This is a genomic window from Flavobacterium sp. J372 (assembly GCF_024699965.1).
In the GTDB taxonomy this organism is placed as follows: Bacteria; Bacteroidota; Bacteroidia; order Flavobacteriales; family Flavobacteriaceae; genus Flavobacterium.
The window spans coordinates 1-55,041 of sequence record NZ_JAJOMZ010000006.1; the positions used below are offsets into that span (position 1 = coordinate 1).

The following is a 55,041-nucleotide window of genomic DNA, read 5'->3' on the forward strand; positions in this document are numbered from 1 at the left end:
CTTCAGTGATAAAGAGTTAGTATGGATTGATAGCATCGCTAAAGGCCGGAAAGCCATTCTTACAGTTTTTGCCAAGCCGTATACGCTAAATGCCATCAAGAATTATGATGAACTTTAATTCTGTATTACTGGCTTATCGAAAAAATCTTATCGCCCAGACAGTTGCTGCCGAGGTGAGATTCGGGATGTTCCCGCCAAAGACTGCCGGTTTCAATAAGCAATGTATATAAAGTCGAATTTTGGCATGCTCTACGCAAACGGTTAACAGGCTTGGCTTTACAACCCCGCAATGCCGGGATGGATCCCGCCACACTTACAAAGATTGATATGATTGCTAACCGGGCGATAAATGAAAAAAATGACACCCGGTATGCAGATACTGGCTGCGAGAAACGGAAAGGTATTCTACCAAAAATCATTTGGCTACCATACTTATGACAAAAGAGATATGAAGGTGAAGAACAGTGACGTATATGATGTGGCTTCGCTGACAAAGATACTGGCAACACTACCGAACATTATGCAGTTGTATGATAAAGGCCTGCTTAAGCTTGACGATAAACTTGGCAACATTTTACCGGAGTTTGCTAATACAGATAAAGGAAGAATATTACGGTAAAGACATGCTGCTGCATCAGGCACGTTTCCAGCCGTGGATGCCGTTTTACCAGGAAACACTTGATGCAACAAAACACCCTGATTCGGCCTATTACCGCAAGGTGTACAGCCCCGAATTTCCACATCAGGTAGCCGAAAACCTTTACCTGCGCGAAGATTATCCTGGTATAATCATAAGCAAAATCGCCCAAAGCAAGCTGCTTCCAAAGCTGAATATAAATACAGTGACTTTTCATTTATCCTGTTTAAGGAATATCTGGAAGCAAAAACCGGTAAATCGCTTGACAGGCTTGCTAATGACTCATTCTATAAACCATTAGGGGCGGCTGCCTGACCTATAATCCGCTGCGTAAGTGGGATATGTTTGAAATGCCTCCCACAGAGGTAGATAACTACTTCCGTTACCAGGTGATCCAGGGTTACGTACATGATATGGCCGCAGCAATGCAGGATGGTGTTGCCGGGCATGCAGGGCTTTTTCAAACGCTATGGATGTAGCCAAAATAATGCAAATGTACCTGCAGAAGGGTAACTACGGGAATAAGCAGTATTTTTCTTCAAAAACATTTGATACATTTAACACATGCTGGGAATGCAAATCAGGTAACAGGCGCGGGCTTGGTTTTGATAAGCCACAGCTTGAAAAATCAGGGCCAACGTGTGGATGTGTTTCAAAGTCAAGCTTTGGGCATACCGGTTTTACAGGCACTATGGCATGGGCTGACCCGGAGAGCGGAATTGTGTATGTGTTCCTGAGTAACCGTACCTATCCTGAAGCAGGCGAAAACAAACTATCAAAAGAAAATATTCGAGAAGATATACAACGGGTTCTACAAGAAGCGATTATCAAGTAGCCAGCCGTTGGGCACAAGCTAATACATGAGTAGAATTTGTGCTTCAAAATATAAAGATTAAAAGAAAAATTATGCAATACCTTGACGCTAAAAACGCTGATGAATATTTTGAAGCTATTCCTGAAGAAAGAAGGGCGGCTATGAAAAAACTGCGGGAAGTAATAGTAAAAAATCTACCAGAGGGCTTTAGCGAGAGCATGGGGTATGGCATGCTGGGCTGGGGCGTACCACATTCAATCTATCCGGCAGGTTATCATTGCGACCCAAAGCAGCCGTTGCCTTTTTTGGGCATAGCATCTCAAAAGAATTTTATTGCACTGTACCACATGGGCATTTATGCCGACAAAGACCTTCATGATTGGTTTGTAGGAGAATATCCAAAATATGTGAAGACTAAGCTTGATATGGGTAAGAGCTGTATCCGCTTTAAAAAGCCGGAGAGTATTCCGTTTGACCTTATAGGCGAACTTGTTACCAAAATGACTGTACAGCAGTGGATAGACCGATATGAAGCTAACCTGAAACGCTGATGATGTAGCTGGCAAGCATTCGTTAATTATACACAAAACAGGTTGAGGCCTGTTTTTTTTATGTAATTTCGTACTTTAATGTTTCCTGATGAAAATAGCTATTGTATGCTACCCAACCTTTGGAGGAAGCGGGGTAGTAGCAACAGAACTGGGCCTTGAGCTGGCACGCCGTGGCCACGAAATACATTTTATAACCTACAGCCAGCCGGTTCGCCTTGCGCTGCTTAACCCAAATGTGCATTACCACGAAGTGCATGTGCCTGAATATCCGCTGTTTCATTACCAGCCCTACGAACTGGCACTATCAAGCAAACTGGTAGATATGGTCAAGCTCCATAACATTGAACTGCTGCATGTGCACTATGCTATTCCGCATGCTTACGCGGGCTACATGGCCAAGAAAATGCTGAAAGAGCAGGGTATAAGGATACCAATGGTAACAACGCTTCACGGCACGGATATCACACTGGTGGGCAACCATCCGTTTTATAAACCTGCAGTAAGCTTCGAGTATCAATCACAGTGATGTTGTAACCTCGGTATCGCAAAACCTTAAAGATGAAACGTATAGGTTGTTTGACATTAAGCGTGATATTGTTGTAATCCTAACTTCATTGAGATTAACAAGAATAAAGTTGATGAAACTTCTGCATGTCATAGAGGGCTTATGGCAACCGATAAGCAAAAGATTATAACACATATAAGCAACTTCAGGAAAGTAAAACGCATTCCTGACGTAGTGAAGATATTCAACGAGATACAAAAAGTTATGCCTGCCAAACTTATGATGGTAGGTGACGGGCCCGAACGTGCAGCCGCTGAGAAGCTTTGCAGTGAATTAGGAATTTCTGACAAAGTAATTTTCTTTGGTAACAGCAGCGAGATAGACCAGATTTTATGCTATAGTGACCTGTTCCTGTTACCGTCTGAAACAGAAAGTTTCGGGCTTGCTGCGCTTGAGGCTATGGCTTGTGGAGTACCTGTAATTTCTAGCAATTCCGGTGGTTTGCCTGAAGTAAATAAGGACGGGTACTCGGGCTATATGGCTGATGTAGGCGATGTTGAGAGTATGGCAAAAAAAGCGATAGCTATACTTGAAGATGACAACAGGCTGTATGAATTTAAGTCTAATGCTTTAAAAGTAGCGCAGGAGTTTGATATAAAGAATATTTTACCAATGTACGAACAGCTTTACCGCAAAGCCCTAAAACAACAACAGCACGCATGAAAAACTTAGTTATAGCATTTACTGTAATTTTATTTGCTGCCTGCAATGCAGGTAAAGATTCTAAAACAAAAGATAATCAGGCAGATAAGTCTGCAGCATCATCTATTAGCTATGAAATTCTGAAGCAGGAAGAATACGGTGGCAGGGAAATTGAGGGTAATGTAGTTGTGAAAACCCAGGCTGAACTCAATAGTTTATACAGCCAACTTGGAATTGGCACTGCGCCTGTAGTTGACTTTTCAAAACAGGCTGTCATAGCATTGTTTATGGGACAAAAGAACAGCGGTGGCTATAGTATCGGTATTGAAAATGTTACAGACGATGGCAAAAGTGTAACAGTTACAATAAAAGAAATCGCCTGAAGGTATGGCAACAATGGCGCTATCTCAGCCTTACTGTATTGCATCAATTACTACAACCAAATCTATAAATTTTAAATAATTATTTGATATCCAGTTCGGTATAAACCGGCAGGTGATCGCTTGGATACCTGCAATGGTCTGAATCGCTTAGAACGGCATATTTGTTTACTGTTACATTTGGAGACGTAAAAATGTAATCTATCCTCGTAATAACGGGTTTATCGAATTTAAAAGCATTAAATGTGCCTTCAGGCCCGTGCTTTTGCAACGCATGTAGTTTAGAATCATGCAGTTGTGCCGACAATAGTTTAATACTTTCGGCAGAATCTTCAAGATTAAAATCGCCCGTGAGAATAATTGAGTAGTTTTTAGTATTTACTGCGTTTATTTTATTGATAATCAACTTTGTACTTTCAATTCGTGCTAATTCTCCAACATGGTCAAAATGTGTGTTGAAAACCCAAATCCTCTTTTTGTCCTGATATTTTCAAACAAACCATAGGTACAAATACGATTATAAGCAGCATCCCATCCTTTTGAAGGAACATCGGGAGTAGGTGATAACCAAAATGTTTTCTGCTGTACCAGCTTGTACTTGAGCTTATTATAGAAGATAGCCGAGTACTCACCACTACCATTGCCATCGCGGCCTTCGCCAATGTAATTATATCCGGTTAATTTATCTGCTAAAAACTGCATCTGGTTCGGCAGGGCTTCCTGAACTCCCATAAAATCAGGCTCATAGAACAAAATTTGGCTTGCCATCATATCCTTCCTGTTGTCCCAGCGATTTTCACCATCGCTTACCAAATCAAGCCGGATATTATATGTCATTACCTTTACCTGTGAGTATAAGGCAAACGATATCAATGATATAGCAACAAAGAGAGCCCGCATAATTACGGGATTGATGTTAGCCCGTAAAACCTGAATTTGCCACCTACTTTCACAAATCTAAAGCTATGGCTCGTGCCTTTATGAACTTTTGAGAACTCGCCCGGGTAGTATGTTTCAACCCATACTTCGTACAGCTTCAGGTCTTTAGGGTAATCTTTAGGCATTACTTTGGGCTTGAAACCTTTTAAGGTTATAGAGCTGAATGAGTAACCTTTTTTGCCATGGCCTTGTATACCGGCGACTCAGTAAACTTTTGGCCTATTACCGCAAAAAGAATTCGGCGGGTACAAACATAGTGCCGTCAGCAGCTACGTCCATAGCGCCAACACAGTCAACGCAATCAACTTCTTTCAGGCTGAGGCTAAGAAATTTAGCTTTGTCGCCTTTAACTAAAGCATCAACTAACTGAACGAAGTTTTTGTCAAGTTCATCCCAGTCATTTGGTGACTGTTTTTTTACAGCTGGCTTTTGTGCAAATGCTATCTGGAAGCAAAAAAGTGCAAGCAGCAATCCTAATTTTTTCATGAGGTAAAATTACTAAAATCCTTCAACGTATTTTCAGGCCATAAATTTTATTGCACTATTGTTTTTTGCGAGTGCAGCAATTAACAAATAATTAGTAGTCTGAATTACTAGTTTTCTGTAAGATTTATTTTCTCATGCAAAAGGCAATTTAGTCTTAATTAAATAATTGAAAAACAAGTATTTGTATTTCGAGTTAAATAAAATCGATGAACTGCACTTTTTTGAAAGGGTTTTGTAACAATGATGTTGAAAAGGCATCGTAATTTTGCAAAAGATTTTTTGAACCAAAATCGTTCTTTGACATCACGGCAAGTTTTGCAGAAACTATCTGGCGAGTGATAGAGCTTTCGCAAAAGTTTCTGAAGAATTGGCTGTGATATATTTTGGCATAAAATCTTCTCGTGGCGTATCATTAACATGGTACATGCCTTCGATGGGAATCTGGTAACCGATGTTTGTGTTTTTCATCCGGTAGGTGTAAATTGCCCCAAGCAGACCCGCCATTTTCGTACCCGTTATTTTTGCGCGTCTCATGGCGTCAAACCCAATTACCATGCCTTCGCCCATGCTGCCCGTCCAATGGCCTGCCATCACTACAAGTTTTCCTGTGTAGTTTGTTTTTTCTCGGCGATACAAATTCAACCCAGCTGCGTACAGTGCCATATTGCTTTTCGTTGATTACATGCTTCTGGTAAGGCAATGGGCTGCAGGTAAACCTGCCCATTATACCTCGCGCCACAGTAGTATTGCCACCGCCGGGAGTATCGGTAAGGTTAAGTATTATAGATTTTGTTTTTATAAGATCGTCCAGCGCTTTATCAAATTCAGCAATAACATCGGTATTACCCAGGCTGTTATTTATTTTAATATAGCCTATGTTGCCCGGCAGTAATTTGTAGTCAAGAAGTTTTCCGGCCTTACAGGTTTATGCGCATCAGGATAGTATATTTTTTCAATACCATTTTCTATGAGTGTAATTTCACGCTGTGTATCATGCGTGCCTGCCATCAGCATATTTAAAGCATAAGAATACATGCTTTCATTATAAGATGTTATATATTTTGGGAGAAAGCGCTTTAGCTCCTCACCAACAGCTTTACCATTAAACTTCAGTAACTGCATTCCCGGTTTCAGTCCGCATGCTTCAGCGCCGGATTGTGGTTTTACATCTGCAATGAAGTAATAGTTACCCCGCTTTTCTGCAAACAGGTCGTTACCTGAGGGAATTATCCTGTTTGATGATGGCAGATTGGTTGTAAGTGAAACATGCCCGTTATGAAACTCCTGCAGCACCTGCTCAAGAAAGGTTATAAATTGTGCGTCGTCTTTGATAGCAGCAGCCTGTGGCTGATATATATCTTTAACCTTTGCCCAGTCAATGTGTTGCTTTTCAAAATAGGCATAGTTGTCGTTATAGTCATTCCACAGTTCAAGGAAATCCTGCTCATATCTTGTTTGAGATAAAGCGCTTATTCCTAAAAGGGTACAAAAAATTACAATGTACTTGCCAAAATATTTCATAAGAGCAAATATATACATTAGAAAGAATACATTTCATTGATATATACTCCTGACAATATAGCCAACGTATTGTTAGAAAATATTCATCGATTATTTTCGTATTTTGTCGATATCACTTTTTCTATATAAGAATATAATCTTATATTTGCATTATCAAATTGGCCAGTTTGAAATAATACTTCGTTTTATTTAAAATCAATTCACAATGAAAACTTTAAAAAGTAGATTTTTTTACAATTATTGGATTATTCGTATTGGCAGTGGGTATATATTCTTGCTCTGAGCATGAAAGTGTACAGGTGCAGGATTCTCATGCTGTAATGCTTGAAAATCTTAAGGCATTCAATAATGACTTCATTACAAAACATCCTCAAAGCGCTGCAAGCCAAAGAGGCGGGTTTTGGGGTAAAGTGTTGCAGGTAGCAGCTGTTGCAACAGGAGACCTTTCAGGTGCTGCAGCAGGTGTATGGGGAGTTCAGAAACTGGCAATTGCTGCAGGTGCGGCAACCAGCGGTACAGGTTATGCAGTGGTTTCTGCTGCGGGAGCTGTTGTTGGTGCGGCCGGTGGGTCATACATGGCTTATTGTACAGTGAAACCAAGAGCGTGTGCAAATAACAGGGGAGGTATGCCTGAACTAATTGAATATGAAGACAGGTATGATATTAATTTTGAAATTACAAACCCAAAATTTGTAAACCTTAATGAGTTAGGATATCTGCACAACAGCATCCTTGAAGAGTCATATTATGGTGGTATAAGCCAAAAAGACTGGTTAACGGCAAAATCTATCAGCGGAACTTCATATCTTTTGAAAACAGCCAGTGAAGATGATAGTAAATCATTAATGAATACACTCTTCCAGTCAAGTGAACTGGCAAATGTTAAGAGCGGTATAAGCAATGCAATTGGTAAATATTCTCAGGACGATAAATTTGATTACAAGGTTTTATTACAAAGCCTGCTTAATGATCAATTGATTAATCAAAACCTTTATGATGTTTTAGATTTATTCTTAAATGTTTACAATAAGGCTGAATCATTTGAAGATTTTGAAACTATCATTAAATTTTATGTTGCTGAAATTGAAAATTCAAATCTGAATGATACGGAAAAAGAAGCGCTTTTAGCTGCATTTTCAGTTGCTGCAAAAAGCCCATATTTCTGGACTGAATAGTTTTTAAATTTATCTGATATGATGAAAGGGCTGCTTAGGCAGCCCTTTCTAATTAAATTAAAAACGCCGGTTAGTACCAGCGTTTTTTATTCTTTTTTGAAGCATCGCTCTTACGCGAATTGTTCTTATTATTCGGGTTTTTATTTTTATTCCGCAGGTCGGGTTTTGCATCCGGTTTAGGTTCAGGTGCGTTGCCTATTGGGTAGGGGTGCCCCTCAATAACTTTAAGTTGCATGCGTATCAGCTTCTCAATATCTTTAAGGTAAGGCAGTTCATCTTTACTGCAAAAGATATGGCAAGCCCTTCATTACCCGCACGTCCTGTACGCCCAATACGGTGTACATAAGTTTCGGGAATATTCGGCAGGTCAAAGTTTATCACATACGGCAGGCTTTCAATATCAATACCGCGGGCAGCAATATCTGTAGCCACCAGTACCGATACTTCTTTGTTCTTAAAGCCCTCAAGCACGCGCACACGGGCATTCTGGCTTTTGTCGCCATGAATGGCTTCAGCATTTACCCCATGCTTTTTCAATGCTTTTACCACATTGTCAGCGCCGTGCTTTGTACGTGTAAATACGAGCACATTGCTCAGGTTTTCGTTCGGATAAGGTGGTATAGCAATTTGCGCTTATCACCCTTATCTACGTGGTACAGCTGCTGCTTCACACGCTCAGCGGTAGATGATACTGGTGCCACCGCTACATACTTAGGGTCGGTTAAGAAAGTATCTGCCAGTTCGCGTATTGCCATCGGCATAGTAGCAGAGAATAAAAGCGTCTGCCTGTTATCCGGAGTGAGCTTAATGATTTTCCGTACATCATTTATAAAACCCATATCCAGCATCTGGTCAGCCTCGTCAAGCACCAGGTGGTGCATGTGGTTCAGGTCAATAAAGCCCTGCTTGTGCAGGTCTAGCAGTCGGCCAGGTGTGGCAATAAGCACATCAACGCCTTTTTTAAGCTGGTCGGTTTGGGATGTCTGGTTCACACCGCCAAAAATGGTAAGCTGCCTTACGTTGGTATATTTTCCATACGTGTCAAAGCTGGCGCCAATCTGCAGGGCAAGTTCACGTGTTGGTGTTATTACAAGCGTGCGTATGTATTTGCGTTTCTTTTCGCTGCCTACAATACGGTGCAGGCTGTTAAGTATAGGTATGGCAAAGGCCGCCGTTTTTCCGGTACCGGTCTGCGCACAGCCCACAAGGTCTGTCCCCTCAAGTATAACAGGTATTGCCTGTTGCTGTATAGGGGTAGGGGTTTCATAGCCTTCATCGGCCAGGGCCTGCTGTATATTTTTCAGCAGGTTTAAATCTTCAAATTTCATCTAATCGTTTCTAAATAAGCCGCAGCATAAGTATTGCGGCCCGGCAAAGATACGCTTTTAATATTTAGCGGAATTTTTAGCAGATTCGTCAGTTATTGCAGCATTGTTTACTAATGATGTCTTTGCCTTCATAAAATCAGTTACAAGATAAGCAATGAGTTTTCCTGTAAGATGGCTGTTGGCAGCGTTATCAAGGCTTGGTGCGCCTTCGCATATGTGCAGGTATGCCGCATTTTTCTGTTTCCCGAAGAAGTAAACAAACTGCCTTGCCCTTTCAGCGCTAAAGCCTGAAGGTGTCATGGCACTGCTGGCCACGTTTACAATCGCATCAAGGTCAAGCTCAACACCGTATCGTTCATCATTTATAAACTCAAGGGCGTTGTGCATTTCGGCAGTGAAACCTTTTTCACGCGTTACGGCAATCTGTTCGTAGGTATTGTATTTAACGCGGCCCTCGGTTTTCTTAATGGTTTCCATTACACCTTTGCCGCAATAATTTTCATGCAGCCCGAAGATAAAGTATTTCCTTAGGAAGCCTTCTTCATAAGCGTAGCTGAAACCGTTACCGCTGTGGCGCCCTTCAAGCAAGCGGAAGTCGGTATGCGCATCAAAATTAACAGCATTTACAGGGCGGCCTTTTGCCAGCGCTGTACCTTTAATATTACCGTAGGCATTGTTGTGGCCACCGCCTATAATGATGGGTGTTTTCTTTGCACGCACAATAAGGGTTATTATGTGCGATACCTCTTTATCAAGCTGCTCTACAAGGGCCGAAAGCTTTTTACGGTCTGCTTTTTCGTTAGGGTCAAGGCCTTCAGCCTGCTGCAGGGCTTCGGCAGTATCTACACAGCCGAGTATTAACAGCCTTCCGGCTTTAAAAATTTGTTATGTTGTAGGTTTACTATGCTTTTCAGAGCGCCTTCCCAGGCTGTTGCAGTGCCGGGACGGCCATAATTGGCACGTACGCCTACATCTTCGGGTATTCCTAATAATACAAATTCAGCATCGGTTGCAGCAAGCCCTTCTTCAATGGTAATACCCGGTGGCAGCACTTGTATACGCTCACCATATTTAATCTCGCCGCTGCGCTCGGCAGTATACTTCAATAGGCTGTTTTCTGTGAACCTTACTATATTTTCCATGGCAATTTTGTGGTAACCAAAAATACTATTTTAGTTTAATTTTCGTTAAAAAAGATAAAGGCAAAATGTAAAAAGCCATAAATTTGAAAAAAAAACTTACAACAATGGAATATCAAAGAAGCAATTCAAGTTTAAAAGCTATCATTATTGTACTGTCTATCTTACTGTTGGGTAGTTTGGCGTATATGTATAAAATGAGCACTGACAGCAAAGAGACTGAAGTAAAACTTACAAACGAGAAAGATACTTTGCTGGCTGAACTAAATGCCGCCAAGGCCGATTATGACAAAGCCATTGCTGAAAACAGCGGACTTAAAGGCGAGCTGGAAGCAGAACGCGCTAAAATTGAGGAGTTGATTGCCCAGGTAGAGAAATCTAAAGGTGATGTTGCTACGCTGAGCCGTTTCCGTGATGATTACCGCAGGCTGAAGCGTGACATGGACAGGCTGATGGCTGAAAATAACAGGCTGAAAGGCGAGAATGCCGACCTTACGATGCAGCGTGATACAACTGCTGCTGCATTGGGCGAATCAAGAAGGTACAGTGATACCCTTGTGAAGCAAAATGACAATCTTACCAAAACTGTTGAGAAAGCACAAAAGCTTACAATTCTTAACCTGAAAACAGAATCATTTAAGGAACGTAGTTCAGGTAAGCTTGTGGCGACTGATAAAGCCAGCAGGGTTGATAAGCTTAGGATAAGCTTTACAATTGCAGGTAACGAAGTAGCTAAAGCCGGCGACAGAATGTATTATGTACAGATCATCGATAGCAAGAACAATGTGCTGGGCGAAAAGAAAACAGAAGTGTTTGGAGACTACACCCTTACCTACAGCTTTACAACTGTTGCAAACTTCCAGAACAAGACAGTTGATATAAGCGAGACACTTTCGGGTAAAGACTTTGCCAAAGGCACTTACTTTGTAAATGTGTTTGATAAGGATGTGCTTGTTGCTAATTCAAGTTTCAACCTCCGCTAACGAGAAATAATTTACAGTTAAAAAGGATATTCCGGATCTGGGATATCCTTTTTTTATGCCCTAAATCGTCAAAATAAATTTTTATCACACTGTGCCTTTCACTTGTTATTTTTTTACCTTTGGCGTTGCAAACACATTAACGATTTTTCAAAAATCACCATGAAATTCGACAGGAAACAGCTTACCAACGAACAATTACTTGATTTATATAAGAAATTAATAAAACCACGCCTTATAGAGGAAAAGATGCTTATCCTAATCCGCCAGGGTAAGGTTTCAAAATGGTTCTCAGGCATAGGGCAGGAGGCTATTTCAGTTGGCGTTACTGCCGTACTGGATAAAGACGAATACATTCTCCCAATGCACCGTAACCTGGGTGTTTTCACAGGGCGTGATATTCCGCTGTACAGATTGTTTTCGCAATGGCAGGGTAAGGCTAACGGGTTTACCAAAGGCCGCGACCGTTCTTTCCACTTCGGTACGCAGGAGTTTAAGATCATCGGGATGATATCGCACCTTGGGCCGCAGCTTGGCGTGGCCGATGGTATTGCACTAGCTCACAAACTTCGCGGCGAAGGCAAAGTAACTGCTGTATTTACAGGAGAAGGCGCCACCAGTGAGGGGGATTTCCACGAGGCGTTGAATATTGCTGCCGTATGGGAACTTCCGGTGCTTTTCATCATCGAGAATAATGGTTATGGGCTGTCAACACCTACAAACGAACAATATCGTTGTGAAAACCTGGCTGATAAAGGCATAGGGTATGGCATTGAGTCGCATATAATCGACGGGAATAACATACTTGAGGTCTTTACGCAGCTGACGGGTATTGTAGAGTCGATGCGCAGCAATCCGCGCCCGGTTTTGCTGGAGTTCAAGACGTTCCGTATGCGTGGGCATGAAGAGGCGAGTGGTACCAAATATGTTCCGCAGGAGTTGATGGACATGTGGGCGATAAAAGACCCGGTTGACAACTACCGCAAATACCTTAAAGAAGAAGGTGTGCTTACCGATGAAAAAGACGAAGCGCTTCGAGCTGAACTTAAAGCAGAAATTGATGAACATTACCAACGTGCTTCTGCCGAGCCTGCCATTGAAGCCAGCTTAAGTGAAGAATTAAATGATGTTTACAAACCATATAATTTTGAAGAAGTTAAGCCTTCAGGTGATGTTGAGAATGTGCGAATGATTGATGCAATTTCGCAAGGCCTTAGCCAATCGATGGAGCGTCATGAAAATCTTGTGATCATGGGCCAGGACATAGCTGAATACGGTGGCGCTTTCAAGATTACCGATGGCTTTGTAGCGAAGTTCGGTAAAGACCGTGTTCGAAACACACCAATATGTGAGTCGGCCGTAGTTTCGGCAGGTATGGGCTTATCCATTAATAAATATAAGTCGGTGATCGAGATGCAGTTTGCAGATTTCGTTTCTACGGGCTTCAACCCGATTGTAAACTATTTAGCAAAAGTACACTATCGCTGGCAGGAAAATGCTGATGTGGTGGTGCGTATGCCTTGCGGTGCGGGTGTACAGGCAGGGCCTTTCCATTCGCAGACCAATGAGGCATGGTTTACTAAAACCCCGGGACTGAAAGTGGTGTATCCGGCTTTCCCGTATGATGCAAAAGGACTTCTGGCTACCGCTATAAACGACCCCAATCCGGTGATGTTCTTTGAGCATAAAGCTCTGTACCGGAGCGTTTACCAGGATGTACCAAAAGATTACTACACCATACCATTTGGGCAGGCTGCGCTTTTAAGAGAGGGAGATGCAGTTACGGTGATTTCATTTGGTGCAGGTGTCCACTGGGCGCTTGAAACGCTTGACAAAAACCCTGAAATTAAAGCTGATGTGCTTGACCTTCGCACGCTGCAGCCGCTTGATACAGAGGCTATCTATAAATCGGTTAAGAAAACAGGCAAGATTATAATCCTTCAGGAAGATACATTGTTTGGCGGTGTGGCCAGTGATATATCAGCCATGATTATGGAGAACTGCTTTGAGTGGCTTGATGGCCCGGTAAAACGTGTAGGAAGCCTTGAGAGCGCCATACCATTCACCAAGGCACTTGAAGACCAATACCTGCCGAAACAACGTTTTGAAGAGGCGTTGCAGGAGTTGATGGCATATTAAGCATAAGACCTAATATTGTAATTAATATCAAATGCCCGAGAACTTCTCTTTCTCGGGCATTTAAGTGTTAAGTTGTTCGATACCTCCCCACAAACTCCGACGGCGTTTCACTTGTACGTTTTTTAAACACGCGTGAGAAATAGGCGTAGTCTTCGAAGCCAAGATATGCAGCAATTTCTGCAAAATTATCACGGTGCAGCAGCAATTCTTTTTTCGCTTCGAGCAATACCCTGTCTTGTATAATATCAGATGCGGTTTTTCCCGCTACGGCCTTTGCAATCCTGTTTAAGTGTTTGGCACTGATGGCGAGCATATCGGCATATTGCGATGGCGACTTTATCGTCAGGAAGTTTCTCTCAACCAAAGCCTCAAAACGTATATAGATATCAGAATAAGGGCCGGAAGCGGCAGTGTCATTATTTATCTTAAGATATTCGCGCGTGCTTTCAATATAAATCAGGTCAACCAGGCTGAGGAGCTTTTGCCTTTTCATGAGGTCATTACTCAGGCTTTCATGTAGTGCATTGGCAAACAATTCTTCAACAGATTGTGTCTCATCTTTATCAAGCATAACCACAGGCATATTATGAATACTATAATAGAAAGGGAACTGGCTTAGGCGGTTCTGCGTATAATGCTGCTCATAAAAAGCACGTGTATGGAGGAAAACGTACCCACTGATGTCATCTGAAAGTTCCCAATGGTGGGTTTGCCCCGGGTTTAGGAAAAATAATGCACCACGGGAAACAGCGTAAGAAGTAAAATCAACTTCATGCACACCGCTTCCGTGCGTGAAAAGTACAGCCACATAAAAGTCATGCTTATGCGGTACAGAAATATCTTTATGGAAAGCTTCGAGATGATTTTCCAGTATGTTAATATAGAAACCGTCATGATTTTCTTTTCCGCTGAAAAGTTCAATGTCAAGTAATTCCGTTTTTTCCATGTCTTAAAAGTACAAATTATTGCGAAATTTGTGTAACCCTGTAACTGTAAAACCTTTGTACCTTTGGTAAAAATAAAAGCCATGTCTGCTATTAAAGGAATACTGGGCGAAAGATGCCCGAAGTGTGAAAAAGGAAAAGTGTTTTACAAAAAAGGCAACCCTTTACTTTTTACCATGCCACGCATGAACGAGCATTGCCCGGTTTGCGGTCACCAATTTGAAAAAGAGCCCGGCTACTTTTTCGGCTCTATGTACGTAAGCTATGGGCTGACTGTAGCAGAAATGATTGCGGTGTTCATCATTTCATTTTTAATTACAGATAATTATGCACTGATATTATTGATAATCGCAATTATGGCTGTACTGCTTAGCACATTCAATTTCAGGCTATCACGTATGATATGGATTTATATGCTTGACGGGAAGGACAGGACGGTTTAGTGTCATTATGAAATCATAAAGTTCTTTCGCATAAGCTGAAAATTTGAGTACTTTAGCGTAAAACCAACCACTAATGAAGTACTTCGCAGGGCTTTTCAGCGCCATGTTATTTTTCTCATGCGCTAAAGAAAAGAAAGACTACAAGCCACAATTCACCACGGTTACAACAACAACCCTTCATGAGCAACAGGACATAGGTGTTCGTGCCATTACCATTGACGGCGACAAAGTATGGTATGCCGGCAGTATGGGAAATTTTGGTGCATTACCATTAAATGGAGGTAAAGCCCTGACCGGTGTAATCTCAAAAGATACACTTTATCCTGAATTCCGTTCTATTGCCCAAACTAAAGATGCTGTGTTTTTATTAAATGCAGGTACTCCGGCGTTGCTTTATAAAGTTACCAAAGACACAAAGCACAACAAGCTGGTTTACACCGAAACGGGCGAAAAAGTGTTTTACGACAGCATGAAATTCCGGAATGATGACGAAGGTATAGCCATTGGCGACCCGGTAAATGAATGTCTCTCTGTAATTTTTACACGAGATGGCGGCAATACATGGAAAAAATGTCATGCATTAAACTCCCTATGGTAGAAGAGGGAGAAGCCTGTTTTGCGGCAAGCAATACTAACCTTGTAGTTCATGGCAATAAAACGTGGATCATTTCAGGGGGTAAAAAATCGCGCGTGTTTTATTCTGCAGACAAAGGCGAAAACTGGTCGGTGACCGAAACACCCATCTTGCAGGGGGATGCCCCAACCGGAATGTTTTCTGTAGATTTTTATGATGATAATATCGGTTTTGCAGTGGGCGGCGACTATTCCAACTCTTCAGGAAATAAAGGTAACAAAATACTCACGGAAGACGGTGGGAAGTCATGGAAAGTGATGGCCGATGGTACAGCATTCGGGTATGCTTCGTGCGTGCAGTTTGTGCCAAAAAGCGATGGCGATGGTCTGGTAACTGTTGGGCCATCCGGTGTGTGGTACAGCTATGACCGCGGCGCTACATGGAAAAAGATTCACGATGAAAAATCATTCCACACTATACGCTTTATTAACGATAAATCTGCCATAGCTGCAGGGCAAAACAGCATTGTACGTCTTGATTTTAAATAAAAAACGCTCCTTTTTTAAGGAGCGTTTTCTTAATAACCAAATTATGAAAAACAAAGTTAAGCGTACTGCTAACCTTTATCTATAGCGCCAAGCACCCGCATCATAAATGCGTTAAGCGCTTCTTTCTTTTCCATACCGTCCTTTATCATTTTGTGTACCTCAAGTGCACCATACATGTTTGAGATAAGTTCACCAACTACATCTAGCTCTTCGTCTTTTAATGACGGAACCTCTGTAAGCGCCTCAAGTACTTCAAGGGCCTCAATAACGTAGTCCTGGTCGTTATCTTCAATAAACTGCGTTAGGTGCTTAATTACTGGTAACTTCATTTACAAGGTCGGTTAAAAGTTCTACTTTATTTGTTTGTATCTGGTTTACAAGCTCACCATTCCTGAAAGTTGCAAACGTTGGCAGGTTGCTCACGTTGGCCAGCTTGCGCGATTCAGGAAAGTTTTCTGCATCAGCCAGTACAAAAGTTACATTTTCATTCTCACCAGCCATTTTTTTAAATTTTGGCTTCATTATCCTGCAGTTGCCACACCATCCGGCTGAGTACTGTACTACTACAACAGGCTCTGCTGCAACAATTTCCGCAAGATTATCTCTTTCTAATTCCTGTAACATAATTTTTAAGGTGTGTTGTTAAAGTGTTAGTAATTAATTGTTTGAAAGGTAAGAAGCAACACCTTTACGGTCAGCCGTCATAGCCTCTTTGCCCTCTTCCCAGTTAGCCGGGCAAACTTCACCTTTAACCTGTACGTGTGTATAAGCATCAATCAGCCTAAGATATTCATTCACATTACGGCCAAGCGGCATATCATTTACACTTTCGTGGAAAATTTTGCCTTGTTCGTCTACCAGGTAAGTAGCACGGTACGTAACGTTGCTTCCTTCAATTACTACAGAGTCAGTTTCTTCGCTGTATGAAGTCGACTCAATATCAAGGATGCCAAGGATGTTTGAAAGGTTACGGTTGGTATCAGCAAGAAGCGGGTATGTTACGCCTTCAATACCACCATTATCCTTTGCAGTGTTAAGCCATGCAAAGTGAACCTCGTTAGTGTCACATGATGCGCCTATCACCATTGTGTTTCTCTTTTCAAATTCAGGAAGCGCAGCCTGGAAAGCGTGAAGCTCTGTAGGGCAAACAAAAGTAAAATCTTTCGGGTACCAGAAAAGCAATACTTTTTTGTTGTTGTTTACTGCTTCTTCAAAAATGTTTATCTTCATGTTGTCGCCCATTTCTGAAATCGCGTCAACTGAGATGTTTGGGAATTTTTTTCCTACTAATGACATATCGTTTAGGTTTAATGTGTTATTTTGATATAGCAAATTTAGATATAATCAATTTTGCTTATAGTATTTATTGATTGTAAATGTTTATAGTGGTATAGAAAATTCTTATTAAAACAGAATTTAGGGAAATATTTAAGAAATAACCAAATGCCCGCAACTTTTTTTATATTTGTTTTAAGGTGCAAAATGCCTCGCAATAAAACAAATGGGACTAAACAATTTATTCAGGAAAAAAGGGTAGAAGATATTTTACAACGGGTTAATGACGAATCACACGGGCCGTCGCTAGGCAGGCACCTCACAGTTAAAGACTTGGCTGCATTTGGCATCGCGGCTATAATAGGTGCAGGTATCTTCAGTACCATAGGTAAGGCCAGCGCTGATGGTGGGCCTGCAGTAATTTTCCTGTTCCTGTTTACGGCGCTTGCCTGCGGCTTTGCGGCGTTTGCGTATGCCGAATTTGCCTCTATGGTTCCGGTATCGGGCAGTGCCTACACTTATTCATATGTTGCTTTTGGTGAATTGATAGCCTGGATTATTGGCTGGGCCCTCATCATGGAATATGCCATAGGTAATATAACGGTTGCCATTTCCTGGAGCGATTATTTTATCGGATTACTCGAAAGTGGCGGCCTCCATCTTCCGCAATGGATACAGATGGATTACCTTTCAGCTTCAAACGGCTTTGCCGATGCTACCGCACTCATGAAAGGCGGTAAAGCTTTTGCTGACCTTGATGCCGGGATGCAGGCTGCTTATACCGCATGGACAACTGCACCTACACTTGGGCCGATTCACTTTGTGGCTGACCTGCCTGCACTTTTCATTATAATATTGATAACAGCCTTGGTTTACCGCGGCATGAAAGAATCGCGCAATGCCAGTAACCTTATGGTAGTAGTGAAGCTGTGTATTATACTGCTTGTAATTGCAGTGGGTATATTTTATGTTGATACCAGCAACTGGGATCCGTTTGCGCCTAATGGAGCTGCAGGAGTGCTTAAAGGTGTTTCGGCAGTGTTTTTTGCTTATATTGGTTTTGATGCTATATCTACTACTGCGGAAGAATGCAAAAACCCACAGCGCGACCTGCCTAAAGGTATGATGTGGGCGATTATAATATGTACAACATTATACATTGCTATTGCCTTAGTATTAACAGGTATGGTAAAGTATAACCAGCTGAACGTTGGCGACCCCTTAGCGTTTGTATTTGATACACTTGACCTGAAATGGATGAGCGGAATTATAGCAGTTAGTGCGGTTGTTGCCATGGCGAGTGTGCTGCTGGTTTTCCAGATGGGGCAGCCACGTATATGGATGAGCATGAGCCGCGACGGCCTGCTGCCAAAGCGCTACTCTAAAGTGCACCCGAAGTTTAAAACACCGTCATACGCTACAATAGTTACCGGATTTGTGGTGGCTGTGCCGGCGCTTTTCCTGAACCTTACCATAGTGACAGACCTGTGCAGTATTGGTACGCTGTTCGCTTTTGTGCTTGTTTGTGCAGGAGTATTAGTGTTGCAGAACAGGCCTGATGTACCACGAGGTAAATTCCGCACACCATATGTAAATGCCAAATATATCATGCCATTGGGGCTGGTTGCAGGATTAGTTATACTTTTACCCAGTTTAAAGAATCCACCATGGCATTCCTTACAAATGAGACAAGGGTAAAATCGCCCGAAGAAATAGTGACATCTTTGCACGATGAACAGATTGCTGATGTTCATGCTTACCTTGTGCCAAATGACAGGGGCAGCCTTGACGACCTTACCCGGATACTGTTGCACAAGCAGGAAAATGCCCCCGGCAATTATAACTCATTGATTGAAAACATGCCCATACCTGATGCTCAAAAATACGAAAGCGGTTTTGAACTCTTCAAACACAAGATACCTATGTGGATATTTTTATTCACGCTGGTTGGGTTGGCTGTTTGGGCTTACAGGAAAAACCTTTCTCTTATACCATTGCTGGGGCTTATCTGCTGTCTTTACATGATGGCAGAACTTAGCGTTTGGAACTGGATTTACTTCACTATCTGGCTATTGATAGGCCTGGCTATATACTTTGGGTACAGCAGGAGAAACAGTAAACTTAATGTTGAAGCTAATGGATAAATTTAGTATAAAAGAAATTTTCGAAGATGAAATTAACAGCTTATGGAATATTGAGCAATTTCGCAGCATACCACTTTATGATCGAGGATATGCAATTCCTGATGAAACAAAAACTAAATCATTATTGTTTGTTGGGATTAACCCATCATATTATCTCCAATAGATAAAGAAGAAAGATTATTTTATAACGATAAAAGCCACCGTTATTTCAATAAATTTATAGAAATTTCAAAGAAGGTTAATAAAGATTGGTCACATATTGATTTACTCTATTTAAGAGAAACAAATCAAAACTTCGTAAAACACATATATTATAATCATATTGAAGGAAGACATTTTTAGATTCACAAATCGCTCTTTCCAAAAAAAATATTGAAAAAATCGAGCCATTGGCGATTGTCGTAGCAAATGCATTTTGCCGTGGCCTTTTCCCTTTTAAGCATGAATTTTGTGAGGGAGATAGGATCCAACAAAATTATAGAAGACAGTGCTTTGAAAGATACGCCGGTATTTTTTACAAGTATGCTTTCAGGACAGAGAGCACTTGATAATGGATCATACGATCGCTTGACATGGCATATCAATCGGGTAATCAAATTGAAAAGTAATTGATTTACTTCTTTTCTTCCTTCGGTACTTTATCCTTCTTATACAGCGGAATAAAAATACGATAATGAGTAATTGAAACCTGCGCCAAAGCTCCCTTCATACGTACGGTTAAAGCCCGGTATGTAGAGGTTGTCAAAATTCTCTGGCTTTTTGTCGGTGATCAGGTAGTTGAGTCTTACTGAGAAGCCAAGGAAAAGGTTATCAAATATCTCTGCTTTTACACCGCCAACAACCTCGGCCCAGTGCGCGGTAAGCCCATCGAATTTTCGGTCAGGATAAAAGATAGTTTCATCAAAATATCCAGATGCGTCATAAATGCGGTATGAGTTCAGGTTTTGGCTATAACGGCTGAAACCATAGCGCACACCGGCATATATCATATTTTCCATGTCGAGCCAGTTTTCATAGGCATTATAGTCAAAACCAATCTTAATATACTGTCCCTGTGTGGTAAAGTTCAGCTGGTCATCATCAACAGTAAAATCTTCATTGCCAATTTCTCCCGCCACATAGTATTTCTTTGTAAGTCGGTAGTCGGCCACAATTTCAAATCCTCTGTAATTATCATTATATAAACCTCTGGTAAGGCGGTACAGGTCAGCGCCTACACGCAGGCCATAGCGGTCTTTATAAACAGGCTCTGGAGCAGTGGTTGTATCATTTGCAGTCTGGGCAAAGCCGGTAATGCTCACCAGTAAAAGCGATAGGCTAAAAATAAATTTTGACATGAGCTTCGGTTTCGTTTTCTATACTGGTATTTTCTATGCTGATGCCGTTTGCCGCAGTCCAGCGGGTACCATCTGCGCCGGGTGTAATTATATTTGTAACAGGTGTGGGGGGTATGAGCGTAAACGTTGTTTTGTACCCACAGGCGCGTGATACATAAGTTTCAGTACGGGTATAGTCCAACTTCAGTAAATCTTCATTTCGTGTGCCGTCTGTAGCACGTGAGCGGTATATAAGCCTGTATTCTGTAACATCCTGATTTGTGCGAAGCGGCAGCAGCACCCTGCTTACAGTACCAACCAGCGTACCGGTATCATTAAGCGGAAGGGTGTCGGTTTCATTTATCGCAATTATGGCTAAGTCATCAACTGTTCTAAGTACTGTTGCGTTATCTTTATTATAAAATTCAACCACTACACTCGGTGTAGTAGGTGTGTCTTCGGCACATATATCATCTTTCTCGCAGCTGAGGTAAAAGCTGCCTGCAAGAAGTACAGCAGTAAGCACAAGGGCTTTTTTCATAGCGGTTATTTCTTTCTTTTTTCCAAAAGTACAACATTTTCCACATGGTGCGTCTGCGGGAACATATCCACAGGGCGCACGCGGGTAACTTCATAATCAGCATCCATGAGGGCAAGGTCCCGTGCCTGTGTAGCTGAATTACAGCTTACATAAACCACTTTTTGTGGCGCAATCTTCAGTATCTGGTCAACCACATCTTTATGCATACCATCACGCGGCGGGTCGGTAATGATAACATCTGGGTGGCCGTGTGTCGAAATGAATTCGTCATTAAACACAACCTTCATGTCTCCCACAAAAAACTCGCAGTTAGTTATATTATTGCGCTCTGCGTTTACTTTAGCGTCGGCAATGGCTTCAGGCACAGCCTCTACACCAATTACTTTCCCGGCCATTTTTGAAACAAATTGTGCAATAGTGCCTGTGCCGGTATAAAGATCATATACCAGTTCTTTACCGGTGAGTCCTGCAAACTCGCGGGTTATTTTGTACAGCTCATATGCCTGGGCTGAGTTGGTTTGGTAGAATGATTTGGCATTTATACTGAACTTCAGGCCTTCCATTTCCTCGAGAATATAGTCACGGCCTTTATACAGAATCACGTCCTGGTCATACAGCGTATCGTTTGCCTTGCTGTTGATAACGTATTGCAGCGATGTTATCTGCGGGAATTTCGCAATCAGATGGTCAAGCACCAACTCACGCGCCGCCTTATCATCTTCAAAGAATTGAATAAGCACCATGATCTCGCCCGTTGAAGCGGTACGTATCATCAGTGTACGCAATAACCCCGAATGTTCACGCGGATTGAAGAACGCCAGGTTATTGGCGTTGGCAAAATCGCGTATCTCGTTACGTATGGCGTTGCTTGGGTCTTCCTGCAGGTAGCAATCTGTAATGTCAAGAATTTTATCCCACATCTTCGGGATATGGAAGCCCAACGCGTTGCGGTTTTCATACTCAACACCGCTTTGTATTTCAGCTTCGGTCATCCAGCGGGCATTGCTGAAGGAGAACTCCATTTTATTACGGTAGAAGAATTGCTCTTCCGGCCCGGCAATAGGCTCAAATTCGGGCAGGTCAATCTTGCCAATGCGCTTCAGGTTGTTGTACACTTCCTGATTTTTATAAAACAGCTGCTTTTTATAGTCCATGTTCTGCCATTTGCAGCCACCGCACGAACCGAAATGTGGGCAACGCGGCTCAATCCTGTCTTCGCTGTATTGATGGAAGTGGACGGCTTTTCCTTCGTAATATGCCTTACGCTTTTTAAATGTCTGCACATCAATAACATCACCCGGCACTACGTTTGGTATAAATATCACTTTACCGTCCGGCGCCTTGGCTACCGATACGCCCTTGGCGCCGGCATCAAGCACACGTATATTTTCAAAAATAATCTTGTCTGTCCTTTTTCTTCCCATGCGGCAAAAATAAGGCTTTGCAGTGAATTTCACTGAATTAATTTAAAGTGGCTTTTGTACCTTCGTATTCCAATCAATTTCGCTATGAATACATACCTGGCCTTGCTTCGCGGCATCAACGTGAGCGGAAAGAAGATAATTAAAATGGAGGCCCTGCGTACACTTTTTGAAGCGGCAGGATTTACTGATGTAAAGACCTATATACAAAGCGGAAATGTGATATTCAAAGCTAAATCATCATCAAAACAAGAAGTTGCTTCTCAAATTGAAAAGATGATATTAGCTGAATACGGCTTTGATGTAACGGTTTTTGTTCTTGATTCACAGCAAGTTGAAAAAGCTATTGACAATATGCCTTACACCGATGGCCGCGAACCGGAAGGGCAGGGGAGCAAAAAGCTGTATGTAACGTTTTTGTCCGAAATTCCGACAGCAGAAAATATTGAAAAACTGATGCAGGCCCCGATTGGCGATGATTTGATTTCATTATATGAAGATGTGCTGTATTTTAAATTGGAATCAAAAGCATCTGAATCTAAATTGTCAAATAATCTTATTGAAAATAAACTTAAGGTGAAAGCGACAACCCGAAACTGGAATGTCACACTAAAACTGCTTGACCTTTTGAGGGTAAATTCCTGAACGAAACAACGTATTAATATTTTGTTAATTGTTATCACTTGCCTTCTTGCGGGTTTCATAATTCGGTAACTTTATCCTTGGCAGTTTTGCCGCAAAACTTAATCAACATTATATCATGAAAAGAAACGCTACAGCCGTTTGGAACGGCTCTCTGAAAGAAGGCGCAGGTAAAATATCAACACAAAGCGGTGTACTTGATAATACCCAATATTCGTTTAAAACACGTTTTGAATCGGGCGTAGGCACTAATCCTGAGGAACTTATCGCTGCTGCACACGCAGGATGTTTCACCATGCAGCTTACGGCATATATCAATGAGGCCGGCTATGAAGTTGGTGAAATTTCTACTAAATGTGATGTTGATTTTAAGGATGGCTCGGTTGTGAGCTCTCATCTTACCCTTACAGCAAAAGTTGAAAGGATTGAAGATTCTGAATTCCAGGAGCTTGTAACTAAAGCAGAAAAAAATTGCCCTATATCCAGGTTATTAAATACCGAGATATCTTCAAGCGCTACACTTGCTTAATTTTTGATACATTGCAAAAATAAAATCCCGGCTTTCCGTCGGGATTTTATTTTATATTTGAGAATCAATTTTCTTAAAATAATGAACCGCTTTGACCGCATTACCGCTATACTTATCCAGTTACAATCCAAGCGAGTTGTAAAAGCTCAGGATTTGGCTGAGAGATTTGATATAAGCTTGCGGACGGTGTATCGCGACATACGTACGCTTGAAGAAGCCGGAGTTCCGCTGTATGGCGAAGCAGGTATAGGATATTCATTAGTAGATGGTTACAGGCTGCCCCCTGTAATGTTTACCCGTGAAGAGGCAATGGCATTCCTTACAGCAGAAAAGCTCATGGAAAAATTTACAGATGAAACGCTGGGAGAGCATTACACATCTGCTATGTTTAAAATAAAAGCCGTGTTGCGCGGAACAGAAAAAGACCTGCTTGAAAATCTCGATAGCAATATAATCGTTAACAACAAAAGGCGTGATAATTCTCCTCCTGTAAATGTTTTGGATGTTCTGCTTAAAGGTATTGCTGAAAAAAGGGCTGTAAAGCTTATATATCGTGCGTTTGGAAATGAAAAAGACAGTCAGCGGCTAGTTGAGCCTATTGGGATTTTCCATGAATATGAAAACTGGTATACTGTTGCGTGGTGCCATCTTCGCAATGAATACCGGCAGTTCCGCGCCGACAGGATTGTGAGCGTGCAGTTAACTTCAATTTCGCATAGCCAGGATACTTCACTGTCAGCATATTATGACCTCCAAAGTAAACAAAAATCAACACTTTCCATGCAGAAAGCAGTAATACGCCTTGAAAAAAAAGTGGCTTTATACATGCAGGAAAGTCGCCACCGACACGGTTTTGTATCTGAAAGAATTGATGGTGATTATGTTGAGATGACATTTTTATCCCAACACATTGAAGACGGGCTTGCACGCTATTTTATGATGTTTGCTGATTATGGAGAAATAGTTGAACCTGAGTCACTTAAAATTCGTGTTGCAGAACTTCTGGAAAAAATGCTGCAAAAAAATGCACTTTCAAAAACTGCTGACATAGGGTTGTCACTACGCGGTTGCAACTTTGTTCCATAATAACAAATAAACTACTGATATTATGGAAACTACCAATTTTGAAATTGTTGCATTATTGCTAAATGAACTGGAGCAGGAAGCCAAAACAACCCGTAAAATGCTGGCGCGCGTTCCTGCAGAAAAGTTTGACTGGCAGCCGCACCCGAAAAGCATGAGCCTAATGAGGCTTGCAGTACACCTTGCAGAACTTCCTGGTTGGGTTGCCATGACGATGACTACAGATGGACTTGATTTTGAAAACAATCCATACGAACATAGGCAGGTTGCCAGCACGGGTGAATTGCTTGACTTTTTTGAAACTTGCCTGGCAGAAGGAAAAGCAGCGCTTGAAACTGCCGATGAAGAATTTCTTAGTAAAGAATGGGTACTGCGTAGCGGAGACATCATCCATAGCAGGGAGACTAAATATGAGGTGATACGTATGTCAATATCACAAACGATACACCACAGGGCACAGCTCGGAGTTTACCTCAGGCTGCTTGATGTGCCTATTCCCGGCAGTTACGGCCCAAGTGCCGATGATATTGCCTTTTGATTTGCAAACCCCATTAGTTGGGGTTTTTATTGCATTTAATATAAAATAAACAATGCTTAATTTAATTTTTATTAATTTGCACCATATACGGATGATTTCTCTCCAAAAGCAGGAATTGCTAATACAAAGAATAAAAATTATTTTAGAATGTCGGTTTTAGAAACATTGGGTTCAAAAGATGCAATTGCGTTAGAAGACAAGTACGGTGCACATAATTACCATCCGCTGCCGGTGGTGCTAAGCAGGGGTGAAGGAGTATATGTATGGGATGCTGAAGGGAAAAAATATTACGATTTTTTATCGGCATATTCTGCAGTAAACCAAGGGCATTGCCATCCTAAAATCATTAATGCAATGATTGCACAGGCCCAAAAGCTTACGCTTACATCCCGTGCATTTTACAATGACCAGCTTGGGGTTTATGAAGAATATATCACCAAATATTTTGGGTTTGACAAAGTGCTGCCAATGAATACCGGAGCTGAAGCCGTTGAAACCGCAATAAAGATTTGCCGTAAATGGGCTTATGAACGTAAAGGCATTGCTGAACAGGAAGCGAAAATCATTGTTTGCGAAAATAATTTCCATGGGCGTACAACCACAATCATATCGTTCAGCAATGATGAAAACGCAAGAAAAAACTTCGGGCCATATACTGCCGGATTTATCAAAATTGCGTATGATGACCTTGATGCGCTTGAAAATGTGTTGAAATCTGAGGAAAACATCGCAGGATTCCTTGTAGAACCTATACAGGGCGAGGCCGGTGTTTACGTACCTTCTGAAGGTTACCTTGCAAAAGCAAAACAGCTATGCGAAAATCATAATGTGTTATTTATAGCTGATGAAGTACAAACCGGTATTGCACGCACAGGTAAACTATTGGCTGTTAACCATGAAGATGTACAGCCGGATATCCTGATACTGGGCAAGGCATTGTCGGGCGGAGCATACCCTGTGTCGGCCGTACTGGCAAATGACGAAATTATGAATGTAATCAAGCCAGGCCAGCACGGATCAACTTTCGGGGGTAACCCTGTAGCAGCAGCAGTCGCCATTGCTGCACTTGAAGTTGTTGAAAAAGAAAATCTTGCCGAGAACGCAGAGAAGCTTGGGCGCTTGTTCCGAGATAAACTTAGTCAGTACTGCAACCACAGCAATATAGTAAAACTGGTACGCGGTAAAGGACTTTTAAACGCTATAGTGATTAATGACACGGAAGACAGCTCAACAGCCTGGGATATTTGCATGGCTATGAGCGAAAAAGGTTTGTTGGCAAAACCAACGCATGGTAATATTATCCGTTTCGCACCGCCGTTGGTAATGAATGAAGAGCAGCTTCTTGACTGTGTACGTATCATTACAGAGACGCTTACCGAATTTGAAAAATAATCAACCCAAATTATTAATAACCAAACCAACCAATTATGGAGTACAATTCACCATTTGATTCTTTTGAATTACAGGTATCTGCAGCTGCACGCGATTACCTTAAGACGGCCGCAAAGTGGGCTATGTTTTTAGCAATTATTGGTTTTATTGGCATTGCTTTCATGGTGCTGGCAGGACTGTTTGTATTTGCAGCCGGCGGAGCCTTAAGTGAGAGCGGCGGATTGGGTGCGTCGTCATTCATTACACCGGCCCTTTTAGGCGGGATTTATTTTATCCTGGCTTTGCTGTATTTTTTCCCGGTGCTTTACCTTTTTAAGTTTGCTTCGAACACCAAAAAAGCTCTTAACTCTAACAACAGCGACAGTCTTACTGATGCCTTTGAAAATCTTAAGTCGCACTACAAATTTTTAGGAATTGTAATGATAATTGTTATTGCGAGTTACATTGTTGGTATAATTGCTATGGCCGTGTTTTTTGCAAGCAATGTAAGCGCAAATATGTAATTTCTGATTTCTATCAATATAAATCCCGGGTTTGCGCCCGGGATTTTTTTATGGTTTTGAATTGTAGTATTTTTGAAATATGAAAAATTTTCTTCTGACAGTTATTCCCTTTGCCTGTGCATTTCTGGCACTCTATGAACAATCCAAAACAAACCCCAACAAATACATAATGGTTGGTGGTATAGTTATATTTATGTTGGGAATAATGAGGCTCATGAACAAAGTGCCAAGTAAAAACAACCGTAATGACGACACAGAAGTTTAAGATAGGGGATAAAGCGGCAGTGCTTGACGATTCTTTCAGCGGGGTAGTAAAGTCGTGCAGCAATGGAAAGGTAACGCTTGAAACTAGTGAAGGTTTTTCTTCTTCAATTTGATGCTTCAGAACTTATTAAAATAAACAATGATAATGATTTAGGTTCTTTGTTTAAAGGTAAGAGTTTAGGTGCTGTGCTTCGGGAAAAAGAAGAACCCAAAAAACGCAGTTTTACAAGAGAGAAGAAATCCCGTAAGGATGATATTACCCTTGAGATTGACCTTCATATTGAAAAGCTTGTGAAGAAAAAAGGCGGTATGAGCAATTATGAAATCCTTACATTACAGTCTGAAACAGCCAGGCGCCAGCTTGACTTTGCCATTGCCAACCGCATACCCAAAGTTGTTTTTATACACGGCGTTGGCGAAGGTGTGCTGAAAGCCGAACTTGAATTCTTATTCGGCAGATATGACAATATTATAGTAAGCGAAGCTGATTACCAAAAATACGGCCTTGGTGCACTACAGGTCTACATAAAACAAAATCCTAAAAGGTAATTCTAATTCGCAACCGTGAGTTTTCCTACCCTGTAGCCGCCAGTCGCACTTATAGTGAACTGCTCTGCATTTTGAGCCCTATTCATGAAAGTTACATTATCGAGAAAAAATATGTGCTCTCTCACCCCTGCAACTATACTAGTCTGAATTCTAAGTTCGCCGGCTATTGCTTCCCACTGTTTTGTAACTACCGGTGTTATAGGCGGTACAGCATCACAAAATAACGTAGCCACTGCGGTGCCGCTATATTCATTAAAAATTATTTCCTGTGTCTCGCCTGCTATTCCAAAATTTACAACTGCTATTCCACCGTCAGTGGTCGGATATGTCGCTGGTTCAATGTCGAAAAATAATGCCTCATCGCCATTAACTATAAAGGCATTTCCGGCAGGGATAAGATTTCCATCGCAGTTTTGAAGGCTAACGGTTGATGCCTCATCTTTAAAACTAAACCTGTATGTTACAGGGCTTATAAACGATCCAAAAACATTATCAGTAATAATGATTGATTCTTCTTCGCGGCTAAATGTAGCATTAATGATTGTGATGACATGATTATAACCTGTGAGTACATTTTGACTGTTGCGAACTGCTTTGGTAATAATGCTAAGCATTCCACCTGCCTGTGCACTATATTCTTCTACTACAGCTGGGTTTGCGGGTGGCACAGCGCTGCAAATGCTTGTAGAGCTCACTGGGCCGTTGTAGGTGCGATAGACTAGTGTGTTTGAGCCTCCAAGGGTAATCATTCTCGGAATATCATCACCTACTTCATTTTTATTTTCAGCATTTATAAGCGTGTTAGGAGCTAACTGAAGTAATAGCGCTTCGCTACCCTGAACTTTATATATGATGCCGCTGTTTGTACATGCCTGTGCCGTAGCATTTGTAAAGTTGAATGATTTAAAAGTTATATCGCCATCATCACAGCCTGTAAGCAGAAACAGCATGGCAAAAAGCCCAAATATCTTTTTCATTTTCAATTTTGTTTTCAGCAAAAATAATGTTTTTAAGCGCATTGTTTACCGATATATAACGTAAATTCTTTTCAGTAATTTTGCAGCATGAAAAGAGTTTATCTTGATAATGCATCAACAACTGCATTACGGCCTGAAGTGATTGCAGAAATGACCGAAGTAATGGCATCTGCATATGGTAATCCGTCATCTACACAGTTTTGGCAGGAGCGCTAAAACAATTGTGGAGGCTTCACGTAAGAAGATTGCCGCATTGGTAGGTGCAGATGCAGGAGAGATAATCTTTACATCAGGCGGGACTGAAGCCGACAGTTGGGTAATACAAAGTGCGGTACGAAATCTTGGCGTAAAACGAATTATCACGAGCCGTGCTGAACACCATGCCGTGCTAAATACTGTGGCACTTGTTGCTGGAGAATTCAGCACGCAGGTCAATATGGTTAGGCTTGATAGTAAAGGCCAACCGGAACTTTCACATCTTGAAGCGTTACTTTCAGATAATATTCCTACGCTGGTGAGCTTGATGCATATAAATAATGAAACTGGCGTTGTTTTAGACCTACAAGCTGTTGGTAATTTATGCAGGCAATATAATGCGCTGTTTCATACCGATACGGTTCAAACTTTTGGCAAAGAAAAAATAAGTTTTAAAGACTTGCCGGTAGATTTTGCTGCTGCCAGTGCACATAAATTTCACGGGCCAAAAGGTGTTGGCTTTGCATTTATCAGGAAAGGTTTAGGAATACAGCCAATAATTGCAGGCGGTGAGCAGGAAAAAGGCCTGCGTGCCGGTACAGAAGCTGTACACCAAATTGCGGGGATGGCCAAAGCTTTGGAGCTATCTTACATTAATTTGGACATTGAGAGACAGCATATCAGTAATCTTAAAGGTTATCTTTTTGAGCAGCTGGATAACCATTTCCCCGGATATAAAGTAAACGGCACTGACAAGGGAGTGGGGCATGAGATGTTGTTTTATAACATAGCCAATGTCATGCTGCCTTTGCCGGAAGAAAAGACCTCAATGATACTCTTCCAGCTTGATATGAAAGGTGTAGCCGTAAGCCGTGGCAGTGCTTGCCAGTCGGGCAGCATAAAACCGTCTCATGTATTACAGGAAATACTTTGTGATGATGACCTTAAAAAACCTTCATTGCGGATTTCCTTTAGTCATTATAATACTAAAGAAGATATCGACCTGCTGATTGAGGCCCTGAAAACTATTTAGCTTTCTTACGCGATTTAGTGCTGCGTGTTTTCCTGTTGCGTGATTTCGTCTTGTTGCTTTTCTTTTTTGTTTTGCGCTTGCCCCAATTGTTTTTCAGGTTCTTATAAGACTTCTTAGAAACGGTAGACTTCTTTTTGAACGTGATTTGTTTTTCTTTTTCCTCGCGTTGATATTGTTGACTAATGAATTTTTTACACCAAGTTTATTTTTTTTGGTGCTGCCTTTTTTCTTTTTGTTTTTTGTCTTTGTCGCCATAGCTTCATTTTTTAATAAAGTTATGGTTAAAATAAAAAAGCAGGATGCAATATAACATCCTGCTAAGATTTGTTTATACTTTTTCGTGATTATGCCAGGCTCATTGGTGCCTCAATATCTTCGGGTATAAGAGTGCAAAGTTCGCTTTTAGAGAGGTTCCTGCCTGATGCCAGCCTGTTTGACTGAAGTTCCATTGCATTTTCAAACACATTTCGTGCAAAACGGGCATTACCAAATGATTGGTCACGCTCTGCATAAGCTGCCGCAAAAACGTCCTTAACTTTGTTTTCTGCATCAGATGTCAGTGTATAATCGGCTTTCGCACACTGACGTTTAAAAATTTCAACTAAGTCTTCAGGTTTGTAATCAGGGAAATTTATATAGCGGTTTATCCTAGATTCAAATCCGGGATTTGTTTCAATAAATGTTTTCATCTCGCCAGTGTAGCCGGCAAGTATCACAACAAGTTTCTCGCGGTCATCCTCCATTCTTTTAATAATCGTTGCTACTGCTTCTTTACCGTAAGTTTCATTATGGCCAAGATTCAATGCATAAGCCTCATCAATAAAGAGAATACCGTCAAGAGCGGCATCAACCACATCATTCACTTTTACAGCGGTTTGCCCTTCATATTCCGCAATAAGCCCAGAACGGTCTGTTTCGGTAAGATGCCCGCCGTCTAATATTCCCAATTGCTTGTATATTCTTGAAATTATTCTTGCTACAGTTGTTTTACCTGTTCCCGGATTACCTGTAAACACCATATGGTAAGATAACGTTGAAGACTGCAGGCCTGCTTTTTCCCTTTGTTTCTGAACCTTTATGAAATTTACAAGTGTACTGATCTCTTCTTTCACGCCTTCAAGGCCTACAAGCTCATCCATCTCCTTCATAATGTCATCAAGGGTTTCTTTGGTTGATGCTGGTGAAACTTTAAGCGATTTTTGGTTTTTCTTTTATGTCGGTCCGGCTCACTAAATTTCCTTTTGAATCGATATAAATCTCACTATCACTATCATCTGATCTGAAAGACAATTTTTCTGATGAAGAAGACGGTGCACAGTCTGAGCAGTATGTCTCAGTTGACATGATTCCCAAATCTTCATCGCAGTCAATACAATGTTTCATATTGTATTTTTTCATCAAACTTTTGCTGACTCATGAATAATAACCCAATACCCTGAAAAAAGCAAGAATTATAGGGATTATGAAAATACAAGTGAACAGAAATTCTTTCCCAACTTTCTTGTTGCCGAGGTAAAATTGATGTATCCCAAAAATTCCGACGGTTAACGCCAGCAGCGAGGCTATATATTTGTTACGCTTTGTTGCAGCGGGCTGAATTGATTTTGCTGGAGCCATACGTTAAGTTTTTCCAAAAATAGGCATTTAGAAAAGAGTACCAAATTATTTTCTAAGTACTGCATAAAAAAATCCGCCCTCAATGAGAACGGATTTAATTCTGAAATCTTAGATATTAAATCTATATATGTATCACCTCGTCATAAGCAGCCGCAGCGGCTTCCATGATAGCTTCACTCATGGTAGGGTGAGGGTGAACCGACTTGATTATCTCATGTCCTGTAGTTTCAAGCTTGCGCGCCACAACAGCTTCGGCAATCATATCGGTTACGCCGGCGCCAATCATATGGCAGCCAAGCCACTCACCGTACTTGGCGTCAAAGATAACCTTTACGAAACCATCTGGTGTTCCTGCAGCTTTTGCCTTACCTGAAGCTGTGAATGGGAATTTACCAATCTTCAGCTCATAGCCTTTTTCTTTAGCTTGTTTCTCTGTAAGGCCGACAGAAGCGATTTCTGGTGTTGCATAGGTACAGCCAGGTATGTTGCCATAATCAAGCGGCTCTACGTGCAGCCCGGCAATCTTCTCCACACAAAGAATACCTTCAGCAGAAGCTACGTGTGCAAGCGCCTGGCCCGGAACGATGTCGCCAATAGCGTAGTAACCCGGTATGTTTGTCTGGTAATATTTATTTACAAGAACTTTATCTTTATCTGTCGCGATGCCAACTTCTTCAAGGCCTATGTTCTCGATGTTCGACTTAATGCCTACTGCAGAAAGCAATATATCAGCCTCAAGGATTTCTTCACCTTTTGCTGTCTTTACGGTAGCTTTCACGCCGTTGCCTGATGTATCAACCTTCTCAACAGATGCATTGGTCATAATGTTTATGCCCGATTTTTTAAGCGAACGCTCAAATTGTTTTGAAATGTCTTCATCTTCAACCGGAACGATGTTTGGCATAAATTCAACAATAGTAACCTGCGTGCCCATTGAATTGTAGAAATGTGCAAACTCAACACCAATAGCTCCTGAACCAACAACTATCATTGATTTTGGCTGCTCAGGAAGCGTCATTGCCTGGCGGTAACCAATTACTTTTTTACCATCCTGCGGCAGGTTAGGCAATTCGCGTGAGCGTGCGCCTGTCGCAATGATGATATGGTCAGCTGAATATTCTTCTTTCTTGCCGTCTTTCTCAACGCTTACTTTTTTACCAGGCATCACTTTGCCAAAGCCTTCGATAACGTCGATCTTGTTTTTCTTCATAAGGAACTGTATACCCTTGCTCATGCCGTCAGCTACGCCGCGGCTGCGTTGTATCACGGCGCCAAAGTCTTTGTCAAATTCTTTAACGGTAAGTCCGTAATCACTTGCATGCTTCAGGTAATCAAAAACCTGTGCACTTTTAAGTAGCGCTTTGGTAGGGATACATCCCCAGTTAAGGCAGATTCCGCCAAGGCTTTCTTTCTCTATAACTGCTGTTTTAAAGCCTAACTGTGAAGCCCTAATGGCTGTAACATATCCGCCGGGGCCGCTGCCTAAAACTATAATATCGTATTTCATGGTAATGTAATTTGCAGGTTTAATTTATGCGTACGAAAATAGGTATTTATTTGATTATGGTAAAATGTTAAAAGTGAATTTGATAGTTTCACCTCACTATTCCAGGATGTTCTTGTTTTTACCGTCAGCTTTATAAGAAATAACAGCTTTTTCTCCTACCGTACGCAATACAAGCCTTTCATCAGTTGTTTTATCACCTATTTTTATTTGTGTCAGATCATTTTTAGTTTCATGCCATAAAACTGCGCGCTGCCTTACCCTGTCATTAGTATTAGTATTCATAAGCAGGTACGCTATATCGTTTGAAGCATATAGATAAATTGCCTCGCCACCGTCCTTTCCGCCATAATCAAGCCCTAAGCCAATGCGGTCTTCATCATCTGCGAAACCAAAACCACCCCTTTCATCTCCTGTAGTGTCATTAATGATATAAGACCATCCTGCAGAATTTCGGTCCTCAAGTTTTCCGCCCATTTGTAATTTTCCGTCTTTTCCCATATAAAGTCGGTCAGTGCCTTTTTCGTCCAGAAACACAAGGCCTGCCATTGTATCTTTCCTGTCGCGAAGCTTATGCGTTGGTATTGGGTTGCCCATCATTATAAAAGGCTTGCCATTTACGTCTTCTATGATTATTCCTTTCGTTCGTATAATATCATTTTTTCAAATGTAAAGGATGCTAACATGGCAATAATTAATATTCCCGACAGGCTTAATAAAGCAAGGCGAAGTTGTCGAATCTGATTTTGCAGTGATTTGATCTGGTTGTCCATGAATTATACTTTTGATGATTATCCTTCACTTTCCACCGCAAATTGTGAATAATACAAATTCTTGTAATAGCCCTGCTCACGGTTGATAAGCTCATAATGGCGGCCTTCTTCAACAATCCGGCCTTTGTCCATTACGATTATCTTATCAGCGTTTACTACCGTTGCAAGCCTGTGGGCTATGACGATTGAAGTCCGCCCCTGGGTGATTTTCTCCGTGGCGTTGCGGATCAGTTCTTCGCTGTAGGTATCAACAGAAGATGTCGCCTCATCCAGAATCAATATACTCGGATTACTCACGTAAGCCCTAAGGAACGCTATAAGCTGCCTTTGGCCTGACGACAGCATCACGCCGCGTTCTTTTACATTGTACTCATAACCGCCCGGCAGGCTGTTAATGAAGTCATGTACACCAATAGCCCTCGCCGCGGCAACCACCTGTTCGCGGGTTATGTTGGGGTCATAAAGGGTGATATTGTTGAGGATGGTATCGGCAAAAGGAATACATCCTGTAACACAATGCCTATTTGCTTTCTAAGGCTGTCGAGGGTAAAATCGTCTATGTTGGTCCCATCGATAGTAATAGTTCCGCTGTTGATCTCGTAGAAACGGTTCAGCAGGTTAATGATGGTAGATTTACCCGCACCGGTTGAGCCTACGATGGCCACGGTTTGCCCGGCAGGTACAGCAAGGTTAATCCCTTTGATTACTTCCTCACCGTCAATATAGCTGAAGCGAATATCTTTAAACTCAAGGTTACCTTTAAAGTGGGTTGCCTCAATTGTCCCGTTTTTCTGTACCTGGCCTTCAGATTCCAACAATTCAAACACACGGTCAGATGCGATGATACCCATCTGCAATTCATTGAACTTATCTGCAATCTGGCGCAGTGGGTTAAACAGCATCGGGATGAACATGGTATAGGCAAACAGGTCACCTGGTGTGGTAATGTTATCGCCGTTGATGATACTAATACCCCCGTACCATATTACGAAACCAAGGGTTAGCGACGAGATGATATCAGCAATAGGGAAGAAGATAGAGTTGTAAAGAATATTCTTCAGCCAGGCATCATTATGCTTTTTATTTATCTGCTTAAATTTTTCGTACTCAATATCTTCACGGTTAAAAAGCTGCACAATCTTCATCCCTGTAACCCGCTCTTGCACAAAGGTATTTAGGTTGGCTACCTGTGTACGGACTTCCTCAAAAGCACCTTTCATTTTCTTCTGGAAGATGCGTGTGGCATAAACCAATATCGGCATGGCAAGCAACACGATGATGGTAAGCTTCCAGTTCATGTAGAACATGACACCGAGGATAACCACCATTTTTAACAAATCGCTGATGATCATAAACAATCCCTGGCTGAAGATGCGTGCTATCGACTCAATATCGAAAACAGTACGCGTAACCAGCTTACCCACAGGCTCATTGTCATAAAACTTCATACGGAAAGCGCCGATGTGGCGAAACAGTTTTTCACGGATATCTTTCACGATATCCTGCCCGAGCCAATTGGCCCAATATGTAAAATAGTATTGCGAAGCCACTTCAAGCAGAAGCACCCCGGCCATGAGCATAATGTAAAATAACAGTCCTGTACTGTCTTTTTGTACAATATAGCTGTCAACTGTTTGCTTAAGTAAATAAGGACGTACAGCAGCGAATATAGAGAGTGTGATGGCAAATACTATAACCCAGGCAAACCGCGAGCGGTAAGGGGCAGCATAGTGCATTACTTTTTTTAATGATGATGATGTTTTGGCTTTCATTATTAATCTAACGGCTTTTAATGTAAGGGTATTCAACTTTGGTAAGATATAACCCATGTGCAGGGACCGATGCGCCGGCATTGCTGCGGTCTCCGCTTTCGATGATTTTTCTCAGGTCTTCAACAGATGTTTTTCCCAGCCCGATGTTTACCAATGTCCCTACAATTGCGCGCACCATATTCCGCAGGAAACGGTCGGCAGTTATTGTAAACACCAGCTTGCTGCCATTCTGTGCCCAGTACGCTTTTTTTATGTCGCAAATGTACGTTTTACATCGGTATGTGTTTTAGAAAAACACTGGAAATCACTATATTCAAAAAGTATTTTAGCGGCTTCGTTCATGGCATCAACATCCAGCTTATGAAAGAAATACCAGCTGCCCTCGTGGTCAAAAGCATCTTTAAAAGTATGTATGTGGTACTCATATGTACGGCTCACAGCATCAAACCTTGCATGGGCATCATCATGTAACGGGATAAACCGGTACACGACGATATCCTTCGGCAAAAAGAGTTCAGTTTTTGCGTCAGCGAATCAGAGTCTATAACCTCACCATAATCAAAATGTGCAAACATCTGGCGGGCATGAACACCTGTATCGGTACGGCCCGCCCCAACTACTTCAATCTGCGTCCGAAGTAGGGTAGATAGGGCTTTGTTCAGTGTTTCCTGTACCGACGGGCTATGAGGCTGGTATTGCCATCCGCAGTAATTTTTCCCGTTATAAGCAAATTCTATGAAGTATCTCAAGGCTGTGTTTGTTGCACTGCAAAGATACTCAATAAGTCGCAAAGTTAAAGTTGCAAAGCTTCAGAGAAATAAAGTTTCAGTTTTTAAAAAAGTGGTGTAAATGACTTTGTAACTATGTAACTTTGCTACTCTTTAACCAAGAAAATGAAAAAAATCCTTCTGCTTAGCGATACCCACAGTTACATGGATGGTACTATATTAAAATATGTAAAGCTGGCTGATGAGGTTTGGCATGCAGGTGATATCGGTGACCTGAAAGTTACCGATGCCATCAAAAAAGAGAAGCCATTAAGGGCAGTTTACGGGAATATAGATAATGGTGAAGCAAGGCTTGAGTTCCCGTTGCATAACCGTTTTGATTGTGAAGGTCTTGATGTATGGATTACCCACATTGGCGGCTACCCGGGCAAGTACAGTCCCGCTATACGCAGCGAGATTACAGCAAACCCGCCGGGGCTGTTTATCTGCGGACACTCACATATACTCAAAGTGCAGTTTGACCAGAAGCTGAATCTGCTGCACATGAATCCCGGCGCGGCAGGCATATCAGGATTTCACCAGGTGCGTACTATGCTGCGATTTGAAGTAGAGAAAGGCAAAGTGCAAAACCTTGAAGTGATAGAGCTGGGGAAAAGGGGTTAAAATAAAAAAATCCGGAACTGGCAGGTTCCGGATTCTTTACGCACTAATAAAACTAAGTTAATAGAGTTATCTAAGCCTGTCAACAGATTTTACGAGATCTTCGTCCTTTTTTACAGCCCTGTTGGCAAGGCTGAGGAAAACGATAGAAATGATAGGAAGAAACATCCCAATACCCTTCTCTGAAACCACCTTTTCAGGATCGGTCTCTCCGGATAAATTTAGTGACTGGTATATAAATAAGCCTAGTAAAATCAAGTTAAGCAATATGTTCAGCCGGTTCATTACAAACTGCTTTTGCCTCTTTTTATAAGTAAAGATGCTGATGATGCACAACGTGGTGCTGAAGCTGAACAAAACTACAAACGCAAGGTTGAGCATAAAGTAGTACTCCATGCCGCTTTTGGTTACCCATAATGGAAATACAAAAGGCAATACACCCGAGGCAATAAGTGCCGCAAACATGTAAACGCTCTGTATTCTTTGTATCATACCTGCTGTTTTGCTGTACAAAAATATGTTTTCTTTTTTATAATTGCTATTGGATAGTAAAAATTAATTCGTAATATTGCCATACAAAATCATAAGTGCTTCATTCTGCGAAGCATTGCCTTTTCAAAAAAATTACTTCCCCACACATTTTGAAATTACCCTTAATTTAACCATTTAATTATACATGTTCGAAATTTCTGAATTAAAAGAAATGAAGCTGCCTGAACTTCAGGGAAATTGCCAAGAAAGCCAATATCAGTAAGTACAGGGGTTTAAAAAAAGAAGAACTGGTTTACCAGATACTTGACCACCAGGCTGCAAACCCTGATAAGGTTGTACCGCTAAAAGAAAAAGCAGAAGAAAAAGTTGTTGCCGATAAGCCTAAGCGTGCAAGGATAAGTAAAGATGCTCCTGCGACTGAAGTGATTGCTCCTGAAGCGCCTGCAGAAATTAAAAATACAGAGCGTACGCCAAAAAAGGAAAGGATTATCATCAAAAAACCGGCTGAGGCTGAAAATGTTGTTCCTGTAGCTGAACAAGCGCAAAACGAAGAGCCGCACGAAAACAAAGTACTGCCTGAGAGCAAAAAAAATCGTGACAACAGGCAAGAGCAAAAAGCTGATAATAACGATAACAGGCCAAAGAAACGTGTACTGACGGAAGAGGAAAGGCAGGCTATGATTGAGCGTGCTAATGCCAACAACCCTAACCACCCGAGCTATAAGCATCGTGATAAGCTAAATAATGAAGGGCAGCCAAACCAGGCAAAAGACAGCCAGTCTGCAAGGGAAAATCAGCCGGCACGTGAAAACCAGCCGCAGCGCAACGCTGAAAATCAACCTAAAAAACAAAATTACCGCGAGCCAGACTATGAGTTTGACGGTATAATAGAAAGCGAAGGCGTACTGGAAATGATGCCAGACGGTTATGGCTTCCTGCGCTCAAGTGATTACAACTATCTTGCCTCTCCTGATGATATTTATCTTTCAACTTCACAGATACGCCTTTTCGGACTTAAAACCGGTGATACTGTAAAAGGTGTGGTACGCCCGCCAAAAGAAGGAGAGAAATATTTCCCGCTTGTAAAAGTGCTTAAAATAAATGGCCATGACCCGCAGGTAGTGCGCGACAGGGTTTCATTTGAACACCTTACGCCGCTTTTCCCTGAAGAGAAATTTAACCTTGCAGGCAGGCAGAGCTCTGTATCAACACGTATCATTGACTTGTTTTCGCCTATAGGTAAGGGCCAGCGCGGTATGATTGTAGCCCAGCCTAAAACTGGTAAGACAATGCTACTAAAAGATATAGCAAATTCAATAGCTGCCAACCATCCTGAAGTATATCTTATCGTTTTACTAATTGATGAACGGCCGGAAGAGGTTACCGATATGCAGCGCAGCGTAAGGGGAGAGGTTATTGCTTCAACTTTTGATGAGCCTGCCGACCGACATGTAAAGGTTGCCAACATCGTGCTTGAAAAAGCCAAGCGCCTTGTAGAATGCGGGCATGATGTAGTGATACTTCTTGACTCGATAACCCGTCTTGCACGTGCATACAACACAGTTCAGCCGGCATCGGGTAAGGTATTGAGCGGTGGTGTTGATGCCAATGCGCTACAAAAACCTAAGCGTTTCTTTGGTGCGGCTCGTAATATCGAGAACGGTGGCTCGCTTAGTATCATTGCTACTGCGCTTACCGATACCGGCTCTAAGATGGATGAGGTTATCTTTGAAGAATTTAAAGGTACCGGCAACATGGAGCTTCAGCTTGACAGGAAGATTGCCAACAAGCGTATTTTCCCTGCTATTGACCTTACATCATCAAGCACCAGGAGGGATGACCTTCTTCTTGATGAAAAGACAATACAGCGTATGTGGATCATGAGGAAATACCTTGCTGATATGAACCCAGTTGAAGCCATGGACTTCATTAACGACCGCTTTAAAAAGACGAGGAATAATGAGGAGTTCCTTATATCGATGAATGATTAAGAGAAGCTGCTTAGCTACTGAGGTTCTAAGCTGCTTAGCAATAAAAAATCCTCTGCAATAGCAGGGGATTTTTAGCTTAGTTTTCGGAGTGTTATATTTTATGAATGTATGGTGTTAAAAGTAATTTATGAGCTGGTAAAGTTTCTAAAAAAGCCAGACGATAGCAGGATACAGCTAACGCCGAAAGAAAAGATATACTTTTTGCTGAGATTGTTCGTTTTTAACGCTGTGATTTTTTAGCGTTTTTACCCCTTTTGGTATTAGTTGCAGAAGAAACTGAAAGCGAATTTAAACGTAACACAGATTATACCGAAGCAATAGTGGCTATAGGTGCGATCTTAGTGATGCCTGTTGTTGAAGAATTTATATTCAGATATTTTCTTAGATACGACAGAATTAATCCGAAATTGATTAGCTTAAAAAAATGGAATGCTGTCTTTCCATGGCTTGTTTATTTCTCAGCTATTACGTTTGGTGCAATCCACTTATTTAATTTTTCTTTTTCGTCAAATTCATGGTTGCTATTACCGGCATTGGTAGTCCCTCAGTTTATTACCGGTTTGGTAATAACTTTTTTAAGAGTCCGACTCAATTTTTACTACGGAATATTATACCATATGTTATGGAATTTCTCATTTTTTATGGTAATTCCTTTTTTAGTTGATTTAATACCTGAGTAAATTTGATACGTAGTTGCTTGGCTATTAAAGAGACTTAGGTGCTCAGATAATTTTTTACTCCTTCACAAATATAAATGTAGCTTTAAATCCTGTGGCCAGGTTCCATTCATTGGCTGAGAGTAGTTTACCCTGGTCATCATACACCTGAAATTCTGCTGTGTTAGGGCCGGAGTAGCCCTGATTAAGCGCCTCAAAATCTACCTTGTTGAAACCGGGCTGCAATGTTACCTGTATTGACTGAAACTGATTTAGCAGCGTAATATTTTCAACCTGCGTTACATCATTTACCAGTACTTTGATCCTGTCGCCATCTTCAGCGCCAAAATCACGTGCAAGTACTTTAATATATAGCGATTTTGTCTTAAACTCACCAAAAAACTGGTTGCCCTTATATGGCTCGTTAGACTCTCCACGCGGTTTTATAGTAACACGGTCCTGGTATTCGCGGCTGCGGTTAACAAATTTATCCTGCTGCATCATACTGAACTCCTCTTTATTGCTGCCAATCTGGTAAACAGGACTGCTTTCTTTAGGCGGAGTTATCGAGAATACTCTCGGCGCTTCAGGCTTGGGAGGGTCTTTCTTTTTAGGTTTCTTTTTGCTTTTGGTATAGCAGTGCCTTTAATAGGGCTGTCAAACTGCGCTGATGCAACCTGGGCCATAAAAAGAACAAAGAAAATAAGTAAAAAATTCCTCATAAATATGTAACGGCTTTACAGCGCTGATATTTTATAAAGTTCTCAGCAAAAATAACGCCACTATTTATTTCTGCCTGTGCGGCTGTCTTCAGCGTTCCAGTCATCAGAGCTGTTTTTACGGTCACGCTCATCATCACGGGTTATTTTACCTTTATCATCATAGTGCGCATTGTTGTCAACTTTATCGTCAGCGCTTCTTGTGCCAGGGTTGTTGTTTTTGTTGTCTTTCATAACTTTAATACAGAAGTTCCTCTACATTCTTTTTTATATTGGATGCAATCTTTGCCGTTGGCAGGTCATTAGGGTCATTGCCAAATGGTTCTTCAATTTCTTCGGCAATTAATTCCAGGCTTGCCAGCACATAAAATATAAAGACCACTACCGGTACTACATAATACCCTAACTGGAAAACATACCCAAAAGGCAGCGTCATCACATAAAAGAAAATAAATTTCTTGATGAATGCACTGTAAGAGTAGGGTATGGGCGTGTTCTTAATTCGTTCACAAGCACCACAGATGTCGGTAAATGATTGTACTTCCGCATTAAGTACGATAAGCTGGTCACCTGTTATTTTACCTGCTAAATAAAACTCATTGATTTTTCCGATAATACTCTTAGCGAGCTGATTCGGCTTATGGCTATAATGGTCTTTTGAAAGTGTGGCATCATCGAAAAGTTCATGGTTTATATCTTCGTTTTTCAAATGCTTGTCAAGTATTTCAGCATAAGCAGGAATAAGCCTGCGCATAATCTCTTTATCACTGCTTTCAGTAAGCATTACTGCCAGCTTTAATGCAAAATTGCGGCTGTTATTTACCAATGCGCCCCACATTTTGCGGCCTTCCCACCAGCGGTCATAAGCTGTATTTGTACGGAAAACAAGCAGCAATGATATTACAAACCCCAGCATTGTATGCATGATTGTAATGTTTTTTACATGGCTGGTTTCAGATAGCTGCCAGTACTCAAGCTCAAGATAAGCTATGCCTGCTGAATATAGTCCAATTCCGAACATTACAGGTATAAGTTTTTTAAATGTATCACCGCGGTGAAACCTGAATATGAAAGAAAACCACTCTTTCGGATTATATGAAATCATTATGTAATGTAAGAATTAGCCTCAAAAATAATGTATTTCAGCACAATTATCATTGTTAGCTTAAAATTCTGGGACATTTCCGCCAAGCCTCTGCCCGGTTTTCTGTTGAAAGTAAACAAGGTAATTGTAGAGCATGTAATTCACTTCATAACCATAATTTATATTTGGGCTGTATTCTATACGCATATCATAAAAACGGTTATTCTGGTTGAAGCGGTTATTCCACTCTGTCACCCATCGTATGTTCTTATTTTCAAGATAATGCTGTTCATAAAATCCTCTTGGTTTTGCCCGGGCAAGCCATCCGTCAAAACCCGGATCTATAATAAGTATTTCGTATTCAAGCTCATCATTGGCTATGCGTACAGTATCACCCCGTTTGGCAGCCACTTCACCATTTTGCCCTGTAGGCAGTTTTGAAGTTGAGTTGCAGCTTACAACAAATATTATGGCAAGCGCAAATGTTACAAGATATGATTTCATACGGATAGATTTACCATAAAAGTACAAAACAAAAAGCGCCGCAATGGGCGCATTTTAAGTAATTTAACGTCAGTATCTATTTTCTTTCAATTACAAAAGCCTTTAACTCGGCCATTTTACCGTTCGTGAATCGCCAGACATCACAATAATCGTAGTCAACTATCTGGCCGTTTTCATTTTTTAATGTTATCTGGCCAATGGCAGTTACATAGTTACCTTCAGCAATTAATTGATTAACTTTAAATTTCGGTGGCTCATTGTAAACTTCTGCCATATATTGCCTTACCGCTTCTTTACCCTGCAATGTGCGGTCTCCTAAAAATTCCCATTTTGTATCTTCGGTACATTCTGCCAGGAAACCTTCATAATCACCACGTGCAATAGCTTCATTTGCCCGTTGCAGTATTTGCTTATTACTTTCCGTCATATTGTATTTTTATTTCTAATATACAAACAAAAAAGCGCCTCAATAGGCGCTTCATAATAATTTAATAAAACATGATTAAGTATTCTCAGTTTTTAGCAGGCTTATTATCTGCTCGGCAAGTTCTGTACCTATCCTGTCCTGCGCTTCAAGCGTAGCAGCGCCAATGTGTGGTGTAAGAGAAATTTTTGGGTGCATCAACACCTGCACTGCCGGTTTTGGCTCATCTTCAAAAACATCAAGCCCTGCAAATGCAACTTTACCGCCTTCAAGTGCATCAATCAGGGCAACTTCATTAATAATGCCACCGCGTGATGCATTGATTATGCCCACACCGTCTTTCATTGCCATAAGTTCTGCTTCACCAATCACATAGCCGTCCTGTGCCGGTACATGCAGTGTTATAAAATCAGCATGCCTAAATATATCTTCAATAGGCTCAGTGATTATCTCAACATTAATGAACTGGCCATTGTAGAAATCAACCCGTATATCGGCATTGCCTACAAACTTGTCGCTCGCTATAACACGCATGCCAAGGCCTAAAGCAATTCTTGCTACCGAGCGGCCTATTTTACCAAAACCAATAATGCCAAGAGTTTTGCCACGAAGCTCAATACCATTAGCATAAGCCTTCTTTAAGCCTTCAAAATTAGTATCGCCTTCAAGCGGCATATTCCTGTTAGCATCATATAGAAAACGTACTCCGGTAAATAAATGCGCAAACACAAGCTCCGCAACAGAATCTGATGATGAAGCCGGAGTGTTTATCACGTGGATGCCTTTTTCGCGGGCATAGTCAACATCAATATTATCCATGCCTACACCACCGCGGCCAATAATTTTCAGTCCCGGACATGCATCTATAATATCTTTGCGGACTTTTGTAGCACTGCGCACCAGTATCACGCTGATGTTATTGGCGTTGATGTAATTAGCCACCTGTTCCTGCGCTACTTTTGTTGTTATGACTTCAAAACCGGCTGTTTCAAGTGCAGCTATACCACTTTTTGAAATACCGTCATTTGCTAATATTTTCATTCTCGATTTAAGATTTAAGATTTATGAATTAAGATTTGCTGCACGTGCTCGGCTATTGTCTCGTGTGAGATTGGCAAACCTAAAACTTTAAACAATTTCTTCCAGCTTTTTCATTACATCTACAAGCACCTGCACGCTTTCTAATGGCATAGCATTATAGATAGACGCCCTGTATCCGCCAACACTTCTGTGACCGTTGAGGCCGCTTATATTGGCAGACTTCCACAATTTATCAAACGTTTCGGTATGTGCCTCATCTTTTAGTAGAAAGGTTACGTTCATTTTTGAGCGGTCTTCTGCTTTTGCTGTACCAACAAATAGCGGATTACGGTCAATTTCTTTGTATATCAGTTCTGCTTTCAGATTGTTCTGTTTTTCCATAGCTGAAATACCGCCATTAGCCTTTAACCATTGAAGGGTGAGATAAGATGTATACACTGCAAAAACAGATGGTGTGTTGTACATGCTTTCTTTGTCGATATGCTGCTTATAGTCAAGTATTCCGGGAATAGTGCGTCCTGTTTTACCAAGTAAATCTTCTTTTATCACGACAAGTGTTGTACCGGCCGGACCCCATATTTTTCTGAGCACCTGCGTATATCAGGCTGAACTTAGAAAAATCAAGCTCACGCGAAAAAATGTCAGAACTCATATCGCACACAATTGGCACATTTGTTTCAGGAAAACTGAACATCTGCGTGCCGAAAATGGTATTATTGCTGGTACAATGGAAATAATCTGCATCAGCCGGAATGTTATAGTCTTTCGGGATATAGGTGTAATTGTCTGCTTTTGAAGATGCTACAATCTCTGTATTGCCAAAATTACGGGCTTCCTTAATTGCCCCTGCAGCCCAGGTACCAGTATCAAGATAGGCCGCTTTGCCCAGTTTTTTCATTAGGTTGTAAGGTACCCGCACAAATTCAAGGCTCGCACCGCCAGACAGAAATAATGCCTGATAGCCTTTACCCTCAAGCCCCATAAGTTCCAGAACAAGAGCACGGGCTTCGTCCATTACTTTTACAAAATCTTTACTGCGGTGCGATATTTCAAGAAGTGAGAGACCACTGCCGTTAAAATCGATTACAGCTTCTGCAGCTTTTTTAAAAACCTCCTGCGGAAGGATTGAAGGACCCGCACTGAAATTATGTATTTTCATCTGTTAATGAACCGTTAAATTGTGTATGCAAATTTCTGAAATGCAGGAGAAATATCGCAGAAAAAATCCGCAATAATTCGGCTATATTTTTAGCAAAAATGAAATTGTATCCACATTATCGGCATAGTCCCAAAGCCGTGGATGCTGAGCTTCGCCAAAAGCTATTTTATTAGGTATATTAAGTTGACTTACAACACATTGCAATTGATTAGTGTCCGCTTCAAGCCTGTTTTTTAAAGCAACTTTATCGTTGTAGTACTCGTAAAAAACACTCGATATGGGTGATCCATAGCCGGTATCTTCCTTAATCGTCAAAAAGCCATTGTCGAGAATTTTGAAATTACTCATCAGGAAAACCGCTTTGTTATAATCATAGTTATTAGCATATTTCTCATAAGCAATAACATCTTTGTATTTATACATCGCTTCAAAAAACTTTGTAAAGTCATAGCCTTCAGGCACAAACAGCTTTGATACATTACGGCAGCCTAAGCCAAAATACCTGAAAATGTCTTCGCCCAGCGCTTCAAGCTCTTCTTTGGTTTCATCGCCTGTGAGCACTGCTACCGAGTTACGGTTCTTACGGATGATAGCCGGCTTGTCTTTAAAATAGTATTCAAAATAGCGGGCGGTATTGTTGCTGCCTGTTGCAATAACGGCATCAAAGCCTTCAAGCTTTCCTTCAATAAATGTAATATAGTCAGCAAATTTCGGTTCAATTGTGATGAGGTATTTTGCCAGGAATGGCAAGAGGTGCTGGTCGTTTGATGATGTTTTCACCAAAACTTTATGGCCTGTGATCAATACACTCAAAAAATCATGAAACCCTACAAGCGGGATATTCCCTGCCAGTATAAGGCCTACTTTTTTAGGATGAACATTCTCTGTATCATAGGCTGATAGCCATTTATCAAGATTTTGAGGAGTGAGCGCTTCAGCCCATGATTCAATCGCAAAATAAACCTGTTCAGGCGTAAACCAGCGATTGTGTGACTGCGACAATTGTATAAGTTGTAAAAAGTCTTCAAAAAAGGGTGAATTATTTTTTACAATTGCATCTTCCACACTTCCATTTTCATGAAACTGCGATAAAAACCTGCCAAGTTCTGCGAATGCTGCTTTACGTGCTGCTAAAGTCATGCTAATGTATTTGCGTATGAATAGTTTTGGGCGTAATTTTGGTGCAAATTTACTACTAAAATACTTAAGACAAGCTATGGCTATCGTTATAACAGATGAATGTATAAACTGCGGGGCATGCGAACCTGAATGTCCTAATACTGCGATATATGAGGGCGCTGATGACTGGCGCTACAAAGACGGAACCAAACTTCGCGGAAGGATTGTTTTACCGACAGGCGAGGAGATTGATGCTGAAGAGCCTCATACGCCGATATCAGACGATATATACTACATCGTACCTGATAAATGTACTGAATGTAAGGGTTTCCATGATGAGCCGCAGTGTGCTGCAGTATGCCCGGTAGACTGCTGTGTGCCTGACGAAAATCACGTGGAAAGCGAAGAAACGCTGCTTAATCGCCAGGCGTTTTTACATGGCGATGAGTAATTAACATTAGTGTAATAAAAAATCCTGAAGCATAACTTCAGGATTTTTTCTTTTTCATAGAGTATATATTGTGATCTTTCAGAATTTTTACGGCCTTACACGGCTGTATGTCTGCACTGTAACACCATCGGTTTTATCATCATAACTTTCAACTACAAAGTTTCCGTCTTTATCAAAGTAACCAATTGATGTTGTAGTGCCGCTTCGGTAAATATAGTTGTTATTTGATGTTCTCCTCATTGTACCAAAGTTCTGGTTATCACCAGAAATCACACGGTAACCGGTTTTGTCTGTAACAAACTGATAGCGTTGGCCATTCAGGGTGTAGTAGCTTGAGCGGTCAATTTCCTGTGTAGGGATACCATCACCCGACACCGTTGTAGAGGTTGTTACCGCTACCGGAGTGGTCCTCAAGTCTTTATTTAATTTATTTGATTCAGCATCTTTAAAATCAAGTTCTTGCTGCGCTGTGCGTGTTTGGTTTTACTTCGGTACTTTTTACTCCCTGTACACCATTGTTTACTGTGGTACGCTTAGTTGTAGTTTCCTGTGTAACATTCCTGTTTACCTGTGCATTTACAGAAAGCCCCAAAGCCAGTGCCAATGCTAAAGCTATATTTTTCATGATTTTCCGTTTTAATGGGTTTACACTTACAAAAGTACCTGCGTATTGTTAAAATGGTTGATAAAGAAAAGATAAAGTAGTCATAAAGTCTGCTTAGCCATAAGCAACACGCCATTAGTCAAAAGCCGAAAGGTCTAATTATCTTATTAATTCAACAACCTAAATGATTATCTTTGCACCCTTAAAATAACAACTTTACATGAAAGCAGGTATTGTAGGATTACCAAACGTGGGTAAATCAACACTTTTTAATTGTTTGTCAAACGCTAAGGCACAAAGCGCCAACTTTCCGTTTTGTACTATTGAGCCAAACGTGGGTGTGGTGAATGTACCCGACCCCAGGCTGCAAAAGCTTGAAGAGCTGGTAAACCCTGAGCGTGTGGTACCTGCAACTGTTGAAATTGTAGACATCGCCGGGCTTGTAAAGGGTGCCAGTAAGGGCGAAGGGCTTGGTAACCAGTTTCTGGGGAACATCCGTGAGTGTAATGCCATCATCCATGTACTGCGTTGCTTTGACAATGACAATATTGTGCACGTTGACGGCAGTGTAAACCCGATACGTGATAAAGAAACTATTGATATTGAGCTTCAGCTAAAAGACCTTGAAACTGTAGAAAAACGTCTTGAAAAAGTAAAGCGCACTGCAAAAGCCGGTATTAAAGAAGCAGTTGTTGAAGATGCTTTGCTTGAAAATATAAAAGCAGTGCTGCTTCAGGGTAAATCTGCCAGGGTAGTACAGCCAAAGAACCAGGATGAAACCGACCTGATGGAAAGCTTCCAGCTGATTACTACAAAGCCTGTGCTTTATGTTTGTAATGTTGATGAAGGCTCTGCCGCTACCGGTAATAAATATGTAGAGCAGGTTCGTGAACTTGTGAAAGAAGAAGATGCAGAGGTTATTGTATTGGCTGTTGGTACAGAGGCCGATATTACTGAACTGGAAACTTACGAAGAGCGCCAGATGTTTCTAGAAGACCTTGGCCTTAAAGAGCCCGGAGCTTCAGCTTTAATCAGGGCTGCTTATAAACTTTTAAAACTGCAAACTTACTTCACAGCCGGGGTAAAAGAGGTAAGGGCCTGGACAATACAGGTAGGTGATACAGCGCCGCAGGCAGCAGGAGTTATCCATACCGATTTTGAAAAGGGCTTTATCCGTGCGGAAGTAATAGCGTACGATGACTATGTAGCATTCGGTTCTGAAGCAAAAGTAAAAGAAGCCGGGAAACTACGCGTTGAAGGTAAAGAATATATTGTAAAAGACGGTGATGTTATGCACTTCCGTTTTAACGTATAATATTATAGTATAAGTTCTTATAACAAAGCCCCTCGTGATAAATGAGGGGCTTTTTATATAAACCTAATGATTATAATTAGTTTGCTTCACGAGATTTAAGACTTAATATTTTTTCATTATAATAACGCCGCCTACAATCAGGGCCATACCAATAATTCTGCCAAAGCTGATACTGTGTTCCTGAGCACCCATAATATTAAAGTTCTCCATGAGCACAGAGATAATCAGCTGGCCTGCTACTACAAGTCCGAAAGTCATTCCCGGACCCAATTCTAGGAAAAGCCAGCACTATTACCGTGACATAAAATGCACCTAAAACTCCTCCAAGCCAGGCATATGCAGGAGCATCTTTTAAACCTTTCCACGATACATTTTGAGACGTTAAAACGATATACATGACCAAAGCTATTACCCCAATAGCAAAAGAGATCATTGAGGCATGCACAGGACTACCTCCGGTTTTCGCTAATTTACTATTCATCCCTGCCTGAAACGGCAGAAACGCTCCTGCCAGGAAGGCAAGAATAATCCATATTATTTTTTCCATTATTAGATAATTTTTAATTTTAAAATGCCCTTTTGTATTGCCATGGTACATCTGCAGGCTCCTCAAGTTCAATAGCTGCATGAATGCCGAAATAAGGATCACGTAAATGCTCACGGGCTATTACCACGAGATCTGCCTGTTTGTTCTCGATGATCTCATTAGACTGAAACGCATCCACAATCATTCCCACGGCCCCTACAGGAATATTTACCTGGTTACGAATAGATGTTGCCAGTGGCAGTTGGTATCCAGGCTTCACAATGTTTTGATCAACCTGTACAAAGCCGCCTCCGGAAGCTGTTATAAAATCTACACCCAATTCCTTCAGGATTTCACTTAGCCTTACACTTTCTTCTATAGTCCACGCATCTATACTATTGCTGTAATCAACTGCTGAGAGCCGTACAAATAATGGCATAGTATCAGGTATTACTTCACGTACTGAGGTTACTACCTCCCGCAACAACCGGATCCTGTTTTCAAAACCGCCGCCATACATGTCTTTTCTTTTATTGATTAAAGCCGAATAAAACTGGTGCAGCAGATAACCGTGGGCAGCATGAAGCTCAATAACGTCAAATCCGGCGTCTAAAGCATTTTTTGCAGCTTGCTGAAAATCATTTATTACTTTTTCAATTTCTTCCAAAGTCATTTCCTGTGGTTGGTGTTCATTAATTGAAGTTGCTGAAGAGCTTTTAGGACTCCATCCTCCGTCTTTAGCTTTTAATGGTTTAAAGCCCTGCTCAGGATGGCTTGTACTGGCTTTACCTCCTGCATGCCATAGCTGGATACCTATTTTACAATTTTGCGCATGTACAAAGTCTGTAATTTCTTTCCATGCTTGTACCTGTTCCTGGTTCCAGATTCCAACATCTGATAAGGTACACATACCCTCCGGAGACACAGCGGTGCATTCGGTTAAAATCAATCCCGATCCCCCTACAGCGCGGCTACCGAGATGAACCAGATGCCATTGGCCGGGCTTTCCGTTTTGTGCACTGTACTGCTGCATTGGCGACAGTACAATCCTGTTTTTTAAAGTTAAGCCCCGCAGGCTTAACGGGCTGAAAAGTGCTTTCATTTTGCATTGTATTTTGATTACAGTACAAAGTTCACCTTGGATGCTGACAGGGAAAATGAAGTATTTTAAAAAATAAGGTTGAAGTAGTTCAACATTCAGAGTTTATTATTCCTGATTTTTGACAAAAACTCTGTAGACATGCCTAAAAAAGAAGCAATAATATATTGTGGAATCTCTTGTATAAACTGCGGATACTGCCTGGCAAAATTTTCATAACGCTGCACAGCAGTTTGAGTATGAAGGGCTATCATACGCCTCTGTTGTGCCGCTAAGCCCCTTTCTGCTATGATCCGGAAAAAGGACTCATATTTAGGGTTGAGTTGCTTTAAATATTTTTCGTCATCAAAGGAGAGTTCCATAATCACAGAATGGGAGAGTGCTTCAACAAATAAAGTGGCTGGTTGTTGATAAATATAGGAGTTATAATCTGTAATCCACCAGTCTTTGACAGCAAGAGCAATGGTAATTTCCTGCCCAGATTCATTGATTACAAATGAGCGTAGTGCCCCGTCTACAATATAAAATCTCTTAGATGCGGTAAAGCCGGGTTGTACAATTAATTGTTTCTTTCTCACAGATCTGGATACAAACATTTTCAGGAAATCCTGAATTTCTGTATCATTAACCTCTATACGGCTGCTCAAAAAATCTGCTAATCCTGTATTGTACACTTTCCTAAATTTTAATGAAATTCATATAAAATACCGTATACTACAGCTAATGTATGGAAATACTTTTAAAAAAAGCAACAACCTAAAATTACCATCTTGTGGCAAAATTTTTCTGCGCTGTATTTTGCCGGGATTTTGCCACAGAACTTTTGTGCCGTTTTATAAATTCTGGTGAAGTGCAGGGAAATAAAAAAACCTGCAAATCATTGATTTTGCAGGTTTTATACATTTTTTGTGGGTTTTTGTAAAATTTGGAAAAGCTTGATTTTCCGTATTTAACCCTTTTCGTGGGGAGAGCAGGATTCGAACCTGCGAAGGTTTCCCAACGGATTTACAGTCCGTCCTCGTTGGCCGCTTGAGTATCTCCCCTCATAAGCGGTTGCAAATATATATTGTTTTTCAGGTAAAACAAAGATATTGTAAGGTATTTTAATAAGTATTTTTTAATAGGCTGGGAGTGAAGCTGTTTAAGAATAAAGGCTGCTCAATGGCAGCCTTCAATATAAATATTTAAAGAAATTATTTGGCCTCAATCAGTGCTTTAATTTTAGCTTCAAGGTCAGATCCACGAAGGTTTTCAGCAACTATGTTACCTTTTGCATCAAGTATAAATGTGGCAGGTATACTTTCAACACGATATAGCTTGGCAATAGGCTCGTCCCATTTTTTAAGATTGCTTACATGTGTCCATTCAAGCTTATCTGCAGCAATGGCTTTTTTCCAGCTTTCTTTATTATCATCAAGCGAAACGCCTATGATATTAAGGCCTTTGCTGTGGTAACGGTTATAAAGCGCCAACACACTTGGATTCTCTTTACGGCATGGGCCGCACCATGATGCCCAAAAGTCTACAATGGTTACTTTACCAAGGCTTTCTTTAAGTGAAACAGTTTTTCCGTCGGGGTTTGGCGCACTAAACCCCGCTGCCTGCTTTCCCGGCTGTGCAGCCGCTTTGCCCTCCGGAGATTGTGGTGCCATAGGTGCAGGCATACCATTGTTTTTAATCATTTCAGCAAGCTCTTTGCCTTCTTTGGTTTTCTTCAGGTCAGCATCAAGCTTATCGTAGTATTTCTTAAGTTCAGTTATCGGTTTTGTCTGCATGCTAACCATCTGTGTTATAAGCAGCACACTTATATATGCCTTAGGATTTTTTTCAACAAAATCAATCGCATTATCCTGCATTCTTTTAGAAAGTTCCTGATACTTCTTGTTAAGTTTATTCATAGCAACAGTATCCTGAGACTGATAAGCCTTCATCATTGCATCTTTGTTCTTCTTCTGGAAGTCCATCATTTCACGGCGCATCTTGTTTATGCTGGTGTAGTACTCATCAAGCTTATCATTGTTGAATGTACCGCTACGCTTTGTCTTGAAGATTGAATCTTTGTCAACATCAAGTTCTATCTCGCCGTTTTCAAGAATAATCTCTGTTTTGCCAACCATACCGTCAACATTTAAAACGTGTAGAGGGGTCGGTTACTGTACCTTTAAAAGTAAATTTACCATTTTCAACCTTTGCGGTATCAACAGGTACAAAGCCCATCATTCCGCCTTGTTTTTCCAGAATTACATTTTTACCGTCAAGTGACTTGTCAATTTTCCCTGTAATTTCAAACTCATTTTCTGCCAGCTTGTTACATGATACTATCATGCCTGCTACAGCAAAAAATAAAATGTACTTTTTCATTTATTTTTCTGTATTTGTTATGGTGCAAATGTATCTAAAATTACTTCATTAAGATATTTTGCGATTGAAATAATTAGCTGCAGGCAGCACTGTTAAGCGTTGTTGGTATATTGGTGTTTTTAATACCCGCAAAACCTTTTTGTACGTTAGTCATGTTATGTATTCCGCGGCCCTTAAGTATGCTGGCCATAATCACACTTCTATAGCCGCCTGCACAATGAATATAGAAATGCCTGTCAGGTATTTCATTTAATCTTTCATTTACATTATCAAGCGGAATATTCACAGCTTCAAGTATATGCCCGCCGGAAAACTCCCCGGGCTTGCGTGAATCAATTATTGTATGCTCCTCATTGGCTATGGCTGATTCAAATTCTTCCGGCGATATGCTTGCAAGGCTGTCAGTCTCAAAACCTGCATTTTTCCAGGCTGAAATTCCACCTTTAAGATACCCCAATGTATTATCAAACCCAACGCGGGCCAGGCGGGTTATGGCCTCCTGTTCTTTACCTTCAGGGGTTACAAGCAGTAATGGCTGGTTAACATCCATGATAAGTGCACCAACCCATGGGGCAAAATTTCCGTTCAGGCCTATAAATATTGAACCAGGTATGTGTGCTTCACAAAAATCATCTTCATGGCGAACATCAAGAATTATAGCTTCTGTGTCACCTGCTTTTTGTTTAAATTCCTCAGGAGAAAGTGCCCTGCTGCCGCGCTCAATAATTTTATCAAGGCTTTGGTAACCGTTTATGTTCAGCATCACGTTTTGAGGAAAATAGGCCGGGGGAGCGCCGAGGCCGTCAAGAAGTTCTTTGGTGAATTCTTCTTTAGTCATGTCTGCACGCAGGGCATAATTCACTTTTTTCTGGTTACCCAATGTATCAGTCGTTTCTTTGCTCATGTTTTTGCCGCAAGCACTGCCTGCGCCGTGGCTTGGATATACTGTAATATCATCCGGCAACGGCATTATTTTATTACGCAGCGAATCATATAAATGGCCTGCAAGCACTTCCTGTGTCAGTTCTAGGGTAAGTCCCTGCGCGAGGTCAGGCCTTCCTACATCGCCTATAAACAATGTATCGCCGGTTATAATTCCGTGTATATTATTATTTTCATCAATCAGCAGGTAACAGGTGCTTTCCATTGTGTGCCCCGGGGTGTGGATAGCCCTTACAGTATACTTCCCGACTTTGAATTCTTCGCCGTCTGTGGCAATATGCGCGCTGAAACCCGGCTTTGCCGTTGGGCCGTAAACAATTTGCGCACCCGTTTTTTGTGAAAGGTCTAAATGTCCCGAGACAAAATCGGCATGAAAATGAGTTTCAAAAATATATTTAATTTCTGCACCGTCTTTGGCAGCTTTGTCAATATAAGGCTGAACCTCACGTAAAGGATCAAAGATTGCGGCCTCGCCATTGCTTTCAAGGTAATAAGCGGCCTGTGCTATACATCCGGTATATATTTGTTCTATTTTCATAATGTTTTTGTTTTGTGAGTTGGGTTAAAACCCTATAAATTCTTTTGCCAGTATAAAGGCTGCCATTAGCAGTATAAACCAACCAAAACCACGCTTGAGCTGGTTTTCATTGATGTACCTGTGCAGGTAGCTTCCTGCAAATATACCAAAAACTGAGACCACAGAAAAGGACAGGAGAAAAGACCAGTTGATACTAATGTTCTGCAAATCGCCAATAAAGCCTGTAAGTGAATTTAGAGCTATTATCAACAACGAGGTGCCGACAGCTTTTTTCATAGGCAATCCACCAAAGAAAACAAGCATGGGTATAAACATAAAGCCTCCGCCGGAGCCTACGAGCCCCATTATTGCACCAATAAGTATGACTAAAGGCAATACATAAATGTAGCTTAATTTTTTTACAGATGCAGATTCATCACTTTTCTTAAAAATAAGTGATATTGCAGCACCTGTCATTATCAGGGCAAAAAGCACCATGATAAACGGGTCGCGGTACACAGGTTCACTGCCAACATAGGTCAATATTTCGGGAAGGGCAGGAACAATGTATCTTCGTGTAAGATATACTGCAATAAATGATGGCAAAGCAATCATCAGGCCTGTTTTTACAGCTAAATTGTCTTTATAATAATTCTGCGCAGCGCCAAAAGCAGATGTTGTTCCTACAATAAATAGTGAGTAGGCGGTTGCAATAACAGGTGATACACCCAATGCGTAAACAAGCAGGGGCACGGTAAGTATAGAGCCGCCGCCGC

Annotated in this window: 67 protein-coding genes, 1 tRNA gene and 6 pseudogenes (1 of these 74 only partly in view); 29 read left to right on the forward strand and 45 right to left on the reverse strand. The window is 41.2% G+C overall.

Features of this window, described 5'->3' with window-relative positions; translation table 11 throughout:
• Positions 1–349 precede the first annotated feature (349 nt).
• From LRS05_RS16665 to LRS05_RS16695, 7 genes and pseudogenes are all read left to right on the forward strand, one after another.
• Positions 350–619, forward strand: a complete 270-nt coding sequence (locus LRS05_RS16665; protein WP_257869334.1) for a serine hydrolase domain-containing protein — start codon at positions 350–352, stop codon at positions 617–619.
• Entirely contained in the window at positions 585–938 is a 354-nt protein-coding gene (locus LRS05_RS16670) for a hypothetical protein (RefSeq protein WP_257869335.1), read from the forward strand. The genes LRS05_RS16665 and LRS05_RS16670 overlap by 35 nt, the downstream gene beginning before the upstream one ends.
• Positions 939–987: 49 nt before the next feature.
• Positions 988–1,116, forward strand: a complete 129-nt coding sequence (locus tag LRS05_RS16675) for a hypothetical protein (protein ID WP_257869336.1) — start codon at positions 988–990, stop codon at positions 1,114–1,116.
• Between the two features lie 14 nt (positions 1,117–1,130).
• Positions 1,131–1,472, forward strand: a complete 342-nt coding sequence (locus tag LRS05_RS16680; RefSeq protein ID WP_257869337.1) for a serine hydrolase — start codon at positions 1,131–1,133, stop codon at positions 1,470–1,472.
• 71 nt (positions 1,473–1,543) lie between these two features.
• Entirely contained in the window at positions 1,544–2,002 is a 459-nt protein-coding gene (locus LRS05_RS16685; protein ID WP_257868409.1) for a DUF1801 domain-containing protein, read from the forward strand.
• 88 nt (positions 2,003–2,090) lie between these two features.
• Positions 2,091–3,230: pseudogene (bshA, locus tag LRS05_RS16690) on the forward strand (N-acetyl-alpha-D-glucosaminyl L-malate synthase BshA).
• A complete protein-coding gene (locus LRS05_RS16695; protein ID WP_257869296.1) occupies positions 3,227–3,592 on the forward strand; it encodes a protease complex subunit PrcB family protein in 366 nt (121 codons plus the stop codon). The pseudogene bshA and the gene LRS05_RS16695 overlap by 4 nt, the downstream one beginning before the upstream one ends.
• A gap of 79 nt (positions 3,593–3,671) precedes the next feature.
• On the opposite strand, the gene LRS05_RS17480 is transcribed toward LRS05_RS16695, so the two are convergent.
• From LRS05_RS17480 to LRS05_RS16720, 6 genes are all read right to left on the reverse strand, one after another.
• A complete protein-coding gene (locus LRS05_RS17480) occupies positions 3,672–3,995 on the reverse strand; it encodes an endonuclease/exonuclease/phosphatase family protein (RefSeq protein WP_308225065.1) in 324 nt (107 codons plus the stop codon).
• A gap of 20 nt (positions 3,996–4,015) precedes the next feature.
• On the reverse strand, positions 4,016–4,489 hold the full coding sequence (locus tag LRS05_RS17485) for a hypothetical protein (protein WP_308225067.1): 474 nt from the start codon (positions 4,487–4,489) through the stop codon (positions 4,016–4,018).
• A gap of 2 nt (positions 4,490–4,491) precedes the next feature.
• Positions 4,492–4,653 (reverse strand): hypothetical protein, encoded by a 162-nt coding sequence (locus tag LRS05_RS16705; protein WP_257869297.1) that lies wholly within the window; start codon positions 4,651–4,653, stop codon positions 4,492–4,494.
• A gap of 97 nt (positions 4,654–4,750) precedes the next feature.
• Positions 4,751–5,014, reverse strand: coding sequence for a hypothetical protein (locus LRS05_RS16710; RefSeq protein ID WP_257869338.1), 264 nt, complete (start codon positions 5,012–5,014; stop codon positions 4,751–4,753).
• A gap of 324 nt (positions 5,015–5,338) precedes the next feature.
• Positions 5,339–5,677: a S41 family peptidase gene (locus LRS05_RS16715; RefSeq protein ID WP_257869339.1), complete on the reverse strand. Its 339-nt coding sequence runs from the start codon at positions 5,675–5,677 to the stop codon at positions 5,339–5,341.
• Between the two features lie 210 nt (positions 5,678–5,887).
• Complete coding sequence (locus tag LRS05_RS16720) at positions 5,888–6,535, reverse strand: hypothetical protein (protein ID WP_257869340.1); 648 nt, start codon at positions 6,533–6,535, stop codon at positions 5,888–5,890.
• 260 nt (positions 6,536–6,795) lie between these two features.
• Here LRS05_RS16720 and LRS05_RS16725 point away from each other — a divergent pair, with 260 nt between their 5' ends.
• Positions 6,796–7,710, forward strand: a complete 915-nt coding sequence (locus tag LRS05_RS16725; protein WP_257868404.1) for a hypothetical protein — start codon at positions 6,796–6,798, stop codon at positions 7,708–7,710.
• Between the two features lie 70 nt (positions 7,711–7,780).
• Here LRS05_RS16725 and LRS05_RS16730 read toward each other — a convergent pair.
• The 3 genes and pseudogenes from LRS05_RS16730 to LRS05_RS17495 all read right to left on the reverse strand — a co-directional run bounded on the left by LRS05_RS16730 (position 7,781) and on the right by LRS05_RS17495 (position 10,180).
• Positions 7,781–9,038: pseudogene (locus tag LRS05_RS16730) on the reverse strand (DEAD/DEAH box helicase).
• Positions 9,039–9,095: 57 nt separating this feature from the next.
• Positions 9,096–9,758, reverse strand: coding sequence for an arginase family protein (locus LRS05_RS17490; protein ID WP_308225069.1), 663 nt, complete (start codon positions 9,756–9,758; stop codon positions 9,096–9,098).
• Positions 9,759–9,895: 137 nt separating this feature from the next.
• Entirely contained in the window at positions 9,896–10,180 is a 285-nt protein-coding gene (locus LRS05_RS17495) for a hypothetical protein (protein WP_308225071.1), read from the reverse strand.
• 104 nt (positions 10,181–10,284) lie between these two features.
• On the opposite strand from LRS05_RS17495, the gene LRS05_RS16740 reads away from it, so the two are divergent.
• Both LRS05_RS16740 and LRS05_RS16745 read left to right on the forward strand, forming a co-directional pair.
• Positions 10,285–11,160, forward strand: a complete 876-nt coding sequence (locus LRS05_RS16740; protein ID WP_257868402.1) for a hypothetical protein — start codon at positions 10,285–10,287, stop codon at positions 11,158–11,160.
• A 159-nt stretch (positions 11,161–11,319) separates the two neighbouring features.
• Entirely contained in the window at positions 11,320–13,296 is a 1,977-nt protein-coding gene (locus LRS05_RS16745; protein WP_257868401.1) for a dehydrogenase E1 component subunit alpha/beta, read from the forward strand.
• Positions 13,297–13,363: 67 nt separating this feature from the next.
• Here LRS05_RS16745 and LRS05_RS16750 read toward each other — a convergent pair whose 3' ends face one another.
• Positions 13,364–14,242: an AraC family transcriptional regulator gene (locus tag LRS05_RS16750; protein WP_257869341.1), complete on the reverse strand. Its 879-nt coding sequence runs from the start codon at positions 14,240–14,242 to the stop codon at positions 13,364–13,366.
• 81 nt (positions 14,243–14,323) lie between these two features.
• Between LRS05_RS16750 and LRS05_RS16755 the strand changes: the two genes are divergently transcribed.
• The 3 genes from LRS05_RS16755 (at position 14,324) to LRS05_RS16765 (ending at position 15,805) form a co-directional block, all read left to right on the forward strand.
• Entirely contained in the window at positions 14,324–14,683 is a 360-nt protein-coding gene (locus tag LRS05_RS16755; RefSeq protein WP_257868399.1) for a DUF983 domain-containing protein, read from the forward strand.
• A gap of 73 nt (positions 14,684–14,756) precedes the next feature.
• The gene (locus LRS05_RS16760) at positions 14,757–15,281 is read left to right on the forward strand and encodes a hypothetical protein (RefSeq protein ID WP_257869342.1); all 525 of its coding nucleotides are present in this window, start codon (positions 14,757–14,759) and stop codon (positions 15,279–15,281) included.
• Entirely contained in the window at positions 15,254–15,805 is a 552-nt protein-coding gene (locus LRS05_RS16765; RefSeq protein WP_257868397.1) for a hypothetical protein, read from the forward strand. The genes LRS05_RS16760 and LRS05_RS16765 overlap by 28 nt, the downstream gene beginning before the upstream one ends.
• Positions 15,806–15,873: 68 nt before the next feature.
• On the opposite strand, the gene LRS05_RS16770 is transcribed toward LRS05_RS16765, so the two are convergent.
• From LRS05_RS16770 to LRS05_RS16780, 3 genes are read right to left on the reverse strand one after another with little or no spacing between them, the layout of a single operon-like run.
• Complete coding sequence (locus LRS05_RS16770) at positions 15,874–16,134, reverse strand: hypothetical protein (RefSeq protein WP_257868396.1); 261 nt, start codon at positions 16,132–16,134, stop codon at positions 15,874–15,876.
• Positions 16,115–16,429 carry a thioredoxin family protein gene (locus LRS05_RS16775; RefSeq protein ID WP_257868395.1) on the reverse strand — a complete coding sequence of 105 codons (315 nt, stop codon included), beginning with the start codon at positions 16,427–16,429 and terminating at the stop codon, positions 16,115–16,117. Before LRS05_RS16775 ends, LRS05_RS16770 begins: the two co-directional genes overlap by 20 nt.
• 33 nt (positions 16,430–16,462) lie before the next feature.
• Positions 16,463–17,101 (reverse strand): peroxiredoxin, encoded by a 639-nt coding sequence (locus tag LRS05_RS16780; protein ID WP_257868394.1) that lies wholly within the window; start codon positions 17,099–17,101, stop codon positions 16,463–16,465.
• 205 nt (positions 17,102–17,306) lie between these two features.
• Between LRS05_RS16780 and LRS05_RS16785 the strand changes: the two are divergent.
• Both LRS05_RS16785 and LRS05_RS16790 read left to right on the forward strand, forming a co-directional pair.
• Positions 17,307–19,224 (forward strand): annotated as a pseudogene (locus LRS05_RS16785) (amino acid permease).
• A complete protein-coding gene (locus tag LRS05_RS16790) occupies positions 19,217–19,387 on the forward strand; it encodes a hypothetical protein (protein ID WP_257868392.1) in 171 nt (56 codons plus the stop codon). Before LRS05_RS16785 ends, LRS05_RS16790 begins: the two are co-directional and overlap by 8 nt.
• Positions 19,388–19,871: 484 nt before the next feature.
• On the opposite strand, the gene LRS05_RS16795 is transcribed toward LRS05_RS16790, so the two are convergent.
• Genes LRS05_RS16795 through rlmD form a run of 3 tightly spaced genes read right to left on the reverse strand, consistent with a single transcriptional unit; the run spans position 19,872 to position 22,505 of the window.
• Positions 19,872–20,561, reverse strand: a complete 690-nt coding sequence (locus LRS05_RS16795; RefSeq protein ID WP_308225076.1) for a DUF6048 family protein — start codon at positions 20,559–20,561, stop codon at positions 19,872–19,874.
• On the reverse strand, positions 20,542–21,081 hold the full coding sequence (locus LRS05_RS16800; protein ID WP_257868390.1) for a DUF6452 family protein: 540 nt from the start codon (positions 21,079–21,081) through the stop codon (positions 20,542–20,544). Before LRS05_RS16800 ends, LRS05_RS16795 begins: the two co-directional genes overlap by 20 nt.
• Positions 21,082–21,086: 5 nt before the next feature.
• Positions 21,087–22,505, reverse strand: a complete 1,419-nt coding sequence (gene rlmD, locus LRS05_RS16805; RefSeq protein WP_257868389.1) for a 23S rRNA (uracil(1939)-C(5))-methyltransferase RlmD — start codon at positions 22,503–22,505, stop codon at positions 21,087–21,089.
• 84 nt (positions 22,506–22,589) lie between these two features.
• On the opposite strand from rlmD, the gene LRS05_RS16810 reads away from it, so the two are divergent.
• The 8 genes from LRS05_RS16810 (at position 22,590) to LRS05_RS16840 (ending at position 28,002) form a co-directional block, all read left to right on the forward strand.
• Entirely contained in the window at positions 22,590–23,147 is a 558-nt protein-coding gene (locus tag LRS05_RS16810) for a DUF1697 domain-containing protein (RefSeq protein WP_257868388.1), read from the forward strand.
• Between the two features lie 115 nt (positions 23,148–23,262).
• The gene (locus tag LRS05_RS16815; RefSeq protein ID WP_257868387.1) at positions 23,263–23,673 is read left to right on the forward strand and encodes an OsmC family peroxiredoxin; all 411 of its coding nucleotides are present in this window, start codon (positions 23,263–23,265) and stop codon (positions 23,671–23,673) included.
• Between the two features lie 81 nt (positions 23,674–23,754).
• Positions 23,755–24,759, forward strand: a complete 1,005-nt coding sequence (locus tag LRS05_RS16820; protein ID WP_257869343.1) for a YafY family protein — start codon at positions 23,755–23,757, stop codon at positions 24,757–24,759.
• Positions 24,760–24,781: 22 nt separating this feature from the next.
• The gene (locus LRS05_RS16825) at positions 24,782–25,294 is read left to right on the forward strand and encodes a DinB family protein (RefSeq protein ID WP_257868386.1); all 513 of its coding nucleotides are present in this window, start codon (positions 24,782–24,784) and stop codon (positions 25,292–25,294) included.
• A 147-nt stretch (positions 25,295–25,441) separates the two neighbouring features.
• On the forward strand, positions 25,442–26,686 hold the full coding sequence (gene rocD, locus LRS05_RS16830) for an ornithine--oxo-acid transaminase (RefSeq protein ID WP_257868385.1): 1,245 nt from the start codon (positions 25,442–25,444) through the stop codon (positions 26,684–26,686).
• A gap of 35 nt (positions 26,687–26,721) precedes the next feature.
• On the forward strand, positions 26,722–27,189 hold the full coding sequence (locus tag LRS05_RS16835) for a DUF5362 family protein (RefSeq protein ID WP_257868384.1): 468 nt from the start codon (positions 26,722–26,724) through the stop codon (positions 27,187–27,189).
• 245 nt (positions 27,190–27,434) lie between these two features.
• Complete coding sequence (locus tag LRS05_RS17505) at positions 27,435–27,566, forward strand: hypothetical protein (RefSeq protein WP_308225078.1); 132 nt, start codon at positions 27,435–27,437, stop codon at positions 27,564–27,566.
• Entirely contained in the window at positions 27,541–28,002 is a 462-nt protein-coding gene (locus LRS05_RS16840; protein ID WP_308225080.1) for a DNA mismatch repair protein MutS, read from the forward strand. Before LRS05_RS17505 ends, LRS05_RS16840 begins: the two co-directional genes overlap by 26 nt.
• Positions 28,003–28,004: 2 nt before the next feature.
• On the opposite strand, the gene LRS05_RS16845 is transcribed toward LRS05_RS16840, so the two are convergent.
• Positions 28,005–28,979 (reverse strand): hypothetical protein, encoded by a 975-nt coding sequence (locus LRS05_RS16845; protein ID WP_257868382.1) that lies wholly within the window; start codon positions 28,977–28,979, stop codon positions 28,005–28,007.
• An 87-nt stretch (positions 28,980–29,066) separates the two neighbouring features.
• Here LRS05_RS16845 and LRS05_RS16850 point away from each other — a divergent pair.
• Positions 29,067–30,207, forward strand: a pseudogene (locus tag LRS05_RS16850) (cysteine desulfurase family protein).
• Between the two features lie 344 nt (positions 30,208–30,551).
• Here the strand turns inward: LRS05_RS16850 and LRS05_RS16855 are convergent.
• From LRS05_RS16855 to LRS05_RS17795, 8 genes and pseudogenes are all read right to left on the reverse strand, one after another.
• Positions 30,552–31,355, reverse strand: a complete 804-nt coding sequence (locus LRS05_RS16855; RefSeq protein ID WP_257868380.1) for an AAA family ATPase — start codon at positions 31,353–31,355, stop codon at positions 30,552–30,554.
• A 265-nt stretch (positions 31,356–31,620) separates the two neighbouring features.
• Positions 31,621–31,824, reverse strand: coding sequence for an NINE protein (locus LRS05_RS17780; protein ID WP_374707797.1), 204 nt, complete (start codon positions 31,822–31,824; stop codon positions 31,621–31,623).
• A 121-nt stretch (positions 31,825–31,945) separates the two neighbouring features.
• The gene (lpdA, locus tag LRS05_RS16860; RefSeq protein ID WP_257869313.1) at positions 31,946–33,331 is read right to left on the reverse strand and encodes a dihydrolipoyl dehydrogenase; all 1,386 of its coding nucleotides are present in this window, start codon (positions 33,329–33,331) and stop codon (positions 31,946–31,948) included.
• Between the two features lie 96 nt (positions 33,332–33,427).
• Complete coding sequence (locus LRS05_RS16865; RefSeq protein WP_257869344.1) at positions 33,428–33,928, reverse strand: hypothetical protein; 501 nt, start codon at positions 33,926–33,928, stop codon at positions 33,428–33,430.
• Between the two features lie 191 nt (positions 33,929–34,119).
• A pseudogene (locus LRS05_RS16870) lies at positions 34,120–35,873 on the reverse strand (ABC transporter ATP-binding protein).
• Positions 35,874–35,880: 7 nt separating this feature from the next.
• A complete protein-coding gene (locus tag LRS05_RS17785; protein WP_374707802.1) occupies positions 35,881–36,087 on the reverse strand; it encodes a hypothetical protein in 207 nt (68 codons plus the stop codon).
• Positions 36,088–36,122: 35 nt separating this feature from the next.
• On the reverse strand, positions 36,123–36,311 hold the full coding sequence (locus LRS05_RS17790; RefSeq protein WP_374707803.1) for a hypothetical protein: 189 nt from the start codon (positions 36,309–36,311) through the stop codon (positions 36,123–36,125).
• Positions 36,308–36,622, reverse strand: coding sequence for a hypothetical protein (locus LRS05_RS17795; protein WP_374707804.1), 315 nt, complete (start codon positions 36,620–36,622; stop codon positions 36,308–36,310). Before LRS05_RS17795 ends, LRS05_RS17790 begins: the two co-directional genes overlap by 4 nt.
• A 144-nt stretch (positions 36,623–36,766) precedes the next feature.
• Here LRS05_RS17795 and LRS05_RS16880 point away from each other — a divergent pair, with 144 nt between their 5' ends.
• Positions 36,767–37,264, forward strand: a complete 498-nt coding sequence (locus tag LRS05_RS16880; RefSeq protein WP_257868374.1) for a metallophosphoesterase — start codon at positions 36,767–36,769, stop codon at positions 37,262–37,264.
• 66 nt (positions 37,265–37,330) lie between these two features.
• Here LRS05_RS16880 and LRS05_RS16885 read toward each other — a convergent pair whose 3' ends face one another.
• Entirely contained in the window at positions 37,331–37,753 is a 423-nt protein-coding gene (locus LRS05_RS16885) for a DUF4293 domain-containing protein (protein WP_257868373.1), read from the reverse strand.
• A 254-nt stretch (positions 37,754–38,007) separates the two neighbouring features.
• Here LRS05_RS16885 and rho point away from each other — a divergent pair, with 254 nt between their 5' ends.
• A complete protein-coding gene (gene rho, locus LRS05_RS16890) occupies positions 38,008–39,744 on the forward strand; it encodes a transcription termination factor Rho (RefSeq protein ID WP_374707806.1) in 1,737 nt (578 codons plus the stop codon).
• Between the two features lie 254 nt (positions 39,745–39,998).
• The gene (locus LRS05_RS16895; protein WP_257869345.1) at positions 39,999–40,424 is read left to right on the forward strand and encodes a CPBP family intramembrane glutamic endopeptidase; all 426 of its coding nucleotides are present in this window, start codon (positions 39,999–40,001) and stop codon (positions 40,422–40,424) included.
• Positions 40,425–40,478: 54 nt separating this feature from the next.
• Here the strand turns inward: LRS05_RS16895 and LRS05_RS16900 are convergent, their stop codons facing one another.
• The 8 genes and pseudogenes from LRS05_RS16900 to LRS05_RS16935 all read right to left on the reverse strand — a co-directional run bounded on the left by LRS05_RS16900 (position 40,479) and on the right by LRS05_RS16935 (position 46,471).
• The gene (locus LRS05_RS16900; protein ID WP_257869346.1) at positions 40,479–40,904 is read right to left on the reverse strand and encodes a hypothetical protein; all 426 of its coding nucleotides are present in this window, start codon (positions 40,902–40,904) and stop codon (positions 40,479–40,481) included.
• A 278-nt stretch (positions 40,905–41,182) separates the two neighbouring features.
• Positions 41,183–41,353, reverse strand: coding sequence for a hypothetical protein (locus LRS05_RS16905; RefSeq protein ID WP_257868368.1), 171 nt, complete (start codon positions 41,351–41,353; stop codon positions 41,183–41,185).
• A 4-nt stretch (positions 41,354–41,357) separates the two neighbouring features.
• Positions 41,358–42,224: a bestrophin family protein gene (locus LRS05_RS16910; protein WP_257868367.1), complete on the reverse strand. Its 867-nt coding sequence runs from the start codon at positions 42,222–42,224 to the stop codon at positions 41,358–41,360.
• 60 nt (positions 42,225–42,284) lie between these two features.
• On the reverse strand, positions 42,285–42,707 hold the full coding sequence (locus LRS05_RS16915) for a DUF6146 family protein (RefSeq protein WP_257869347.1): 423 nt from the start codon (positions 42,705–42,707) through the stop codon (positions 42,285–42,287).
• A 76-nt stretch (positions 42,708–42,783) separates the two neighbouring features.
• Positions 42,784–43,134, reverse strand: coding sequence for a nuclear transport factor 2 family protein (locus tag LRS05_RS16920; protein ID WP_257868365.1), 351 nt, complete (start codon positions 43,132–43,134; stop codon positions 42,784–42,786).
• A 75-nt stretch (positions 43,135–43,209) separates the two neighbouring features.
• Positions 43,210–44,172, reverse strand: coding sequence for a D-2-hydroxyacid dehydrogenase (locus tag LRS05_RS16925; RefSeq protein ID WP_257868364.1), 963 nt, complete (start codon positions 44,170–44,172; stop codon positions 43,210–43,212).
• A gap of 87 nt (positions 44,173–44,259) precedes the next feature.
• A pseudogene (gene serC, locus LRS05_RS16930) lies at positions 44,260–45,331 on the reverse strand (3-phosphoserine/phosphohydroxythreonine transaminase).
• Between the two features lie 81 nt (positions 45,332–45,412).
• The gene (locus tag LRS05_RS16935; RefSeq protein ID WP_257868363.1) at positions 45,413–46,471 is read right to left on the reverse strand and encodes an acyl-CoA reductase; all 1,059 of its coding nucleotides are present in this window, start codon (positions 46,469–46,471) and stop codon (positions 45,413–45,415) included.
• Positions 46,472–46,547: 76 nt separating this feature from the next.
• Between LRS05_RS16935 and LRS05_RS16940 the strand changes: the two genes are divergently transcribed.
• Entirely contained in the window at positions 46,548–46,901 is a 354-nt protein-coding gene (locus LRS05_RS16940; RefSeq protein WP_257868362.1) for a 4Fe-4S dicluster domain-containing protein, read from the forward strand.
• 87 nt (positions 46,902–46,988) lie between these two features.
• On the opposite strand, the gene LRS05_RS16945 is transcribed toward LRS05_RS16940, so the two are convergent.
• Positions 46,989–47,315 carry a hypothetical protein gene (locus LRS05_RS16945; protein WP_257869348.1) on the reverse strand — a complete coding sequence of 109 codons (327 nt, stop codon included), beginning with the start codon at positions 47,313–47,315 and terminating at the stop codon, positions 46,989–46,991.
• A gap of 37 nt (positions 47,316–47,352) precedes the next feature.
• Entirely contained in the window at positions 47,353–47,526 is a 174-nt protein-coding gene (locus LRS05_RS16950; RefSeq protein WP_257869349.1) for a hypothetical protein, read from the reverse strand.
• 199 nt (positions 47,527–47,725) lie between these two features.
• Between LRS05_RS16950 and ychF the strand changes: the two genes are divergently transcribed.
• Positions 47,726–48,820, forward strand: a complete 1,095-nt coding sequence (gene ychF, locus LRS05_RS16955) for a redox-regulated ATPase YchF (protein ID WP_257868360.1) — start codon at positions 47,726–47,728, stop codon at positions 48,818–48,820.
• A 102-nt stretch (positions 48,821–48,922) separates the two neighbouring features.
• Here the strand turns inward: ychF and LRS05_RS17800 are convergent, their stop codons facing one another.
• From LRS05_RS17800 to LRS05_RS16995, 9 genes are all read right to left on the reverse strand, one after another.
• Entirely contained in the window at positions 48,923–49,078 is a 156-nt protein-coding gene (locus LRS05_RS17800; protein WP_374707805.1) for a DMT family transporter, read from the reverse strand.
• Positions 49,017–49,367, reverse strand: coding sequence for a DMT family transporter (locus LRS05_RS16960; RefSeq protein WP_257869350.1), 351 nt, complete (start codon positions 49,365–49,367; stop codon positions 49,017–49,019). The genes LRS05_RS17800 and LRS05_RS16960 overlap by 62 nt, the downstream gene beginning before the upstream one ends.
• Positions 49,368–49,386: 19 nt before the next feature.
• Positions 49,387–50,448, reverse strand: a complete 1,062-nt coding sequence (locus tag LRS05_RS16965) for an NADH:flavin oxidoreductase/NADH oxidase (protein WP_257868358.1) — start codon at positions 50,446–50,448, stop codon at positions 49,387–49,389.
• A gap of 95 nt (positions 50,449–50,543) precedes the next feature.
• Positions 50,544–51,119, reverse strand: coding sequence for a Crp/Fnr family transcriptional regulator (locus tag LRS05_RS16970; protein WP_257868357.1), 576 nt, complete (start codon positions 51,117–51,119; stop codon positions 50,544–50,546).
• 288 nt (positions 51,120–51,407) lie between these two features.
• A tRNA-Tyr gene (locus LRS05_RS16975) sits at positions 51,408–51,488 on the reverse strand.
• A gap of 150 nt (positions 51,489–51,638) precedes the next feature.
• Positions 51,639–52,562, reverse strand: a complete 924-nt coding sequence (locus LRS05_RS16980; RefSeq protein WP_257869351.1) for a TlpA disulfide reductase family protein — start codon at positions 52,560–52,562, stop codon at positions 51,639–51,641.
• A 4-nt stretch (positions 52,563–52,566) separates the two neighbouring features.
• The gene (locus LRS05_RS16985) at positions 52,567–52,806 is read right to left on the reverse strand and encodes a DUF4369 domain-containing protein (RefSeq protein ID WP_257869352.1); all 240 of its coding nucleotides are present in this window, start codon (positions 52,804–52,806) and stop codon (positions 52,567–52,569) included.
• Between the two features lie 73 nt (positions 52,807–52,879).
• The gene (locus LRS05_RS16990) at positions 52,880–54,286 is read right to left on the reverse strand and encodes a rhodanese-like domain-containing protein (RefSeq protein ID WP_257868299.1); all 1,407 of its coding nucleotides are present in this window, start codon (positions 54,284–54,286) and stop codon (positions 52,880–52,882) included.
• Positions 54,287–54,310: 24 nt separating this feature from the next.
• A protein-coding gene (locus LRS05_RS16995; protein ID WP_257868298.1) for a sulfite exporter TauE/SafE family protein crosses the window boundary here: on the reverse strand, positions 54,311–55,041 show its 3' portion. The gene runs 61 nt beyond the window's last position; 731 of the gene's 792 nt are visible here — the last part of the coding sequence; its start codon lies off the right edge, out of view; its stop codon occupies positions 54,311–54,313.

Excerpts from the sequence above, each read along its gene's own strand:
- LRS05_RS16665 (WP_257869334.1), top strand. The coding sequence starts at position 350 with ATGAAAAAAATGACACCCGGTATGCAGATACTGGCTGCGAGAAACGGA.
- LRS05_RS16675 (WP_257869336.1), top strand. The coding sequence starts at position 988 with ATGCCTCCCACAGAGGTAGATAACTACTTCCGTTACCAGGTGATCCAG.
- LRS05_RS16680 (WP_257869337.1), top strand. The coding sequence starts at position 1,131 with ATGTACCTGCAGAAGGGTAACTACGGGAATAAGCAGTATTTTTCTTCA.
- LRS05_RS16685 (WP_257868409.1), top strand. The coding sequence starts at position 1,544 with ATGCAATACCTTGACGCTAAAAACGCTGATGAATATTTTGAAGCTATT.
- LRS05_RS16695 (WP_257869296.1), top strand. The coding sequence starts at position 3,227 with ATGAAAAACTTAGTTATAGCATTTACTGTAATTTTATTTGCTGCCTGC.
- LRS05_RS17485 (WP_308225067.1), bottom strand. The coding sequence starts at position 4,489 with ATGCGGGCTCTCTTTGTTGCTATATCATTGATATCGTTTGCCTTATAC.
- LRS05_RS16705 (WP_257869297.1), bottom strand. The coding sequence starts at position 4,653 with ATGCCTAAAGATTACCCTAAAGACCTGAAGCTGTACGAAGTATGGGTT.
- LRS05_RS16710 (WP_257869338.1), bottom strand. The coding sequence starts at position 5,014 with ATGAAAAAATTAGGATTGCTGCTTGCACTTTTTTGCTTCCAGATAGCA.
- LRS05_RS16715 (WP_257869339.1), bottom strand. The coding sequence starts at position 5,677 with ATGGCACTGTACGCAGCTGGGTTGAATTTGTATCGCCGAGAAAAAACA.
- LRS05_RS16720 (WP_257869340.1), bottom strand. The coding sequence starts at position 6,535 with ATGAAATATTTTGGCAAGTACATTGTAATTTTTTGTACCCTTTTAGGA.
- LRS05_RS17495 (WP_308225071.1), bottom strand. The coding sequence starts at position 10,180 with ATGGAAAATATAGTAAGGTTCACAGAAAACAGCCTATTGAAGTATACT.
- LRS05_RS16740 (WP_257868402.1), top strand. The coding sequence starts at position 10,285 with ATGGAATATCAAAGAAGCAATTCAAGTTTAAAAGCTATCATTATTGTA.
- LRS05_RS16745 (WP_257868401.1), top strand. The coding sequence starts at position 11,320 with ATGAAATTCGACAGGAAACAGCTTACCAACGAACAATTACTTGATTTA.
- LRS05_RS16750 (WP_257869341.1), bottom strand. The coding sequence starts at position 14,242 with ATGGAAAAAACGGAATTACTTGACATTGAACTTTTCAGCGGAAAAGAA.
- LRS05_RS16755 (WP_257868399.1), top strand. The coding sequence starts at position 14,324 with ATGTCTGCTATTAAAGGAATACTGGGCGAAAGATGCCCGAAGTGTGAA.
- LRS05_RS16760 (WP_257869342.1), top strand. The coding sequence starts at position 14,757 with ATGAAGTACTTCGCAGGGCTTTTCAGCGCCATGTTATTTTTCTCATGC.
- LRS05_RS16765 (WP_257868397.1), top strand. The coding sequence starts at position 15,254 with ATGTCATGCATTAAACTCCCTATGGTAGAAGAGGGAGAAGCCTGTTTT.
- LRS05_RS16770 (WP_257868396.1), bottom strand. The coding sequence starts at position 16,134 with ATGAAGTTACCAGTAATTAAGCACCTAACGCAGTTTATTGAAGATAAC.
- LRS05_RS16775 (WP_257868395.1), bottom strand. The coding sequence starts at position 16,429 with ATGTTACAGGAATTAGAAAGAGATAATCTTGCGGAAATTGTTGCAGCA.
- LRS05_RS16780 (WP_257868394.1), bottom strand. The coding sequence starts at position 17,101 with ATGTCATTAGTAGGAAAAAAATTCCCAAACATCTCAGTTGACGCGATT.
- LRS05_RS16790 (WP_257868392.1), top strand. The coding sequence starts at position 19,217 with ATGGATAAATTTAGTATAAAAGAAATTTTCGAAGATGAAATTAACAGC.
- LRS05_RS16795 (WP_308225076.1), bottom strand. The coding sequence starts at position 20,561 with ATGTCAAAATTTATTTTTAGCCTATCGCTTTTACTGGTGAGCATTACC.
- LRS05_RS16800 (WP_257868390.1), bottom strand. The coding sequence starts at position 21,081 with ATGAAAAAAGCCCTTGTGCTTACTGCTGTACTTCTTGCAGGCAGCTTT.
- rlmD (WP_257868389.1), bottom strand. The coding sequence starts at position 22,505 with ATGGGAAGAAAAAGGACAGACAAGATTATTTTTGAAAATATACGTGTG.
- LRS05_RS16810 (WP_257868388.1), top strand. The coding sequence starts at position 22,590 with ATGAATACATACCTGGCCTTGCTTCGCGGCATCAACGTGAGCGGAAAG.
- LRS05_RS16815 (WP_257868387.1), top strand. The coding sequence starts at position 23,263 with ATGAAAAGAAACGCTACAGCCGTTTGGAACGGCTCTCTGAAAGAAGGC.
- LRS05_RS16820 (WP_257869343.1), top strand. The coding sequence starts at position 23,755 with ATGAACCGCTTTGACCGCATTACCGCTATACTTATCCAGTTACAATCC.
- LRS05_RS16825 (WP_257868386.1), top strand. The coding sequence starts at position 24,782 with ATGGAAACTACCAATTTTGAAATTGTTGCATTATTGCTAAATGAACTG.
- rocD (WP_257868385.1), top strand. The coding sequence starts at position 25,442 with ATGTCGGTTTTAGAAACATTGGGTTCAAAAGATGCAATTGCGTTAGAA.
- LRS05_RS16835 (WP_257868384.1), top strand. The coding sequence starts at position 26,722 with ATGGAGTACAATTCACCATTTGATTCTTTTGAATTACAGGTATCTGCA.
- LRS05_RS17505 (WP_308225078.1), top strand. The coding sequence starts at position 27,435 with ATGACGACACAGAAGTTTAAGATAGGGGATAAAGCGGCAGTGCTTGAC.
- LRS05_RS16845 (WP_257868382.1), bottom strand. The coding sequence starts at position 28,979 with ATGAAAAAGATATTTGGGCTTTTTGCCATGCTGTTTCTGCTTACAGGC.
- LRS05_RS16855 (WP_257868380.1), bottom strand. The coding sequence starts at position 31,355 with ATGAAGGAGATGGATGAGCTTGTAGGCCTTGAAGGCGTGAAAGAAGAG.
- LRS05_RS17780 (WP_374707797.1), bottom strand. The coding sequence starts at position 31,824 with ATGGCTCCAGCAAAATCAATTCAGCCCGCTGCAACAAAGCGTAACAAA.
- lpdA (WP_257869313.1), bottom strand. The coding sequence starts at position 33,331 with ATGAAATACGATATTATAGTTTTAGGCAGCGGCCCCGGCGGATATGTT.
- LRS05_RS16865 (WP_257869344.1), bottom strand. The coding sequence starts at position 33,928 with ATGATGGGCAACCCAATACCAACGCATAAGCTTCGCGACAGGAAAGAT.
- LRS05_RS16880 (WP_257868374.1), top strand. The coding sequence starts at position 36,767 with ATGAAAAAAATCCTTCTGCTTAGCGATACCCACAGTTACATGGATGGT.
- LRS05_RS16885 (WP_257868373.1), bottom strand. The coding sequence starts at position 37,753 with ATGATACAAAGAATACAGAGCGTTTACATGTTTGCGGCACTTATTGCC.
- LRS05_RS16900 (WP_257869346.1), bottom strand. The coding sequence starts at position 40,904 with ATGATGCAGCAGGATAAATTTGTTAACCGCAGCCGCGAATACCAGGAC.
- LRS05_RS16905 (WP_257868368.1), bottom strand. The coding sequence starts at position 41,353 with ATGAAAGACAACAAAAACAACAACCCTGGCACAAGAAGCGCTGACGAT.
- LRS05_RS16910 (WP_257868367.1), bottom strand. The coding sequence starts at position 42,224 with ATGATTTCATATAATCCGAAAGAGTGGTTTTCTTTCATATTCAGGTTT.
- LRS05_RS16915 (WP_257869347.1), bottom strand. The coding sequence starts at position 42,707 with ATGAAATCATATCTTGTAACATTTGCGCTTGCCATAATATTTGTTGTA.
- LRS05_RS16920 (WP_257868365.1), bottom strand. The coding sequence starts at position 43,134 with ATGACGGAAAGTAATAAGCAAATACTGCAACGGGCAAATGAAGCTATT.
- LRS05_RS16925 (WP_257868364.1), bottom strand. The coding sequence starts at position 44,172 with ATGAAAATATTAGCAAATGACGGTATTTCAAAAAGTGGTATAGCTGCA.
- LRS05_RS16935 (WP_257868363.1), bottom strand. The coding sequence starts at position 46,471 with ATGACTTTAGCAGCACGTAAAGCAGCATTCGCAGAACTTGGCAGGTTT.
- LRS05_RS16940 (WP_257868362.1), top strand. The coding sequence starts at position 46,548 with ATGGCTATCGTTATAACAGATGAATGTATAAACTGCGGGGCATGCGAA.
- LRS05_RS16950 (WP_257869349.1), bottom strand. The coding sequence starts at position 47,526 with ATGAAAAATATAGCTTTAGCATTGGCACTGGCTTTGGGGCTTTCTGTA.
- ychF (WP_257868360.1), top strand. The coding sequence starts at position 47,726 with ATGAAAGCAGGTATTGTAGGATTACCAAACGTGGGTAAATCAACACTT.
- LRS05_RS17800 (WP_374707805.1), bottom strand. The coding sequence starts at position 49,078 with ATGACTTTCGGACTTGTAGTAGCAGGCCAGCTGATTATCTCTGTGCTC.
- LRS05_RS16960 (WP_257869350.1), bottom strand. The coding sequence starts at position 49,367 with ATGGAAAAAATAATATGGATTATTCTTGCCTTCCTGGCAGGAGCGTTT.
- LRS05_RS16965 (WP_257868358.1), bottom strand. The coding sequence starts at position 50,448 with ATGAAAGCACTTTTCAGCCCGTTAAGCCTGCGGGGCTTAACTTTAAAA.
- LRS05_RS16980 (WP_257869351.1), bottom strand. The coding sequence starts at position 52,562 with ATGGTTGGCAAAACAGAGATTATTCTTGAAAACGGCGAGATAGAACTT.
- LRS05_RS16985 (WP_257869352.1), bottom strand. The coding sequence starts at position 52,806 with ATGAAAAAGTACATTTTATTTTTTGCTGTAGCAGGCATGATAGTATCA.
- LRS05_RS16990 (WP_257868299.1), bottom strand. The coding sequence starts at position 54,286 with ATGAAAATAGAACAAATATATACCGGATGTATAGCACAGGCCGCTTAT.